Genomic DNA, 57,671 nt, shown 5'->3' with positions numbered 1-57,671 from the left:
TTCAGCAGTATAATGCCCAGCAAGCAGTTCATCAAACGAATCCGCTAATTTAAAATCCGTCTCATCTTCTAGATCAAAGTAGTGAATCGGTGGATCTTCCTTCGTTTCTCTATAATCCAATGCAATCCACGTATGACCATCACCACAAATGAGCACAAGGCCCTCAGGCAATTCCCATTCTTCTATTAAATAATCACTATCCATAATGCCTTCATTTTTGGCAATTCCTCTTAAATGATCAAATAACACATGATCCTCTGCCCATCCATTCGGCTGATCCGTTGGAAAAGCGTTATGCAGGGTATAACCGCCATTTTGTTCGAGAATCAGTTGCTTATATGTATCCGGCAGGATGACGCCTAGCTTCTTTTCCGCTTTTGCAATGCCTTTCTCATTGATTTTCTTAAATGTTTCTTCGCTTTCTCTATCCCAAAATGGTTTCAAATAAAATACCTCCAATTGTTATTTCTATCTCATTTTACCATTTATAATAACTAGTTTAATAGTCCTATTTATAAAAAAAGAGAAGGGTTCCCCCTCCTCTTGTTGGTCATGATTGTTCTAGATTTCTCGCTTCAAATTCATCCAGCATTGCACGCACTTCATCTGTTGATGATGTGTTCATTAATTGATTTCTTAAGAAACTCGCTCCTCTGAACCCTTTTACATAAATCTTAAAGAAACGGTGCAGTGCCTTGAATGGACGCAGACCTAGTGATGAGTATTGATCATGGAGATCAAGATGTAATCTTAAAAGACCGAGCAGTTCATCACTTGTATGCTCCTTCGGCTCTTTTTCAAAAGCAAATGGGTTATGGAAAATCCCGCGCCCAATCATCACACCGTCCACTCCATACTGCTCAGCGAGCTTTAAGCCTGTTTGACGATCAGGAATATCACCATTGATTGTCAAAAGAGTATCAGGTGCTACTTCATCACGAAGTTTTTTGATTTCAGGAATGAGCTCCCAATGCGCATCCACCTGGCTCATTTCCTTTCTTGTGCGAAGGTGGATCGATAAATTCACAATGTCTTGCTCCAAAATGTGTCTAAGCCACCCGCGCCATTCATCGACTTCAGTAAAACCAAGTCTTGTTTTGACGCTGACAGGTAATCCCCCTGCTTTTGCCGCTTGAATCAGCTCTGCCGCAACGTCTGGACGAAGAATCAATCCGCTGCCCTTTCCGTTTTGCGTGACATTTGGGACAGGACAGCCCATATTAATATCAAGCCCCTGAAATCCTAACTCCGCCATTCCAATGCTCATCTGTCTAAAGTTCTCAGGCTTGTCTCCCCAAATATGAGCAACAATCGGCTGCTCATCCTCTGTAAACGTTAAACGCCCCTTCACACTTTGAATACCATCAGGGTGGCAATAGCTCTCACTGTTCGTAAACTCTGTAAAAAACACATCCGGTCTCGCCGCCTCACTCACAACATGACGAAACACAACATCTGTCACTTCTTCCATTGGTGCTAATATAAAAAATGGCCGCGGTAAATCACGCCAGAAATTTTTACTCATCTTTCATCCAATTCCTCTCATGACATAGCGCCTTATAGGGCATGTCCTTCTATAAAATATCATTATATACATTAATAATCATTCAACGCAAAAAGAGCATAAAATGATCATTCACAAAATGCTATCACACTTTATAAAATATCAAAAATTTGAGGAGACGTAAACGCCGTTCCTACTAAGAAATGTGTTCACGCGATGGGCAGTAAGTAAAGCATCCAGCAAACTAATGAAAAAGATATTCAAATAAAAAAAGCCCTATGGAGGGCTTTTTAAATTGTAATTGCCTTTTCTGTTACATGATAAGTGTTAGAAGTAATAATTTTATCAAGTGACCAACCGGCAGCGAATAACACAGAAAAAATTGTTAAACTGATAAATAACTTTTTCATCATAACGCCTCCGCCATTTTTAGTATTTGTTGTTGAGCTTTAATGGTCTTTTTTAGATATTCTCTATTCATTTCAAAATTCCCTTTTTGATAATGATAATCTGCAAGTTTTTCTGATAACTCTGCAACATCTTGCCATAGATGTTTACTTTCTAAATAATCGAGGCTTTCTTTTACCTCCAATTGATTATATTCTTCAAAAAGTGCATAAATGATTTTTAATTTAGCTATATATTCTTGATCGTCTGCGAGGCTGGCTCTATTTATGCCACAAATAAAATATTGATTTCCTTTATCTTTTTTACCTTGATCGTAGAATACCCATAACAACATATAAAGAGTTCTAATTCCCGAAACCGTTTCGGCGTGTTCTTTAATTTGAATTGAATTTTGAAATTCATTTTCTGCGGTTTCAATTTTCCCCGCCCTCTTTTTGACTAACCCTATATTATGATGTATTACACCAATGATTCTTCGTGCTGTATCCTCTTTAAGCTCTTGAGCCAAACTCAAGGCTTCCCGATAATAAGATTCTGCCTCATCTAAACGGTATAAGTCATACATATTCGCTCCAAATTTGATATTACAACCGACTACTTTCGCTTTGTAAAACTCGCTAGTTGAATACATTTCTTTTGCTTTTTCCAAATGATTTAATGATACGAAATGTTGATCAATACGATAATAAGCATCGGCCAGTTTATAATGAAATTCCGCTCTCTCTATATCATCAGGTACATTCTTTAAATGTTCTTCAGCAATCTTATAAAAATTTATAGCAGTAACATAATTTTTGTGATGGAATTCGTGCATACCTCTAAAGAAGTTTGAATAGTAGTCAAGCGTTCCTTTGACATGAGGTTGTTTGTTCTCTATTTCTTTGAGTAAGTTGGGTAAAGTGGGGCGTTGTTGATTCATTTCAATAGGCTCAAGACTCTCAAGCATGAGTCGATGCCTAAACTCCATTAATTGATAATAAAGTAGTAAATCTTGATCCTCTTCCATGTTCTCTATTTCTCTTTCAACCTGTTCTTTTAAAATCTCTGCATCCGGCACGCTGAATGTTCTTATAAATCTATACCAATCATTTATCAAGATACCAACTTGAGAAGAAAGAATTTTCTCCACTCCTACCATACCCTTTTCTTGCCATCCCTTATAATTACATATATTATCATTTAAGGAATATTTCCACACCGAAAAGAAACCGCAATTTTTCCATAAAAACAAAATACAATGATATAGATGCACAAATATATAGCATTCCAAAAAATACAGTATAAAAATACCATTTACCCTTAATTTGGTTGTTGTTACAATTTTTATTAAATGCGTAGAAAGGAGTGATTATCTTATATAAAAGACCTATAAGGATTTAAGACATATTCCACTGGTTTTTCTCAAAATGTATTTTATAATTGAGGCTTGGACAACAAGACTTTCTAACATAATAAACAGTCTCTTTATTAATTTTTTTGGAGGCGAAGAACATGACTTTTAGAAAAAAACTTGTTCCTGTACTACTAAGCTCAACTCTATTAATTTCTGGTCTGGGTGCGACTACTACGTTTGCAGCGGAGCCAGCTAAATCAACAACATCAGTACATACGAAGGTGTATAAAACTTCTTTACAACAAGCCGCAACAAATAATAGCACTAGCCCTATTCAGTCAAATGCTTTAGCAACTCAAACAGCCGCAAATGGGGAAGTTTCTACTCAAGGGGCTGTTTCGTGGACATATAAAGCATTCCGAGGTGCTTTACGTTCTGGTGGGTGGTTACTATCAAAAGCATTGAAACCCTTTAATCCAAAGGCTGCTGCTTGGATCAGAAAGAATTCTGCTAAAATCGCAAATGTAATGGATAAGGGCGAAAAGTGGACTGAAAAACAATTCATAAAAGCTTTTACTAAAATGGGTGCACCTAAAGATGTTGCTAAAACTTTGGCAAAATTCATCATTACTCTTATTTAAATAAACAATAAGTGCTATTAGTTTTCTAATAGCGCTTTTTTATGGAGGGGATATATTGTCTTTTTCTTATGTGATTTCATTGACTTTTTTAATACTCCTTTTAGTTTCTATCATATTTTATACTTTTTTAAGGAAAAAAAATGTTGTAGATGAACCCCCAGGTGCTATTGTTGCCGTTCTTCTTATTTTACTAATATGTTTTTCCCTTGGTTTTGTTATTGCTATTCCAACTTTCATGCTTTACCTAGTATCATTGGGAGTGAATTTTCTTTTCGGCGAATACATAACTTATGATTCATTTTTCTCTTTAGTGACCTTTTCTTTGTTAGTTAGCATCATCGTAATTTTTTGGTCATTTATAGTTTTATTTATAGGGAAAGGAATCATTTTTTTGTTGAAGGTTCCAAAATGGATAACTTATATTTTAGAATTTTTTGCTTCGTGGGCTCTTATTTACTTCACGATTAAATATGTACTAAATTTAAAGATAATTGAAGTTTCTATATGGGGGAATGGTGTATTAATTTTATCTTTCTTTGTTAGCTTTTTATACATTGGTCTTGATATCATATCCACTGCGTTGGATCAAAAAAATCAACATATAGAAGAATAACCCCCTATCTAGACAAGGGGGTTATTTATATATAGAATTTTAAATTTATCCAGTTAACATAAAGGTGCGAATATAGATTACACAAGATATCTGATAGTTACTTAAAAGGTCTAAAGGTGTAAAAATGATGTACATAATGGTTATGCAACAACGTCTTACCTTTCCATTAGTTTTTGGCTCAAGGACCTAATTTGACCAAATTGCATTTCGAACATCAAATCCCATATATCAAGACATTCATTTGCGATAACTTTTCTCGTAGGTATAGTTGAGTTAGAGGTTTCGTCATATAATCCAATGATTAATTTAGAAATTTCATCTTCTATTCCCCAAATCCCTTTAAACTTATCAACTTCATTTCCAAGTAAGTGGTAACTCATTGAAAATATAATATCTTTGTAATCAACTATTGATTTTGATTTTTCTTCAAGATAACGAACAAATGCATGTACTATTCTACGGTTTAAACCAGAATTCATTATTTCAATCATAAAATCCTTATCTCTCTTTAAATCAATAAGATCATCATAAAATAATCTTGAAATCGGAATCTCCAAATCTAATTTACTTGCCTTAAATTTAAGCATTATATTTTTTGCGGATGAATTAAATTCATCTTTATTGAAATAATTAGTTGTCATATGGAGAATTGCTTTTGCTTGTACTTCACTCATTTTATCCACATTATTCATTACTTGTGTAAATTCTTTTTTTAGAATAAACATCTCTGAAAGACAATGTCCACCCATTTCAACTAATTTTTCATCTTCAGATTTGTAGCATTTTTTAATAACTTCTAATACTCGTTCGCGATACTTCGGATATAGTAAAAAGAGCATTTTTTTCGTACCAAAGAAGCCCGCTAGCCTATAATCTTGTTCATATTGAAGTAAAATTAATTCTGATGCCCAATCCCTTTCAATGTTATATGAAGGCCATAATGCGAGTAAACTAGCAAATTTAACTGCCGGATTTTCATCCAATGCCAGCTTTTCAATTGTATCTTTAAACTGTTTAAACAAAGTTCTTTCATTCCATAATAACTCAGCTATAGCTTGAGCTGAGTTACCTCTTACACAGTTTAATGCATTACTTTGTAGCATACTAAAGCTACGCATTTCTTTATCCTCATTATTAGTTATATTCGATTCTCCTAATTCTGGATTTTTGTGGTTGATCGCAATATCCTTTAGAATGTCTAAAATCCCTTGAGACCATTTTACTTTTTTTCTGTCTCTAATGATTGAGCAAATGTCATTCGCCCGATATGAGGTATAATCATATGGATAGGTCAAAATCATTTTTTCCAATAACTCTACCGGCACATTACTCAATGCCTTACTAGATGCAACGCCACTAAATAAGGAATCTACGTATGATTCCAGAACTTTCTCTTTATTTAAAAGAACTAGATTTATCATTCTTTCAGGTTCCTCGGAAACAGCTTTACTAAAACTACTTGCAAATTCTTCAATAGAAGAACTAATAAAACCTTCTGGAACCTCTATCCATCTGGAAGAATCTTTTTGAATAAGTTTTTTATTAGTTAAAATCTCTATCCACTTTTTGTTATTTAATTTTTTCCCCGCCACGGGTGAGCTTATCCATCCGCTGTGCCCATCCGAATATTTATATAAAGTTGACCCTTTAGGGAATTTACGTCTTAAAATACGTAGCAAATCCTTTGCTTGAATACTTAAACGATTATAGGGAAGAATTTCTAGAATTTCTTTTTGGAAATCACCCCAAAAACTCCAATAAACTGTATAACCATTTTTTTCTTTATTATAATCAATTCTTCTTCGATATACATCTTTAGCTTGTGGAGATAGATAACTTAGAATTCGGTTTTCCAATACACTAAAAATAGCTTCACTGCAGTATCTCGCATGCTTTTTTAATATTTGTTTGGCAAAAAATAATTTATCACCATTGCCACTTGTATTATCGAAGATGTTACTGTTGAAATCACTGCATAAATAATTAATTACAACATCGCTATAACTTTCTGACACTCTGAATAATCCATCCAATATAATTTCATTAAATAAATCATTACCTTTTCCCATGAATTCTTTATAGCGATCAAAGAATTTTTTTGGTTGTTGAGAAATTATTGCTGCATTCGCTTTTTTTATAATTTGGATAGCAGCCCTTTCTAGCCCTCTTTTATGAATATAATATCCAGACCACTCACTATAAATAAAGCTTGTGTCTTCTTCTATTGGAACGAATGGTAATAATAAATTAAGAACTTCTTCTCCATTATTTTTTAAAATTTTAGAGTCATCATACAGTATTTCATCTTCGTAAGTATAAATTTGTTCCCCCTTGCTTTTAATTTTATTTTCCAACAAAAAAGAAACTAGCCGTATTGTTCTTATTTCATCATTTTTGAGCATCGCCTTAAAATCGAGATAGTCATCAGCCATTGACGGATAACGTTTATAAAATTTCAGTCTTAATTCAAATAACTCATCCGTATCATCATTTATATCGTGAAAAAAACATTTAGAAAATTTATTATCGTCTTCCTGAGAATTAAATGCATATTTTTCAATGAACATAATATCATCAGCCTCAAAATTCGGACTTATACTTACGAACAAATTGATAACCATATCTTTCTTAGATGGGGTGTTAAACCATTTCTCTAAAATACCATTTTGCCTAAGCAACTTAATATAATTGGTCTTAGAAAATATAACGTTATTAATAATATGATTACTGTATATTTCATTTTCGCAGTTATTCACAATAAAATTTTGTATATTTTCATCTATATTATCTATCTGGTTTAACACCTCGAAGAAAACAAATTTGACAAAATACCTGATTTGTTTTGCTTCAAACATTTTTTGTCCAACAGTAATAAAATCATGGCTATCAATTTCATATAAATTTTGCATAAACATTTGCACTTGATATCTTTTACCAGGTGTTTGTTTATCTTTAGCCCCAATAATATCTACAATATCTTCACCATCATAATATCTATGAAGCATCTTATCTGCTAAAAAACAGTCTAATATAGACTGATGAGCGAATGAAACTTTTCTATCCTGAATTATTAAGAAAGCATTTGAAGATAAGAATTCTAAGGTTGATTTATTTTCGTTTAATATACTTAAAGGAATAAATATTCTACTAGACTTTTCTAAAAAAGTTACCATCTTATCTTTAATCTGAGTTAGATTGTCTTCTCTCAATCCAAACTCAAAACATTTTTCGGACAGCTGTCCCCACCATTCTGAGATCAAATGGCTTGCGGTAGAACATTCTGCATATACTTTGCCAGAGTCTAGCTGTTTCCAAATATATAAATTGCTTGGAATTCTTAGTATCTCTTTCAGTTTACTTGTTAGTTGCTCATAACGCTTTCCAACAATACCCTCAACTAATTCCTCGTCCAACTCATTAACCTGAACCCTATCCCATTGAATAACGTCCTCTTTTGAATCATCTTTTTTAAATAATGCTCTAATATTATTATCGTTTTCCAAATCATGAGTTCGACACACAAAAACAACAGATATCTTGTTTTTTCTATCATTATTCAATGTCTCTACTTGATTAATAATCTGAGAGCATACTAATAAAGCATCTCTAGAATGAGCAAGAGTCCAGCGTAGGGCATCCAACTGATCCAAAATAATTACTGCCTTTTCATTTTTAGAAACACTGTGAATACAATGAGTGATTGATGCAGGTAATCCTAAATCTTCTCCCCACTTCTCGGCAGTCATACTGGGAACTCGTTTATCTAATTTAATTGCCAAATATGGTATCTCATTTTCTTCACAATAATTGATAACATCTTCTGTACATCCACTTTTCCCTCTTCCAGCCTTTCCATGTATTATTAAAGATTTCTCTGAATCTAATGCTTCTCTACATAAAGAAAATTCTTTTCTCTTTATAAGACTATTGTCCAACGGAATAAAAGTTGATTTATATTCGCAATTCAACTCCTCTAGCCTAGGCTTGATTTGTTCATTAGACGAAAGGTGTTTATTCCCTCCTAACAAATAATCGGCCCTTAGCTCCTCAATTGTTCTTATAATTTCCCCTTCTGATTTACCAATTGACTCATCAACCATTGATACAATTGCCTTGTCTTTAATATCTAATAACGACTCTCGAAAATTTACTAGTAATTCAAATAACTCAGAGAAGTACTCTTCAAAATCACTCGGTTTCTTAATAGGTGTATGCTTAAATTCATCTTTTTTAATATTGACAAATTCGACCGCTTCTTGTGCTAGTTTCTTACATATATCTTGGTAATCTTCCTTTGTAGTGTTATATGCATAAAATACTCTTTGTATTATTGTCTCAACAGTCTTGCTCTGTTGAAGAAACTCTATAAAATAGTTACTATCAACCTCAGTATTATCAAACTTACGATTAAATTCATTAACTGTATCTTCTATGTCTTTAATTAATCTCTTTTCACCTCGATTTGTTAAACCTTTTGACAAAAGATAACCCGCAAAATTTGGGGCTATCAAAGTTCCTGCTATATATGCTAAAATGCTCACTATTATTCCCCCCTAATCGACGACCATGATTTTTCTTATATTCCAATAACAAACCTTCTCATCATCCTTTTAATTACCAATTTTACATTTTATTCATATTTCTATTATATCAAAAAGTTAAAATAAATTTTCTGTGAATTGCCTGATTAAGTACAGCAGTTACGGACAAAGAGTTTAAGGAAACTTCAACTAAAACTTTGTTAATCCCCCTACTATAAAAAAAGAAGGCAACACCCATACGGGTTAGTTGCCTTCTTTTAAAATAAGTTGCGCTACACATTCTACATGGTTGGTATGCGGAAACATATCCACAGGCTGCACTTCCTCTGTCACATACCCGCCATCTTCAAGAATACGCAAATCACGGGCAAGCGTCCCTGGGTTACAGGAAACATAAACAACACGGTTTGGTTTCATCTTTAAAATGGTGTCAAGCAGTGCTTCGTCACAGCCTTTTCTAGGCGGATCGACAACTAGTGTGTCTGCTTTGATACCTTCTTTGTACCAGTTTGGGATGACCGTTTCTGCTTCGCCGACTGCAAATTCGACGTTGTTGATTCCGTTTAAGGCAGCGTTGCGTTTTGCATCTTCAATCGCTTCTGGGACAATTTCAACCCCATATACTCTGCCTGCCTTTTTTGCGAGAAATAAAGAGATCGTCCCGATTCCGCAGTATGCATCAATCACGGTTTCTTCGCCTTGCAGCTCTGCATATTCAAGCGCTTTGTCGTAAAGCACCTTTGTTTGAGCTGGGTTCACTTGATAAAATGAGCGGGCTGAAATGGCAAATTTGATGTCGCCAATCGTGTCATAAATGTATTCTTCCCCCCATAAAACGGTTGTTTCGTCTCCGAAAATGACATTTGTTTTCTTTGAATTCACGTTTTGTACAATTGACCGAACATGTGGGAAGCGTGCTATAATCTGCTCAATCACCTGCTGCTTTTGCGGAAAATCAGCCGTTCTAGTCACAAACACAACCATCATTTCACCTGTTGCAATACCGTAGCGAACCATCACATGACGCAGCCAGCCTTTGTGCCGCTCTTCGTTATATGCTTTGATGCCAAACGCATTGCATATATCTTTTACTGCCTGTACCACTTCGTCGTTTTCTGACTGCTGAATCAAACATTTTTCCATATCAATGATTTCATGGGTGCGCTGCTGATAAAATCCTGCAACAAGTCCGCCTTCGCGTTCACCAATTGGAACTTGTGCTTTGTTTCTGTAATTCCAAGGATCTTCCATGCCGAGTACAGGATGAACTTTTACACGGCTCATATCAAGCTTGCCGATCCGCTCTAAAACGTCCTTTACTTGTTTCTGTTTAAATAGCAGCTGGCCTTCATAACTCATATGCTGAATTTGACAGCCGCCGCACTGCTTGTAAATGGGACATGGCGCATCTTGCCTGTGCTGACTTTCCTTTGTCAGCTCCATGAGTCGTCCAAAAGCAAATCCTTTTTTGACTCGTGTAACTTTGATTTTCCCTTGTTCGTCAGGAAGGGCATTCGGTACAAAGACAGGGAATCCTTCAATTTTCGCTACACCTGCACCTTCATGCGTTAAGTCTTCGAAGGTTACATTGTAGTATTCATTCTTTTCAACAGGCGGTTTCATTTTCACCAATTTTATCACCTCATTTGCAAAGAAAAACTTGGCCGCCATAAGGAACCAAGTTCAGTCTTCACCCTATTTTTTCAGCTGTTGCTTTTGGCACAATAAATTCAATATGGCGATACAGGTTTTCAAATTCACCTGGCAGCATGCCGCCGTATTCACCATCTAAATTCAATTGCATTTTATCTTTTACATCTACCTTCACGCGATTCGCTTTTGCGTAGATGACATTGTTATCATGAATATGCTCGCCTCTGAGTGCAAGGCTGACCACTCGAATGGCTTCTGCTAGATTGACCTTCTTTAGAATGATCAGGTCAAACATCCCATCATCTAAAATGGAATCTGGCGCTAGTTTTTCAAAGCCGCCTACTGAGTTTGTGAGTGAAACAAGAAACAGCATGATTTCTCCATGAAACAATTTGCCGTCATATTCAATTTCGACTTCTGTCGGGCGGATAGAAGGAAGCATCTCCATGCCTTTTAAATAATAAGCAAGCTGTCCAAGCATGGTCTTCAGTTTACTAGGCACCTCATAGGTGAGCTCTGTTAACCGGCCGCCGCCAGCAATATTAATAAAATAATGGCCATTGACTTTACCGATATCAAGCGGCTTCGCTACACCCTCAATAATGGCATCTGTCGCTTTCAAAACACCTTCTCGTGGAATTCCAAGTGCTCTTGCGAAGTCATTTGTTGTTCCAACTGGAATAATTCCTAGTTTTGGTCTTTTTTCAAGCGGTGCTAGTCCGTTGACGACTTCATTGATCGTGCCGTCTCCACCTGCTGCTACAATTAAATCAAAATCTCTCTGTGCGGCTTTTTCTGCTGCTTGCGTGGCATCTCCTGCACATGTCGTCGCATGACAAGAAGTTTCATAGCCAGCTTGTTCAAATTTTTGCAAAACCTGCGGTAAATTCTTCTTGAAGAGTTCACGCCCAGATGTCGGATTGTATATAATTCGAGCACGTTTCATTCATCATCATCCTATATTCATTATGCAATCTATTTTCACCACTAACAACCTTTAATTATACTATGAGATTTGAAAATGGCAACAAAACAACCACCTAATATGTGAAATCTCCTACCACATTTCCCGCAGCAAGAAAGCATTCTGATAAGATAAAAGAAAACGCTGTAAAGGATGATATGCGATGAAAAAGCCTGTCTATTTTAATCATGACGGCGGTGTTGATGACCTCGTCTCTTTATTTCTTCTCCTTCAAATGGAACATCTGAAAGTCATCGGAATGTCTGTGATTCCTGCTGATTGTTATTTAGAGCCTGCTCTCAGTGCATCTCAAAAAATCATTGATCGATTCAGCCCTTATGAAATTGAAGTCGCTGCTTCAACTTCTAGAGGCGTCAATCCATTTCCGAAGGAGTGGCGCATGCATGCTTTTTATGTAGATGCTCTGCCAATTTTAAACGAAAAAGGCACTGTTGATACAAAGGTGTCCAAGCTGCCAGCACACCTTCATCTGATTGAAACGGTTAAGAAGGCAAAAGAACCTGTCACCCTGCTCTTTACTGGTCCGCTCACAGATCTTGCACGCGCTTTAGAAGAAGATCCTTCGATCTCTAATAAAATTGAGAAATTAGTGTGGATGGGCGGCACGTTCCTTGAAAAAGGCAATGTTGAAGAACCCGAGCATGACGGGACAGCAGAATGGAATGCCTTTTGGGACCCTTATGCTGTGAGCACTGTCTTTCAGGAACCTTTCCCTATTGAAATGGTCGCACTTGAAAGTACAAATCAAGTCCCGCTTACACTTGATGTACGTCAGCGCTGGGCTTCTCTTCGTTCTCATATTGGAATAGATTTTATCGGACAGTGCTACGCCTTTTGTCCGCCGCTCATTCATCATGAAACGAACTCGACGTATTACTTATGGGATGTGCTGACAACGATTACTCTTGCATCTACATCATTTACCCGTTCGAAAGAAGTTAATGCGATCGTTTATACCGAGACGCCAAAGCAAGGACGCACCGAAGAGCATCCAGATGGAAAATCAATTCAAGTGATTGACCATGTCGATCGTGATGCCTTTTTCCACGCATTTGAAGAGCTTATGAGAAAAGCTGTTTGTCAGATTTCAAAATAAAAAAAGCCCCGCCAATGAGCGGGGCTTCCTCTTATTCTTCTTCTGCGTACTTTTTCTTACGTCTAAACTTGCTTAACATTTCATACACGATTGGGACGATGACCAATGTGAGAAGTGTAGAACTTGTTAAACCGCCAATTACGGTTACGCCAAGTCCTTTTGATACGATCTGGCTTCCGCCTTCAAATCCTAATGCGAGTGGCAGCAGTGCACCAATCGTTGCAAGTGCCGTCATTAAGATTGGTCGTAATCTTGTTGTACCTGCTTCCAGTAATGCTTCTCTTGTTGAAAGACCTTCGTTTTCTTTATGAATGACGCGGTCAATGAAGACAATGGCATTGGTCACAACGATCCCGATCAGCATAAGTAATCCAATCATGGCATTTAAGCTGATGGTTTCTTTTGCTATAAACAGTCCGACGAGTGCACCAATTACCGTAAATGGTAGTGAGAAGAGAATCGCAAATGGTGCAAGACCTCCGCCAAATGTGATGACGAGAACGAGGTACACAATGGCAATTGCTGCAAGCATTGCGAGACCAAGCTGTGTAAAGGATTCCTCAATATCCGCACTTACGCCGCCTGTGTCAATCGTTACGCCAGATTTCAGATCAAGCTTGTCGACTTTCTTCTGAACATCTTGTGTCACACTTGAGACGTCGTCTGTTGTCATGTCACCAGACACTTCTGCGTAGATTTTCCCATCACGTTTTGTCACCGTATTTGCTGTCGTACCATCTTTTACTTTTACGACATCACCAATTCGGACTTCTTGCCCTGTTGGTGTGGTGATCTTTTTATTTTCTAAATCTTTTTTGCTCTTATATTCATCTTTTTCCGTTTGAAGCTTCACATCAAGTTCTTTGCCGTCCTCTGTGACTTTCGTCAGTGTTGTTTCACTATTTTGAGGTGCAATCGCTTGAGCGATTTGTGAAGCAGTTAGACCTAGTTTCGCTAGTTTTTCTTGATCTGCATTAAACGTATATTCGTCGTATTTCTCAGATAAGCTTGTGCTGACATTTTTCAGGTTATTCTCATCTTTTAAGATGTTCTCAACATCTTTTACTGTGCCTTCAATATCACTTGCTTTATCCCCGTACACATAGTACGTCACCGTATTGCTTGCACCAGCAGATGAGAAGTCTTGTGATTTCCATTCCCCTTTAGATGCTTTATCTTGCAGAGCTTTGACCACGCGATCTTTTTCTTTATCAAAGTTTGGCGTGTCATCATCATATTGTACGAAGAATAATGCACCGTTAGAGTTACCGCCAACACTTGCTGTCATGGCATTTGAAGAGCCTAGTGAATACTGAACTGTATTGACATGATCACGTTTCATCAAATAATCTTCAGCTTTTTTCGTTTCATCAATTGCTTGCTCTCTCGTTTGTCCAGGCTCTGGCGTGTATGTCACCATGGCCGTTTTCTCTGCTTCCTGTGGTAAGAAGCTGACACCGACAAGTGGTGCTAAGAATAAGCTTCCGACAAGCATAAGAATGGCAATTCCTGATGTGATCCATTTATGGTTGAGTGTCCAATTAAGTACACGTCTATAACCGCCAGCAAGCTTGCTTGGTTTATGTTCTTTTACTTTTTTCGCTGTGCCGTAGAGATTCTTTTTAAATAGACTGTGTGCCATCATTGGAACAATTGTAATGGCGACAAGCAGTGAAGCAAGTAACGCAAACACAATCGTTAGGGCAAATGGGATGAATAGTTCACCAATCATTCCACCTACTAATGCTAACGGTAAGAATACTGCAATTGTCACAATGGTCGAAGACATAATCGGGATAAACATTTCTTTTGTGGCTTCTCTGACGAGTGCCTTGCCTTTTAATGGTTCATCCTTTAATGCCATTCGTCGATAGATGTTTTCTATGACCACTATCGAGTCATCGACAACACGCCCAATGGCGACGGTCATGGCACCAAGTGTCATGATATTTAATGTAATATCCAGCTGATTTAATAATAAAACAGCAATCAACAGAGATAACGGAATGGAAATGACCGAAATTAATGTTGATTTGATATCTCGAAGGAACAACATAATGATAATGATCGCAAAGATTGCTCCGATGATCGCCTTGTTCAGCATTGTGCTGACAGACTCTTTAATCGGTCCTGCTTGATCATATGTGGTACTTACTTTGATGCCTTTGTTGTCTTTTTTAAATTTCTCAAGCTCTTTTGTCACTTCTTCTGCTACACTCACTGTGTTGGCATCAGAACCTTTAACAATTTGCAGACCGATACTGTCTTTTCCGTTCGTTCTAGAGATCGATTCTGCATCTTTTACGACTTTAATATCTGCTATCTCAGATAGCTTGATCGTCGGCAGCTCTACAGATTGACTGCTTGCTGCACCTGCTTGCTGCTGAGCTGCTGCTTGCTGCTGACTTGCACTTCCAGCCTGCTGCTCCGCACCTTGCGCACCTGGGTTTTCTGAGCCGTTAGAAGGTGCTCCAGCTCCAGCGCTTCCCGCACCGCCGCCTGCACTTGGTGTGACTGGAATACGCATGTTTTTCAAATCTTTGACGCTTAAAATATTGCCGTCCACGACAACTGATTTTTGTTTGTTGCCAAATGTGTATAGACCTAATGGTACATTCACATCAGAGCCTTTGATCATGTTTTGGACGGTTTCTTCATCTAGACCGTATTCTTTCAATTTCTTTTGTTTAAATGAAAATTCTACTTCTTTGATTTGCTGTCCTGAAGTTTCGACAGAAGAGACACCGTCTAATCCTTGAAGTGAAGGAACGAGATCATTTTCTACTTTTTGTGTAAGGTCCTGTAATGATTCTTTATCACCAGAGACACTAAGAGCTAGGATTGGAATCGCATTAATACTAAAGCGTGCGATTTTAGGTTTTTCTGCATTTTCAGGGAAATCGATATTGCTAATCGCATCTTCAATTTCCTTTTTTGCTTCATCCATGTCTTTGTTGTAATCGTACTCGATTTGAATGGATGATGCATTTTCAAATGAATTAGAAGTGACCACGCTGACCCCATTGAGGTTCTGAATCGATTTTTCAATTGGATCTGTCACCTTATCTGATACTTCGTCCGGCGTTGCGCCAGGGTACGTTGTAGAAACCGTAATGACTGGCGTGTTGATATTCGGGATTGATTCTTGTTTCATATTCAATCCGGCATATAGACCAGCAACTGTTACGATAATCGTCATGAGCCATACAGCGAACTTATTCTTTAATACAAAATTGATGATCGAATTCATTATATCCTCCATTTTCCTTTATGTATTGACTGACTGGTCATTCTATATCATAATAAACGGTGATATACAATGCCGTCAACCATTTCACTTGCGTTTGACGTAACATTCTAAAGCTGAAGGGGCCTTATTTCATGAACGAAAAAAAAGAAAAAATCATTAAAGCAAGCATCCAATTGTTTGCGAAAAAGGGTTTTTCTTCTACGACCATTCAGGAAATTGCAGATGAATGCGGAATATCAAAAGGCGCATTTTATTTACATTTCAAATCAAAAGAACAGCTTTTCAACCGAGCGTTTGAATATTATATCGACACTTCGATGCAAACTATCGAAATGATTCGAAAAGAGAATCAGCATCTCGCGCCGAGAGAGATCTTTCAGAAACAAATCGCTGAACAGTTTCAGCATTTTGCTGAGAACAAGGATTTTATCATTCTGATCCTCAGCGAGAACATTATTCCGGAAAACCAGCAGATTAAAAAGTATTCAAAAACTGTGAAAAAGCAAATGAACGATGAAATTCAAATTTCCATCTTGACCACTTATGGACAGGAAATCGAACCATATATAACTGACCTGTCAGTCATGATTCAAGGAATTATCCAATCATATGTGCAGGTTCTGCTTTTACAGGATCAAATGAAATTATCATTTGATGAGCTCTCATCCTTTATACTCGAACGGTTTGATGATCTTGTTCACGGCTTGCTTCGTTCTCAGACGAAGCCGATTTTGAAGCAAAGCATTTGGGATGATGAAGCGCCGAGTGCTGCTTCCCTTCAAGAGGAGCTTCGCTTGTTAAAGCTTGAGCATCTGCTTTCAGATGATACCGTTGTATCCATTGAAGTGATTGAAGAAGAGCTGGCAAAAGCTGAACCTCGAAAGCCAGTCATCCAAGGAATGCTGACGAATTTAGAAAAGTGTGAGGAGCCTGCTGTTCTAAGAGCAGTGGAGCAATTGAAGCTGTTTCTTCAGTAACATGTCGTGCTGTTTTTCGATTTAGCTCACCTTTCCCCCTTCGAATGTGCACTTTCGCTTATGCTTCATTATAAGAAAAGATTCTCTAAATTGATATACGGCGGTGGTCTGAATCTATGTTAAGACCCTGTCATTTCAAGCAAAAAAACCGCCTATTTCATCAGGCGGTTTTTTTGCGATTTAGCGTTTTTTGATTTCTTCAAGGAGAATCTTGTTCACCATCGGCGGGTTAGCTTGGCCCTTCGATGCTTTCATGATTTGTCCGACTAAGAAACCAATCGCGCGGTCTTTACCATTTTTAAAGTCTTCAATGGATTGCGGGTTGTTATCAAGTGCTTCTGTGACAAGTTTGAGCAGTGCACCTTCGTCAGAAATTTGGACAAGTCCTTTTTCTTTGACGATTGTTTCTGCATCTCCTCCATTTTCAATGAGCTCTTTGAATACCTTTTTCGCAATCTTAGAGGAAATTGTTCCTTTTTCAATAAGCTTGATCATGCCAGCAAGTCCTTGCGGCGTTAGCTTTGTATCGTCCAGCTCTTTTTGAGCAGAGTTTAAGTAAGCAGATACTTCACCCATGAGCCAGTTCGATGCTTGCTTCGCTTCTGCACCTTCTGAAATGGTCGCTTCAAAGAAATCAGACATTTCTTTCGTCAGCGTGAGTACCATCGCATCGTATGCAGGAAGTCCAAGCTCGTCGATGTAGCGTTTGCGGCGCTCGTCTGGAAGCTCTGGGATAGATGCTCTTACGCGTTCTTTCCACTCGTCATCAATGTAAAGCTCCACCAAATCCGGTTCTGGGAAGTAGCGGTAATCATCAGAGCCCTCTTTGACACGCATTAGAATCGTCTTTTTAGACGCTTCGTCATAACGGCGGGTTTCCTGTTCAATCAAGCCGCCAGAAAGCAATACTTGCTCTTGACGCTTTTCTTCGAATTCAAGGCCTTTTTGTACGAAAGCGAATGAGTTCAAGTTTTTGAGCTCTGTTTTCGTTCCAAATTCTTCACGGCCGATTGGGCGAAGAGAAATATTGGCATCACAGCGAAGTGAACCTTCTTCCATCTTACAGTCAGAAACGCCTGTATATTGAATAATGGATTTTAATTTTTCTAAGTAAGCATACGCTTCTTCTGGTGTGCAAATGTCTGGCTCAGATACGATTTCAACAAGCGGTGTGCCTTGACGGTTGAAATCGACGAGTGAGTAGCCGTCGCCTGTGTGCGTCAGTTTCCCTGCATCCTCTTCCAAATGGAGACGCGTAATACCGATTCGTTTTGTTTTGCCTTCTACTTCAATTTCAATCCAGCCGTTTTCACCGATCGGTTTATCAAATTGAGAAATTTGATACGCCTTTGGGTTATCAGGATAGAAGTAGTTTTTACGGTCAAATTTTGTATCTGTTGCGATTTCACAGTTCAGCGCCATGGCCGCTTTCATCGCAAAGTTCACCGCTTCTTTGTTCAGTACAGGCAGTACGCCAGGATACCCAAGGTCGATGACACTTGTTTGCGTGTTGGCAGCTGCACCAAAAGGTGTCGGTGAGCTTGAGAAAATTTTCGATTGTGTTTTTAGCTCTACGTGGACTTCAAGTCCAATTACCGTTTCAAAGTTCATTCTAATTCACCCCTTACAGTTCAGGTTTTGCTTTATGATGATCTGTTGCTTGCTCGAAAGCGTGAGCCACGCGGTACACTGTTCCTTCGTCAAAGTGCTTGCCGATGATTTGCAGTCCTAACGGAAGGCCATTTGCAAATCCACAAGGCACACTGATTCCTGGAACGCCTGCAAGGTTAACAGGGATCGTTAAAATATCGTTTGCATACATGGTTAGCGGATCGCTTGTCTTCTCACCAATCTTAAATGCAGGAGTTGGTGTTGTTGGTCCTACAATGACATCATACTTTTCGAAAACATCTTCAAAGTCTTTTTTGATCAATGTACGGACTTTTTGCGCTTTTTTATAGTACGCATCGTAATATCCTGAGCTTAGCGCGAATGTACCAAGCATGATGCGGCGCTTCACTTCGTCTCCGAAACCTTCAGAACGAGTATTTTTGTATAAATCAATGAGATTGTCTGCATTATCTGTACGGTAGCCATAGCGGATGCCGTCAAAACGTGCAAGGTTTGCAGATGCTTCTGAAGAAGACAGTAAGTAGTAAGTCGCAAGCGCATATTTAGAATGCGGAAGAGACACTTCTTCCCACGAAGCACCAAGTCCTTCTAATACTTTTAACGCTTGAAGAACAGACTCTTTTGCTTCCTCGCCAACGCCTTCGCCTAGATATTCTTTCGGCACAGCGATTTTCAGACCTTTGATGTCGCCAGTTAATGAAGAAAGAAAATCTGGGACATCGACATTTGCGCTTGTTGCGTCCATTTGATCGACACCAGCAATCGCTTGAAGAACATAGGCGTTGTCCTCTACATTACGTGTAATCGGACCAATTTGATCTAATGATGAAGCAAATGCAATTAATCCGTATCTGGATACACGGCCATATGTCGGCTTAAGACCGACAACCCCGCAGAAAGATGCCGGCTGACGAATAGAACCGCCTGTATCTGAACCAAGTGAGAACGGTACTTCACCTGCTGCAACAGAAGCTGCTGATCCACCGCTTGATCCGCCTGGAACGGTGTTTAAATTCCATGGGTTTTTCGTCGTTTTGTAGCCTGAGTTCTCCGTAGAAGATCCCATTGCGAATTCGTCCATGTTTAATTTACCGATTGTGACTGCTTCAGCCTCTCTTAGACGGTTCACAACGGTTGCATCATAAATCGGATCAAAGTTTTGCAGGATTTTACTTGAAGCTGTTGTACGCAAATCCTTTGTAACAATGTTATCTTTCACGCCGATCGGCATACCAAACAATAGGCCAAGCTCGTCCTTTTCACCAACTGCCTCGTCCAGTTCCTTTGCATACGCACGTGCTTTTTCTTCGTCCAGTGCAAGGAATGCTTGTACTTTCCCGTCTACTTCATTGATTCGTTTATAAGACTCGTCCACTAAATCAGAAACAGACAGTTCCTTTTTATGTAAAAGCTCTTTTAATTCAGATATTTTGTGATCAAACAGTGACATGTCTCGGGCCTCCTTTAGTCCAAAATTGATGGCACACGAATATAGCCGTCTTTATGATCAGGCGCGTTTTTGACGACTGCCTCAATGGAAAGACCTTTATTCGGAACATCTTCTCTCATGACGTTTTTCATTTTTAATACGTGTGTAGTAGGTTCAACGTTTTCCGTATCTACCTCGTTTAACTGCTCTGCAAATGAAATGATGCTATCAAGCTGTTCTGTAAACATCTCAGCTTCTTCTTCTGTAATCGCAAGCCTTGCTAAATGCGCAACGTGCTTGACTTCTTCTATTGAAATTCTTGACATGCAGGTTCACCTCCAAAAATGATGCGTGCTCGTGGTCATGATCATAAGTCATATACACTTTATCATATCAAATTTTACTGTTCTAAAGCAACTTTACACAGGCGCGGTGAAAGGCCTTTTCTCTTGAAACGTCTTTGTCATCAAACGGGCGACTTTTATTTTTCAGAAAATTTTTACTTTTGTTTATTTATGTAAACGCTTACACATTGATTCTTATCACCGGTCTGTACATTTTTTCTTCAAAATGAAGAGGTTTAGGCAGGTTGATCACTTGGGAATACTCTGTTAGGTTAAGTAACCATAGCAGTGAGCGGGACAGTCAAGCAAAAAAGCTGCCATCGCACTTCTGTATATTTTGATTGAGGTGATGTCAAATTAATACGAAAAAGGTGAGAACACAAAATGAGTATTGAAGTTACAATTTCCTTATCTATTTATTTTATCGGGATGCTTGCCATTGGTTGGTATGCATTCAGGAAAACACATGATTTAAATGATTATATGCTTGGTGGACGCGGGCTTGGCCCATTCGTTACAGCCCTTTCAGCAGGTGCTGCGGACATGAGCGGCTGGATGCTGATGGGTGTGCCAGGTGAAATGTATAAAACAGGTTTATCGACAGCCTGGCTTGCGATTGGTTTAATCGTTGGTGCTTACTTGAACTACCTCATTCTTGCACCTCGTTTACGTTCTTATACAGAAATTGCTGATGATGCGATTACGATTCCTGATTTCTTTGATAAACGATTCAAAGGATCATCTGCTTTATTAAAAGCTGTTTCAGCCGTCATCATTTTAATTTTCTTTACGCTGTATACATCGTCTGGGATGGTATCAGGCGGACGTTTATTTGAGTCAGCATTCGGTGCTCACTACATGTTTGGACTGATTTTGACGTCAAGTATTGTCATTTTGTATACATTGTTCGGCGGATTTTTGGCAGTGAGCTTAACGGACTTTGTCCAAGGAGCTATCATGTTTTTAGCATTAGTGCTCGTGCCGATCGTTGCCTTTACACAATTAGGCGGACCTGTTGCTACATTCCAAGATATTCAACAGATTGACCCTAAATTGCTTGATATTTTTAGAGGAACGAGCGTCATTGGCATTATTTCCTTCCTTGCCTGGGGACTAGGTTACTTTGGACAGCCGCATATTATCGTGCGCTTTATGGCCATTACGTCTGTTAAAGATTTAAAACCAGCACGCCGAATTGGAATGAGCTGGATGATTATTTCAGTGATTGGATCACTGTCTGTCGGTTTAGTGGGTGTTGCCTATGTTCATGAAACGGGTATGAATCTTGCTGATCCTGAAACCATCTTTATCGTTTTTTCTAAAGTATTGTTCCATCCATATATCACTGGATTTTTACTTTCTGCCATTTTAGCTGCGATTATGAGTTCAATTTCGTCTCAGCTGCTTGTCACAGCAAGTGCCATGACAGAAGATCTATACAGAACGTTCTTTAGAAAAACAGCATCAGACAAAGAGCTCGTCATGATTGGCCGGATGTCTGTACTCGTTGTCGCTGTGATTGCTCTCTGCCTTTCACTTAACCCAAGTGACACCATTCTTGACCTTGTCGGTTATGCGTGGGCAGGATTTGGTTCTTCATTCGGTCCAGTCATCTTACTTTGCCTATACTGGAAGCGAATGAATCATCATGGTGCCCTAGTTGGGATGATCGTTGGTGCGGTTGTAGTTCTCACATGGATTATGACAGGCCTCAACCATACAACAGGTATTTATGAAATGATTCCAGGCTTTACGTTAAGTGGATTAACTGCGATTATTGTGAGCTTATTGACAAGTAAGCCGTCAAAAGCATCAAAACAGCTATTTCACAAAATGGAAGATCATCTTGAAGAAGAAACAAAATAAAGAATTGAAGAGTCATCTGCCCTATGCGGATGACTCTCTTTTTAAATAAAATAAAAAGCTTTTCTTTCTTCAGAAACTGAATAAAATAAGAGTTGTGCAGCTATATGGGCTGTGAGAAGATCATATACATGTTGTGAAACGTACATGAAGTGAAAGGAGCGATACGCATGTTTTGGACAATTGAATGGGATACAATCTTAAAATTAGCCGTGGCCACTCTAATCGGTCTGATTATCGGGCTTGAACGAGAGCTGAAGAAAAAGCCCCTCGGCTTAAAAACGTGTATTGTCATTGCTGTCAGCTCCTGCGTCTTAACCATCATCAGCATTGATGCAGCCTACAATTTCCCTCGAGTCTCTAAGCTTCAAATGGACCCACTCAGGTTACCGGCGCAAATTATATCTGGTGTTGGTTTTATTGGAGCAGGTGTGATTCTTCGAAAAAGCAATGATGTCATCTCAGGACTCACGACTTCTGCGATGATCTGGGGAGCAGCAGGACTTGGGGTTGCAACAGGTGCAGGATTTTATAAAGAGGCCTTCCTCAGTCTTTTCTTTATTCTGATTAGTGTCGAATTTCTACCATGGCTCTTCCAGCGGATCGGACCGATTCGCCTGCAGGAAAAAGAAATCCGCATCAGAATGTCTCTTTCTGACCGAAACCGCATGACCGATATTTTAAAAGAAATGAAAGCCCTCAATATCCGCATTCATTCTGTACGAATTGATGATTTAAAAGAAAAGGACTATCCGATCATGGAAGTACGCGTACGTGTGCATAAAGACCGCTATACAACCGATGTGTACTTTGATATTAAAGATCTAGAAGGCGTCGTTGGCGTGAAGTGTGATACGGTATAGTAAAAAACCCCTTGCTGTTTGACACAGCAAGGGTTTTCTTTTATCGGGCCAGCTGTTGAAAGTCAAAAGGAGTAATTGGTGTTTTTTGCTCAATTTCCTTTCGAAAACATGACAGCATGGCTTTTTCGTCAGAAGTCAATGTTTGGAGATCAAATGCTTGATGTAAAAGCCCATAAATAAGCATATGACGCAGCATGAGAAAATCAGGGATTGTTGCCAGCCACGCGTCATCAAGCTCATTCTCCTGTCGATAGCCTTTTAGAAAATGACTCATAAATTCTGCCGTAAATTCAGCTTTATCATCATATGGAATCACTGGATACCAAAGAACATTGTATAGCAAAATACTAATATCATTGATAAACCAGTGATATCCAATATCATCAAAATCAAATGCGATAATCTCTCCTTGATGATAATGAAAGTTCCCGTGATGCAAATCGGCATGCACCAGCCCATACACATCCTTCGAAATTCGGAGCTGGTGAAGCTTTTGCATCAGTTCATCTTTTCTTCGCAAAACAACCGTTTGATCAGACGGAATATATTGATCAAGCTTTAATTGCTCCTCTTCATACCACTCTTGACGCTTATAAAGAGGGTCTTTTACTTGATATCGTTTTGTTATTTGATGCATTCGTCCTGTATAGGACCCTAACGCTTCAAACAGCTCCCCATTCCAATCTCCTTCATTCACTTTTCTCCCCGGTGCTTTTTCATACACACGGAGTAAAAATGCGCCTCCGGCTTGATCAGGAATGGTTTCAACGTCTTTTCCTCTTGCTGATGAAATCGGCTTTGCTACGGAAATACCATGATGAGACAGGAATCGAATCCAGTCCATTTCTCCTAAAATATATGTGGGTGAACGACGAATGGTATGGGTGATTTTTAATATATAATTCTCCCCATTCATTGCCTTATATTCATACACATAATTTTCTGCATCGGCTAGAAATGTGACTTGGTCAAGCTGAAATTTATACAAGTGAGCCGCTTTCTTTAAGACTTTCTGTTCATCGTATCGTGCTTTTACTTCTTTATGCATGCTGATTCTCCTTTATCGTCTTTTTAAATGTTCTTGACGGTAATCAGCATTATACGAGCATCAACATACCTGCCTTTCTTCTTGGTTTCTACTAATATTTTGACAAGAGTTTGGAAATCCCTCTTATTTAGTCATATATATGAACAGTCGGTTCTTTGTCTTCAGCATTTTTCGTGATCAGGGCTTCTTGTTGATCAGAAGATGTGATGTTGATTTCAATATTGGTACTCTTGTAATAATCCATGACTTCACCGGTTAAATATTGTGTGAAGGCTACAACTTCTGTTTTTCCATAGAACTGCATTGGAATTTCGATTTTCATTTTTTGCAGGTTGCCGTTTTTGTAAAAGCCTTTTCCTACAACACCAGTGTAATTCGGGAAGTAGTCTTCGACCTTTGTCTTGAAGCGGTCAAATCGCTCTGAATCATCTTTGTAGCTGCTTTTCGCATTATCTGAAGGGAAGAATACATTCTCCTCATTGAGCGTATCCCAATTTCCGATATCAGCAGAGCCTGCCTTCACATCCGTTTTGGCGATAAAGTTGCCTGGAACGATAGATGATTTTGGTGCTTGCTTATAAAGGGCAATCATGACAGGCACTTTTTGCAGTCCGTCCATTTGACGAATGCGCTTGACCACTTGTTCAGCGATTTTTTCACCCTCTGCCAAAAGTTTCTTTGAATTTTTCGATGAATCGATGGTCACCTCTTGCTGCGGGTCACCGATCTTTTCACGGTAATAATAAACAGAGTTCAGTGCAAGACCAATGACAACTCCGCCAAGCTGTAAGCTGTTTTTGTCTTTTCGAATTAAGTAATTATGCTCTAGCATCGAAGCTAAGTAGATAGGACTATTTTCATTTTTAGACTTTGTTGAACCTGAGTTTGGAAGAGCAGGATTTAAGCCTAGATTCTTAAAGTCTTTATCTTCTTTTTCTGCCTTTTTCAGATCACTGCCTGTTTTTTTGCGTGCCAGCCAGCTGAGAACGGTGTCCTCATCTAAATGCTGTCCTTCTTGGAAAAGATAGTCGTTTGTATTAAATGACTCTGTTGCGAGGCGCATGAGTCCTGTTTCAAATTCATCAATGTCCAAGCGTGTGTTGAGACGCTCCGCTGTTAAACCTCTCGCAGCTCCTTGTTTAAACGGCAGCACCATTTTGTAATAGGAGTCTGAGATATTGTACATCGGGATGATGGCTGTTTCCTTTGTTTCCTTCGTTTCATCCGTTTTTTGTGTGACCTCTTCCTCTTCCTTTCCCCCAAAAGGTGCACACGCTGACAATACCAGTGTGAGTATTGTCAGCAGCAATAACAACTTTTTCAATAGAAAACACTCCTCTTATTTCTTTAGCTCCTCGAGCATTTTAGCTTCGTCCCAAATTTCAATATTGAGTTCTTCTGCCTTTGTCAGCTTACTCCCCGCTGCTTCTCCGGCAATGACTAGATCTGTTTTTTTACTCACACTGCCTGCCAGCTTGCCGCCTAATGCTTCGATCGCTGCTTTTGCATCGTTTCGAGCCATTTCTTCTAACTTTCCTGTCAGCACAATGGTTTTTCCTGCAAAATAGGAATCACTTTCTTCTGCTTTTACCGGCTTTGGCCCTGTATAGGTCATATTGACTCCAAGCTCTTTTAGTTCGTTCAGCAGATCTAGTATTTCTTCTTTCTCAAAGTACGTGACGACGGCATCAGCCATTTTTTCACCAATTTCGTCGACTTCAAGTAATTGTTCTTTCGTTGCTTGCTTTAATTGATCGATGTTTTCGAAATGCATCGCCAAGGTCTTAGCCGCCTTTGATCCAATAAATCGAATTCCGAGTCCAAATAGTAAACGCTCAAGAGAGTTTTCTTTCGACTGCTCAATCGAACGCAGTAAATTGTCGACAGATTTTTCGCCCATTCGTTCAAGCTGAATCAGCTCTTCTTTCGTTAATCGGTAAAGGTCTGACACACGAGAAACGAGCTGTTCCTTGAAGAGCTGTGTAATGACCCGCTCGCCAAGCCCATCAATATTCATTGCATTACGGGAAACGAAGTGAATGAGACCCTCACGTATTTGGGCAGGACATTCTGGATTGATGCATCGCAAGGCCACTTCTCCTTCGATTCGCACCAGCTCACTATGACACTCTGGACATTCAGTTGGCATGTGAAACGGCTTTTCTTCGCCTGTACGCTGATCGACAAGGACACCTGCGACTTCAGGAATAATATCGCCGGCTTTTTTCACAATCACCTGATCAAAATAGCGAATATCCTTTTCTTTGATCAAATCTTCATTATGAAGAGATGCACGCTGCACTGTCGTCCCTGCTACTTTGACAGGCTCAAGAATCGCTGTTGGTGTAATCACGCCTGTACGCCCGACGCTTAGTTCAATATCAAGCAGCTTCGTTACGACCTCTTCAGCCGGAAACTTGTACGCAATCGCCCAGCGCGGGCTTTTTGCTGTAAAGCCGAGTTCTTCCTGCTGAGCCAGTGAATCGACTTTAATGACAATTCCATCGATTTCATATGAAAAATCGGCACGCTTTACTTTTAATGTTTCAATGAGCTCGATGACTTCTTCGATCGTTTGGCACATCCGTCTTTCTTTGTTTGTTTTAAAGCCAAGTTCGTCGAGAAGATCAAGTCCTGCGCTTTGCGTTTCAACACCAATTTCATCAAGCTCCGCTATACTGTAGACGAATATATCAAGGTTTCGTTTCGCTGCAATTTTCGTATCTAGCTGACGAAGTGAACCTGCAGCCGCATTACGCGGGTTTGCAAACGGCTCTTCTTCGTTTTGTATTCTTTTTTCATTTAATGCTTCAAAAGAAGGTTTTGGCATAAATGCCTCGCCTCTCACTTCAATCGACAGAGGGCGTTTGATTTTAAGCGGGATGGAACGAATCGTTTTGAGGTTTTCAGTAATATCCTCCCCCGTTGTTCCATCTCCGCGTGTCGCTCCTCGGACAAACACGCCATTTTCATAACGGAGAGAAACAGCGAGTCCATCAATTTTCAGCTCGACATTGTATGCGATATCGTCACCGACTGCTTGACGAACCCGGCGGTCAAAATCAAGAAGGTCCTGTTCATTAAACGCATTCCCAAGGCTGAGCATTGGTGTGCCGTGACGTACTTTTTGGAAGGCGTCTAAAACAGCGCCGCCTACTCTTTGTGAAGGAGAATCCGCTGCTTTTAAATCAGGGTGCTCTTCCTCCAGAGAAATCAGCTCACGCATCCGCGCATCATATTCAGCGTCAGGAACACTTGGACGATCAAGTGTATGATATTCGTAGTTGTATTGATTCAAAATCTGGTGCAGTTCCTCGATCCGGCGTTTCGCTGCTTCTTTATCCATCTGCTTCTTCCTTTCAATTCATCCGTTTTGTCCTATCAGTTTATTGCTTCTCGATTGGTGCAAATGCTGCGAGAAGACGCTTAATGCCTGTCGGGCTTGGGAACGCAATATCAAGCTCTGTGCTGTCTCCGCTGCCTTTCACACTCACAACCGTACCAACGCCCCATTTTTTATGGGCCGCTTTATCGCCCACAGCCCAGCCAATACTGCCGCCGCCTGTGTTTTGAATCGTTTGAGTTTGCGGACGCGAGACAGGTCCCCGTCTCTGCGGTCTTTCTCTTGTTTGGCCAAACGGTGTTTTTGTTTCTTTTTTCTCATTTAGGTTGTCCAATAAATCGGCTGGTATTTCTCGAATGAATTTTGATTCAAGGTTCATGTTTGTCCGGCCGAAAAGTGTTCTCATTTTTGCACTTGATAAATAAAGCTCTTCTTCAGCCCGTGTGATGCCTACATAAGCGAGGCGGCGCTCTTCTTCCATCTCTGCATCTTCCATTAATGAACGGCTGTGCGGGAAGACACCTTCCTCCATTCCCATTAAGAAAACAACAGGGAATTCTAGACCTTTTGCAGCGTGAAGTGTCATTAAGATGACGGCATCCTGATCTTCTTCTTCATTCTCATCCAGCTTATCAATGTCTGCGACGAGGGCGAGATCTGTCAGGAAGGTCACAAGTGACTTGTCCTCATTTTGTTCTTCAAAATTCTTAGTGACGGATAAAAACTCGTCAATATTTTCTAAGCGGCTTTGTGCTTCAATGGTTTTTTCGAGCTTCAGCGCTTCACGATAGCCTGTTTTCTCTAGAATTTCTTCTGTTAATTCAGTGACAGATAAATAGTCCTGCATGTTCGTCATTTGATCAATGAGCTGTTTGAACTCATCAAGCGCATTGGCTGCCCGTGCACTCAGTCCAATGAAATCCACCTGACCAAGTGCTTCAAACATAGACAGGTCATTCATCTCAGCATATGCTGCAATTTTATCAACAGATGTCGCCCCGATTCCGCGCTTTGGTACGTTGACAATTCGCGCAAAACTAATATCGTCATCTGGGTTTGCCACTAGGCGTAAGTATGCCAAAATGTCTTTGATCTCTTTTCTGTCATAGAACTTCGTGCCGCCGACAATATTGTACTGAATGTTGGCTTTCATTAACGTTTCCTCTATGACACGAGACTGAGCATTTGTCCGGTAAAGGATCGCAAAATCGGATAATTTGCGCTTTCCGCTCTGATGAAGCTGACGAATCTTTCCTGCGACAAATTGTCCTTCACCAAATTCATTATCTGCACGATAATAGGCAATCTTCGCTCCTTCATCATTTTCTGTCCAAAGATTTTTCGGCTTCCGGTTTGCATTGTTTTGAATGACCGTATTTGCGGCTTGCAAAATGCGTTTCGTCGATCTGTAATTTTGCTCAAGCAGAATCACTTCACTGGATGGATAATCTTTTTCAAAGGAGAGAATGTTTGTAATATCCGCTCCGCGCCAGCGATAAATAGACTGATCCGAGTCACCGACAACACATATATTTTGAAAGCGCTGCGCGAGCAGTTTCACAAGCATGTACTGTGCTCTGTTCGTATCCTGATACTCATCCACATGAATGTATTGGAATTTCCGCTGATAGTGCTCTAATACTTCAGGAATGCGCTCAAACAGACGAATTGTCATCATAATTAAATCATCAAAGTCGAGAGATTGGTTTTTGAGTAAACGCTTTTGATAATCTGTATAGACATCGCTGACCACTTGATCATAGAAATCACCCGCTGTTTTGGCGTATTCCTCTGCGTCAATGAGTTCGTTTTTTGCACTGCTGATGGAACCTAAAATGCTGCGCGGGTCAAACTTTTTAGGATCGATATTCCGTTCTTTTAAAATGTTTTTAATAACTGAAAGCTGATCAGATGTGTCTAAAATAGAGAAGTTGCGATTCACACCAATACGGTCAATATCGCGTCTTAAAATACGGACACACATGCTGTGAAACGTAGAGATCCAGATGTCATCTGCGCCAGGCCCTAAAATTGCCTGGACTCGTTCACGCATTTCACGTGCTGCTTTATTTGTAAATGTAATCGCTAAAATGTTCCACGGCGCCACATGCTTTTCTGCCATTAAGTAGGCAATTCGATGTGTGAGCACCCGTGTCTTCCCGCTTCCTGCTCCTGCCATCAACAATAGAGGACCGTCTGTTGCTTTGACTGCTTCTTTCTGCGCGTCATTCAGCCCTTCTAATAGATGATTCGATATTTCATTCATTCCATTCACCGCCAATTCGAACTTATGTTCTATTTTAACCCGTTTCGTCTTATTTGACTATGATGACTTTTTGACTGCTTCGACTGTCTTTAGAGCTTCTTTGAAATTGTCATAAATGACGTTTCCTACAACCACAACGTCTGCATGCTGCGAGAAGTCTTTTGCCTGCTTAGCGTTCTGGATGCCGCCGCCATAAAAAAGAACTGTTTCATCAAGCACTGCTTTTGTTTCTTTGACAAGCTCTATGTCTCCAAGCGTTCCGCTGTATTCCAGATAAAAAATGGGCAGCTTCATCAAATGCTCTGCCACTCTTGCATATGCCCTGACGTCATCAATATCCAGCGCTGTATTTGCCTCTGTAAGCTTGGCCGCTTTACAATCTTCATTTAAGATCACATAGCCTTCAGGCACAATCTCTTCCATTGACATCAAATCACCGAATTCCTTCATTGCGTCCTTATGCAGCCCAACAATCCAGTCAGGGTGAGAGCTGTTTAAAACGGTCGGGATGAAATACAGATCAAAGCCAGGCACAATCATCTCATGTGTGGAGATTTCGAGCACACATGGCACTAGAAACCGGCGGACCTTTGACATCAATTGAAGCACGTTGTCCTCTGTCACATGATCACTTCCGCCAATCAATATGGCATCCGTCCCAGATTCGCAAATCGCTTCTAGCTGTTCATCGGAAATTTCTTTATTTGGATCGAGTTTAAAGACATGCTTCCACTCGGTAACATCATACATGAAAAACGTTCCTCCATTCGTTTCATTCCATTTAAATATTATAACAAAATCAAAGGCCGCAAAAAATGGGTAACCTCCTTTAGCTAAAAGTTTCATTCTTTTGAAAATGGGTGATCGTGACTTTACATAAAATTGCTGGAGAATAGATAAAAAATCCACTAGAAGAGGAGCTGAAAGAGGTTGTTATTTTGGCACTTTGTCACATGCTATTATACAATAAAGGAATATTTTACTATAGATTTAAAAACCATCTATTAAGCAGAGGTGACTCAGTTGAAAAGAACGATTACATATGAACAAAATATAGACATCGGATACATCTATATCACCCCGCAAGCGAAGCATATGAAAATCAAAAAAACCATTGAATTAGATGTCAATGAATGTGTCAATGTAGATATCGACCAAGAGGGCCGAGTGGCTGGCTTGGAGTTATTTTCAGAAGAATCCAAAGTGCTGCGGAACGTACCGGTTTATGAGGATGAGCTTTCTTTACGTTTGACGGATCAGGAAATTCTCTCAACCTATCAACTGTCAGGCGTTGAATTCCAATTCTCAACACCTGATCACAATGAGCTGATCGGTTTTACTATTTTCGATCCTCTTCGCTATAACATCACAAGAAAAAAACCGTTTTGATCTTTCAAAACGGTTTTTTCAAATTATTGTCTCGCTTCATTAAAGTAATGGACGGATGTCATGGCCCCTTCGTCGACCATCTTGTTGTCTTGGATATCTAATGGATCTGGGTGGCCGGCTTTTTCAGGAACCTTTTCATCTGACCGGAACATGCTTGCCCATTTTTTCAGATGCTGTTTATTTTTTACCGCTAATAACACAGCTCCTCCAACCCCTAATCCTGCAAGTACATACGCATTTGGACGCTTATTCATGTATGTTCCCTCCCCTTATGATCTTATTTGTAAGTTACCCCGCCTTTTCATTTCTAAACGTCACAATATGCTGATGTGGTTTCTCTTTCATTAAAAAGTGGAATAACAACAGCAATGAAAGAGAAAAGAGGGGATCTTCGTGACAACAACTTTAATTGTCATCAGCGCATTGCTAGTCATTTGTTTGATCATCCCAATCATTCTATTGATCTGGATTTGGATGAGGGATGAAAAACAAGAAGAACATTCAGTTCTGCGAAATTATCCGGTCATTGGAAAGCTGCGGTTTATCTTTGAAAAAATAGGACCTGAGCTTCGCCAATATCTGTTTCTGAATGACCGAGAGGAACTGCCCTTCTCAAGAAGAGAATACGAGCAGGCGGTCATGTCAGGGAAGTACAAAAGCCGGACGATGGGCTTTGGATCAAAACGTGATTTTGACAAGCCAGGCTATTACATTCGAAACGTCCTGTTTCCAAAGCAGCGAAATGAACTTCGCATCGATCAATCTGAAAAAATCAAAACGAAAGTGTATCAGATTGATCAAGACAATTTACTGAGAAGAAGTGAACATGTCAAAGAAGTCGAAGCAAATCCTTACTTTCTTCATCAAGAGGATGTACAAGTCATTGGCGAACATACATGTCAAAAGCCTTTCCATGTGAAAGGACTGATCGGTCAATCTGCCATGAGCTACGGCTCCTTAGGCGACAGGGCGATTACAGCTCTATCTTCAGGATTAAAAATGGCCGGCGGGACGTGGATGAACACAGGTGAAGGCGGGCTTTCTCCTTATCACCTCAAAGGCGGCGCAGATATCATTTGCCAGATTGGGCCTGGTTTATTTGGCGTTAGAACAGAGGATGGCGCATTTTCCTTTGAAGAATTCAAGAAAAAAAGCGAACACGAGGAAGTCAAAGCCTTTGAACTCAAGCTGGCACAAGGAGCAAAAACACGCGGCGGTCATATTGACGGCGAAAAGGTGACGGAAGAAATAGCGAATATCCGTAAATTACCGCCTCACCAATCCATTGACAGCCCAAACCGCTTTGAGATGTTCCACTCCATTCCTGACATGTTTGATTTCATTGAACAGCTGCGGAGCATAGGCGGAAAGCCAGTTGGAATCAAACTTGTTGTCGGACATAAAGAAAATATTGAAGAGCTCGCCAGCTATATGAAAAAAAGCGGGAAACACCCTGATTTCATTACAGTGGATGGCGGAGAAGGCGGTACAGGGGCGTCCTTTCATGAATTGGCGGATTCCGCAGGGCTGCCGATTTTCACGGCGCTCCCAATGGTTCATCAAATATTGAAAGAATACGGTGTCAGACATCAGGTGAAGCTCTTTGCTTCTGGCAAGCTTCTCTCGCCTGATAAAATTGCGATTGCCCTTTCAATGGGAGCTGACTTTGTGAATATTGCCAGAGGTCTCATGTTTTCAGTCGGATGCATTCGCGCCCAAGTCTGCCACACGAATAAATGCCCAGTCGGGGTCGCCACGACTGATCCAAAGCTGCAAAAGGGTTTATCGATTGAAGAAAAAAAATACCGAGTGTGCAATTATATCCTGTCTCTTAGAGAAGGTTTGTTTAATTTATCCGCAGCTGCGGGTATAGAATCGCCTATTCATTTTAATGAAAAACATATTATTTTTAGACAAGAGAATGGCGAGACAAGCGAAGTGCCGATGTTCTCAAGCACACAGCCATCTGTCTAGCTCGAAAAGGTGCGGAAACGCGCCTTTTTTGTTAATATTTTTGATCAATCGCGTACTAAGTTTGCAAACAGTAGAGTTTAAGGAAATCATCTCAAGCGAAGACGGCATCTCCTATGAAGGAGAAAGATGGTTGATGGGCGAGCTAAAGTAAAAAAACAGGGACACTTTATCAGCCCCTGCCCGCCTTTTCATAAAAAAACTGCAAACAAGTCCATTTTTCGTGAAAAGGATTGTTTACAGTGAAAGCTGCTTTATTTTGTTTCGTTATTTTCCTGCTGTTCTGCTACGCGGTCAAGTGCCATCGTATAGGCATCGTTGCCATAGTTCAAGCAGCGTTTGACACGTGAGATGGTTGCAGTGCTTGCACCTGTTTCCGTCTCAATTTTATGATACGTGTTTCCCTCACGAAGCATACGCGCTACTTCAAGACGCTGTGATAAAGATTGGATTTCATTGATGGTACATAAATCATCAAAGAATCGATAACATTCTTCCAGGTCTTTAAGGGATAAGATGGAGTTGAATAACTGATCTAAGCTTTTGCCCCTTAATTTATCAATTTGCATCTTAATACATCTTCTCCTTTACTATTGCCACACCGCTTCGCACGATCTTCTTCTAAGAAAGCGGTATCTTTCCTGACTAATTTTTTTAAAACCTCAGCAATGAGCTTTGAACAGATCATGACAGGTTTGGTTCTACGCTGAAAATGCCGTCAGGTTCTTTCGTAAGCCGAAGCTTCTTTATCGTAAACAAATTCGACAAGTTCTGTCATTTTCCTTGTATGACAATCTGACAAACTTGTTTGCTTCCGTTATAAAGATGACTTCTGCTTGGTTAGGTCTTCTGCCCTCATATACAGGCTTTACGGAAAGCTCGGCGAGACCACAAATATGCGCCCCGCCTTGCTCGGGTTATTCAAAATATGTTGGCCGGTCAGCGTAACCGGCAAATTCATTTTACAATTAGAGTACTTCATTCGTCATGTCAAAGCCCTCTGCTTTGTCAACAGCTCCACATAAGATCATGATCACTTACATGGCAGTGAAGAGAACCATGGCTCACTTCTGCCCTATAACAGCAGTCAGAAATGCGGCAAAGATGATACAGCTCCACTCTGTTATATTTTAACGCATTATAGACGGAAAGAGTACAGTTTTTTTCATGACATCAAATATTCCTCTTGGTGTCACTCGAATATACGGCAAATGTGTACTTTGGAAAAAGACAAGTGTATCAATTGGGCAGTCAAATGGATAGCCACGCTCAATGAGCAGCTCGCGTAATGTTTGTTCCTGCTGAAGAACAGTCTCAAACGGTTCAGCCGATGCACAGCCTGATAATTGCAGCGGGATTTCGTGCAAAATTTTCCCGTTCTCTGTGAGTACGATTCCCCCGCCAATTTCTTTCATCCGCTTATGTGCCAGCATCATATCTTCTTTATTTTTCCCGATCACTAAAATATCACCCGTGAGCGAAAATGAGCTGACAAAGCCTTGCACTTTATTTGCGAACCCTTTTAGCATCGTATTCACACGCCACTCACCTTTTCGGTCAATCAGGCTAAAGAAGCTTTGATCATGGTCACATGACAGCTGGTTGATTGAGTTATCAATTTCCACTGTATAAGGCTCCATGATGACAGCATTTCTCATCTTGACACCTAGCGGCATAGAGAATTGCAAATCACTCATCGTGAGGTCGTAGCTTAAATCTAATGGAGCAAGCCCGCCATTTTCCCATTTTGTTTCTTGGAATTGATGCTGGTTCTCGCCATCTAATTTGAGAATAACCCCTTTAGATATGACCGTTTCAGGATTTGTGTTCATTGGATCATCTAAAATATTCAAAGAAGCCAGCCGGCCTGGGCCAACAACGCCTAATAAATCATCAATTTGATAGTATTTTGCAATGTTAAATGTCGCCATATTATACGCATCAATGATCGGCACGCCTTCTTCAAGGGCAATCGAAATCAAACGGTTAATCATGCCTTCCTCATAAAAGTGAGGGGCAGCACCATCTGTTGTATAGAAAAAATGGTCATAGTGTCTAAAGTCACGCTCATGCAGTTCTCTTAAAATGTTCACTAAATCTGGGCGGATGGAAGAATGCCGCAATGAAACATGATAGCCAAGGGACAAGCGTTTTAACACATCGTCGGCATTCATCGCTTCATGATCACTGTCCGCGCCAAACAGCTTCATTTTTGTTAGCGTTTTCTCAGAAGCTCCAGGGAAATGCCCTTCAATTCGTTTTCTCTGCTTCTTTGTTTCTTGCATGCAATATAAAATGAGATCGTCACCGTCCATCAATCTTGGCCAGCTTGTTAATTCGCCGCCTTGGAGGACGTCAGGATGATCAATCCATTCCTTCCGGTAGTTAACTGGCAGCATCTCATCTTCATATCTGACTTCCGTTTGAAGATCGTATCTGGACCACCAGAAATACTGAAATGGCTGCTTTTTTAATTCACATAGGGTGGAAAGCGCTTTCTTTTCATTGCTTTGCAAAAGAAGAAATAAGTTATCGCTGACCATCGTTGTTGTGCCAAATTGAGACACATATTCTGCAAGTGATTGGGGATTATAAATATGGAACGGATGCGCGTGAGGCTCTATATACCCAGGCACAATGTATTTCCCTTCACAATCAATCACACGTTTAGCTGATTTATTTTGAGGAAGCTCTGCTCCGACATAAACAATTCGATCATCATGTATCCAAATATTTGCCTTCACCCATTGCTTCAAAAACGGGTTAAGCACGAGTCCATTCGTTAAAAGGAGTGTTGGAACTATTTTTGAGTCGACTACATCGATTTGTGTGCGGATGTCATTGTTTCTCCAATTAAAAGTACGTTCGGACATTCACATACTCTCCTTCATTTGTATTAGCCCTATCGTAACATAACGAACTACGTTACGCATTAATGAAACGTTACAATTTCTTGAAATCACACTTAAAATAATTTAAAAAAGGAGATTCACCTTCAATGAAACCTAATCTCGGCTTAATGGAAGCGCTCATTAGAATTGCCTGCGGAATGACAATATGTACTGTGGCTGGATCCTTATATGCTAGAAAACCATGGAGTAAAATGCTGCTTTTGGGCATCATGTTTGGCGGTATGAAACTGGGATCTGGCATTCTTCGTTTTTGTCCAGTGACATATATGTGTGAGCAGCAGGACACACATAAAGAGAAGGCTGAGTAAGGCAGCCTTCTTTTTTTGTGATCATTTTCATCTCATTCCGCTGCTTCACACCATTCGACCATTGTCCCTGCAATAATTTCAGCTGCTTCAATCACATGCTCAATGTCAATAGATTCATTCGGAAAATGGGCAAGCTCCGTTGTTCCCGGTCCAAACACGATGATCGGAATACCTGCTGCCTGTGACAGTAATCCGCCGTCCGTTCCCCAAGGGGCGGCTTCGATTTTCGGCGGCTGCTTCATGACCGCTTCATATTGTTCCTTCAATAAACCTAAAAGCGGATGATCTGTATCGATTGAACCCGGAAGCCATCTTGCACCAAACCATTCGACCTCAACAGGATGCTCTTGGAACCATTCATCTTTTTCTCCGAGTCCTGCCATCCAATTTTCTAATTCCTTCTCTGCCTGTTCTACCGTTTCACCGGGCATCACCCCGAGCCTGCCTTCCATTGTGACAAGGTCTGCTACAGAGGATGGCCAATCACCGCCTTGAATTTTCCCGATATTGATTGGGATCGGGATTGGGATATGCTGAAACAGCGGCTCGGTGATTCGCTGATTTCTTTCTTCTTCAAGTGCCGCTATATGTGAAAGGACAATCGTGCTCTTTTCAATAGCAGAAACGCCGTGATATCTTGTTCCGCCATGAGCAGCCCTTCCTTTAATATGCAGTCTGAACCATTTAGATCCCTGCTGAATCGGAAAGATTTTCATATGACTTGGCTCTGGAATGATGGCTGCATCTGCGGTATATCCTCTTAGTATGGCTGCAAGGGTGCCTGCACCGCCGCTCTCTTCTTCGACAACACTATGAAAGACAACATCTCCCTTCAGCGGAATCTGAAGTGCATGCAGTGCTTCAAGTGCAAAGAGTAAAGAAACGTTTCCACCTTTCATATCTGTTGCCCCGCGTCCATAAAGTCTCCCGTTTATGATATGCCCGCTGTAGGGCGGATATGTCCATTGTTTGTGATCACCTGCCGGGACAACATCCACATGCCCATTTAATAAAATAGATTTGCCGCCTCCTTTACCTTTCAATCGTCCGGCGACATTGGGACTTCCTTTAAAGGAACGCCTCGGGGAATAAAAATACGGATGGTTCAGCAAGTCATCCCCGCCAATGTCCCACATGTCAACATCAAAGCCAATGGCAGAAAGTTTATTTGCTACGATTTGCTGTACTTCTTGCTCATTTCCTTGTGTGCTGTCACATTGCACCATTTGCTGAAGAAGCGTGACGGCTTCTTCCTTATGCTCTTTCATCCAGCTTCTGATACGTGTAATTGGCTGCAAGTCGGTCATCCTTTCTACACAACAGATTTGACATCAGGCGCTAAAATGAGCGGCGCCTCTGTCGCCCTCATGACATCTTCCGGCTGAAACGGCGGCATGACTTCACGCAAAATGAGCAGCTGTGACTTGACCTCAATGACTGCCATATCCGTAATAATCAGGTCCACACAAGACTTAGCAGTTAAGGGCAGCGTGCAGGCTGCTTTTATCTTAGATTGTCCGTGTTTATCAAGGTGGCTCATCACGACCACCACCTTTTTCGCTTTTTGCGCAAGTTCAATCGCTCCACCCATACCCGGCACTCGTTTCCCTGGCACAATCCAATTGGCAAGATCCCCATGACTGCTGACTTCAAGTGCACCTAAAATGGTCATATCCAGCATCCCTTTGCGAATGATGCCAAAAGCGGTTGTGCTGTCCATATATGAGCCGCCTTTTGTTAACGTAATGGGAAAACCGCCGGCATTGCACAAATTCGGATCTTCTTCCCCTTGTACTGGTGAACCGCCTGCTCCCATAATGCCGTTTTCTGCATGCAGCCACACCTCGTAATGTGCTGGGATGTACTCAGCTGCAAGGGTCGGGATGCCGATCCCAAGATTCACAATCATGCCATCTTCAATTTCCTGTGCCGCGCGTTTGGCTATGCGGTGTCTTAAATCGATGTCTCCCATGCCCATGTCCAGTTCACTCCTTTTGATTGCACGATCTGGTTCACAAATACGCCTGGTGTGACGATTTCCTCTGGATGAAGCCCGCCCACAGGCACAATCTCTTCTACCTCCGCAATGGTCCAGTCTCCTGCCATCGCCACAATCGGGTTTGTATTCCGTGCACTTTTATCAAAAATCAGGTTGCCTGCTTCATCTGCTTTGAGGGCATTCACAATCGCGATATCCGCAGTCAGTGCAGGCTCAAGAATATACTTCTTTCCATCCAGCTGAACCAATTGTTTCTCATCAAGATTGAGACTATCCATGCCGACATCTGTCACAATGCCCGCTAAACCCATCCCGCCTGCCCTGATCTTTTCTGCTAGGATGCCCTGCGGGTAAAAAAGAACGTCTAGTGTACCTGCCTGCATTTTCTGCCCGGCAATTGGATTTGAGCCAATATGAGAGGCAATGATTTTCTTCACTCTTCCTTCTGTGATCAGCCTGCCAACACCGATTTGCGGGAAGCCTGCATCGTTTCCGATCAATGTCAGGTCTTTAATATTGGCTTCTAGAATGGCATCGATCAATGATGGCGGGGACCCCACACCGCCAAACCCGCCAAACATAATGGTCATTCCGTCTCTAAAATGCGTGATGACTTGATCTAAGTTCGCTGTTTTGTTCATCATCTTTCCTCCCTACATGGCAGATGGGAAAAACCCTCGATTGATGACTTCTTGCTCGACCTGCGTCATTGTCTGCCCGAATAAATGAATCAGTTCATCCATCTCCTGCTGCGTAATAGAAAGCGGCGGTGCGATCATGACCGCTGCACCCCCTACGCCATCCTCTCCAGCGCTTGCTGGGTAAACAAGCAAACCATTTTGTTTGGCCGTCTCCACAACTAAATGTGTCATTTGAGCATGGGCAGGAAATGGTGTTTTCGATAATCGGTCTGCGACAAACTCAATGCCAATGAGCAGTCCCTTTCCTCTCACATCCCCTATGATGGAATGTTTTGTTTGCAAATCCTTTAAAGCATTCATTAAATATCGGCCAGACAGATCAGCCCGTTCTGAAAGCTGGTGTTTTTTCATGTATCGAATGACAGCAAGTGAGACGGCTGCTGAAAGCGGATTGCCGCTATAAGTGTGGCCTGCCATCACAGAGCCCGAACCGCTGAGAATCGGTGCAATCACATGATCCGCTGAGACAGCTGCCGCAATTGGTGAATAGCCGGCGCTCATGCCTTTTCCGAGTACCATAATATCTGGTACGACGCCCCAATGTTCCATGGCAAACATTTTCCCAGTTCGTCCAAAGCCTGTCATGACTTCATCTGCAATCATTAAAATATCGTTTTCCTCACAAACTCGCTTCATCGCCGCAAAATATCCATCTGGCGGAACAAGCGCCGCGCCCGCTGCCCCAACAATCGGCTCTGCAATAAAAGCCGCAATCCTCTCTTTTCCTATACGCTGGATGACAGTTTTAAATTCCTGTACATACCATTCGACCTGCTTGCTTTCTTCCTTTGGCAGCCACGAACGATAGCTGTATGGCGGAGACAGCACCGGGTGTTTTTCGAGCAGTGGTTCAAAGCGCTCTCTCCTTGCAATATGCCCTGACATCGACAGCGCACCGAGTGTGATGCCATGATAACTCATCCATCTTGAAATGATGTGATTCTTCTCAGCCTTCCCCTGCTCCTGCCAATGCTGAATGGCAATTTTCATGGCGGTCTCTGTTGCCTCTGATCCGCTTCCGACAAAAAAAGACCAGTTCAGGTTCCCTGGGCAGAGCGTACTCAATTCATAGGCAAGTTCTTCTGCTGGTTCATTTGTGAATTGTGACCTGTACGTAAAGCTCACCTTTTCCGCTTGCTCTGTCATGGCATCAATGATGTCTCGTATGCCATGTCCAATACTCGCCGTGACAGCACCCGATGAGCCGTCTAAATATTTTTTCCCGTCCCGATCATATAAATAAATCCCCTCTCCTTTCACAGCCACAGGATAATGCTGATTCAACATCGGTTTGATTAAGTAATCCCGGGTCTCCACTTTGTCATTCCTCCCTCTCTCGTCAGCAGCTGCATCTTTCTTTTTTCATGAATCGCAAGAAAATTTTGTATACTTGTTATAAGATTAGCTTAATCAAGAGGGCAGTCATCCTCCATTCGCCACATGCCCGAATTTCACACGCATTTTTTATACATCGTGTATAAGAGTGTTCAAAAGGAGGTCATGAGTCTATGGCGATTCTCGTCAAAGATGCACTCTCGCTCGATATCATGAAGGAAACAAAGCTGCTTGCTGGGGAAAATGGACTGGACCGTCTCATTCAGTGGGTGACCATCGTGGAAATTATCGAAGATACTTCAAGGCTTTCAGAAGGGGAACTGCTCGTCACAACCGGCTTTGGGCTTGCAGACAATCAGGAAAGGCGCACCCGGCTTGAGGAGCTGATTCAATCTCAACGTCTATCAGCCATTGCGATTTATAAAGGCGTATACTTAACGGAAATTCCTGCATCACTGATCGAAGCTGCCAAAAACAGCGGCATTCCACTCATCGAGATTCCTTCACATGTCAACTTCTCAGACATTACAAAAGCCGTCCTAGAGCAAATCGTCAGCAGCCAGCTCCATCAGCTTAAATATTCTTCAGCCATTCACCAAAGACTGACTCATTTAAATGTAAGCAATAAAAATGTCACGCAAATTACAGATGAGCTGGCACATCTCACTTCGGCAAACATCGTCGTGCTTGATGTTTTTTTACATCAAACAGCAGCTCATCTCATAAAAGATGAAGTGACGTACGCTCCTGCTTTTGGCTTTCTGACGGATCGTGAACCAATCGAAACAACGCCTCTTCTCAAGCAGGCTGAGGAGAAAGGACGGCTCGTTTATGACACATGCGGTGCGTTTGTCCTCGCTGCATGTCCGGTGATTGCGATGGGCGATATTTTTGGGTTTATTGTATCTTTAAAGAAAAAAGATGCGTGGCATCATCTCGACGCAATTGCCATCGAGCATGCCGGGGCGGTGTATGCGATTGAATGGCTGAAGCAAAAAGCCATTCAAGATACAGAAAACCAAATGCAAGGTCATTTGTTAGATGATATTTTGCAGCAGCAATACACAGAAGAAAGCTATGTGGTCGAACAGGCAACAAAGCTGCAATACGATATGAGCGATGAGCAGGTGGTCATCTACTTTCAATTTCAGCATCAGCACACACAGCTCGATCACCAAATGATGCAGCGCCTGTCTCAATTGCTCACGTCGATATTTGAACGCAGACATATTCCTTTTTTACTTAAAACAAGGCTCGATTCCATTTTTGTTCTTACGCCAGCAGGAAAAAAAGCATTTCAAGAAGCGGAGTGGTATCGCGCAGCAGAGGAGTGCCGGAGCACTTGGTCTTATTTTTTTCCCGTCCATCCGATTGTGATTGGCATCGGGAGAGCCTATGACCAGATCGGTCTCTTTGCAAAAAGCGCGAAGGAAGCACAGTATGCAGCAAGGCTTCTTCCACTTTTAAAGACAGACGAATGCATCATTCATTATCAGAAGCTCGGCTTATACGGGATGCTGCTTGAAATGAATGAAGCGGGTATGAATTTGCATGACTTTTACGTGGAGCTGTTAAGTCCCTTGCTTTATACGAAAAAACAGGGGGCTGACCTGATCCATACACTCGAAGTGTATTTGGCACACAATGAAAATATTCAAAAATCTGCGGGGGAATTGTTTATTCACAGGCATACATTAAGCTATCGCTTAAAACAAATTGAAACGAGAACAGGCTGCAGCCTCAAATCCACGGATGACCGGATGAAGCTGCAGCTCAGTATCATGGCGTACCGCCTATCTGGTCTGCTTGATCAGATGAGAACCATTTCATGATTCATTCGGCGTTTTCACCCATAGATTCATATCTTCAATTTTGTCAAAAATATAGCAGTTGTTTTGGAAACGCCCGGTATACGTATAGCCGAGCTGATAAAACACTTGGTTCATTCCATAGGACAGTGCACGTGCGAGAGAATAAAAAACATAGATGTGCATGGATTGAAGTTCTTTTTCGAGTGCTAGAATCAAATGATGCATGAATCCTAGTTTTCTGTATGATGGAAGGGTCGCACAATCTGTTAATTCCGCATGACCATACGGTGCATTGATTTCAGCGGATGCTGCACTCACAATGTGACCGTCATGTTCAACGGCATAAAAGACGGTCCCTTCCTCCATCACCTTTTGGATGTAATCTGGCTCATTCATTGGCGTAGGATACGTTTCAAAAACGGTATCATAGAGCTTTGCCAGCTTGTGAATATCCTGCGTATCCGCTTTCCTCATCACATACTCATCCTGCCAAGTGCCTTGGTCTTTTTTGAGAGGCTTTTTCTGAATAGACGCAACAATTTCATCTTCCTTCAGCCAATACGGGCTGTTCATCCGATCCTCCGTCAGAAAGAGCGACATGCCGTACGCATCACTTCCAAGGAAATAATGAGAAAACACGCCTTCAAGCCGAAAGCCGTTTTCTAAAAAAAGAGGCATATGCTCACGCCTGACTTTCACAATGACCTTAGAAGCCTTGCAGTCTGCCGCTTCCTGAAGAACCGACTGAATCACATCCCTCACCCTGCCGCTGTAGTCATCCAAACGGATGCGCTCATTAAATAAATCAATACAGATCGAGGCAGAAAAACGCTCGTTTGCAAGTTCCTTCAATTGCACCATATACTCATCCTCTCTTATAAATCAGCTAATAAAAAAAATCCAAATGGAAAATGAAACAATGACGATACCAGAAAAAATCGACATGATCATATACCTAATGGCTGAGCCTTTTTTGGCTTTGTTTTGCTTTCTCGCTTCATACATGATGAGATTGGAGAACAGTATAAATAAAATAAGTAACACAATTGCAAATAGAATGATTCCTTGAATGACCATGCTGCCTCCTCATAAACTCGTCATCCCATACTACTTCTTCATATTCAATCATCATCCCTTCTCATGAACAAAAAACACCTTTCCATCTCGTCAGATAGAAAGGTGTTTTGATTAAACGTTTTTCCCTGCAGCCTTCAGCGCACGGGCACCGATGTCACGGCGATAAAATAGACCTGGCTGTATGATTTCTTCAACCGCTTCATACACTCTTGATCTTGCCGCTTCAAATGTGTCGTCAAATGCGGTTACATTCGCTACACGGCCGCCATTTGTGACGAATTGATCGTTTTCTTTTTTTGTTCCTGCGTGAAAGGTCACGACATCAGTGACAGTCGTTTGCAAGGCACCGATCGGCGTCCCTTTTGCATAGTCTTCTGGGTATCCTTCTGATGCAAGAACCACACTAACAGCCGCAGTGTCTTTCCACTGTAAGTCCACATCTTTTCCATCAAGAATATCGAGGAATACTTGGACTAGATCTGATTCAAGACGAGGGAGAACCACCTGCGTTTCAGGGTCGCCAAAGCGTGCATTGAATTCAATCACCTTTGAGCCTTCTGGTGTCAGCATTAAGCCCGCATATAAAATGCCTGTAAATGGACGCTCTTCCTGCACCATCGCGCGAGCTGCCGGTTTGACGACATCTTCCACCGCTTTTTGGACGACTTCATCTGAAATTTGCGGAACTGGTGAATAAGCGCCCATCCCGCCGGTATTCGGCCCTTTGTCATCTTCAAAGGCCCGTTTGTGATCCTGCGCAATCACCATCGGGTACACCTTTTCTCCGTTGACAAAGGCCATGAGTGAAAATTCTTCACCTGTTAAAAATTCTTCGATGACGACAGATGCACTTGCATCGCCAAACTTTTCATCCTCTAAGAAATCATGCAGACAATCGACCGCCTCTTCCAGCGTCATGGCCACTGTGACGCCTTTTCCTGCGGCAAGCCCGTCTGCTTTAATAACAATCGGCGCACCCTTTTCTTCCACATATGCTTTTGCTTCTTCAAACGATGTAAAGGCAGCGTAAGCAGCCGTCGGGATATCGTAATTCTTCATTAAATCTTTTGCAAATTCCTTTGAGCCTTCAATGACCGCAGCTTTTGCATTCGGTCCAAATACTTTTAGACCTGCTTCTTCAAATGCATCAACGACACCTGCGATTAAAGGAACCTCTGGACCGACAATGGTTAAGCCGATTTCGTTTTCTTTTGCAAAACGAATTAATGACTCATGATCGCCTTCGTCGATTGGTACAAGCTTCGCAGCATCTGTCATTCCATCATTTCCGGGTGCGACAAATACTTGGCTGACAAGTTCACTTTGCTTCACTTTCCATGCGATGGTATGCTCTCTTCCGCCTCTGCCGATAATTAGTACGTTCACACTGTCATCCCCTTAATGTTTGAAATGTCTAACGCCAGTGAAGACCATGGCGATGCCGTATTCATCTGCCTTTTGAATCGATTCTTCATCACGAATAGATCCGCCTGGCTGAATGATCGCTGTGACGCCTGCCTTTGCAGCAGCTTCCACTGTATCGCCCATTGGGAAGAATGCATCAGAGCCTAGTGCGCTTCCTTTTGCCTTTTCACCTGCTTGCTCAATGGCAATGTTAGCTGAGCCCACACGGTTCATTTGACCAGCACCGATCCCTGCTGTCATTTGATCTTTCGCAAGGACAATCGCATTTGATTTCACATGCTTGACGACTTTCCAAGCTAGCTTTAAGTCTTTCCATTCGTCTTCTGTTGGTTCTCTTTTCGTTGGAATAGAGATGGTTGCTTCTTCTAATCCGTACGTGTCAATATCCTGAACAAGCAGTCCGCCATGGACACTTGTCAGCTGCTTTTCTTTTTTCCCGAGATCCGCTTCTACATCTAATGTTAATAGACGAAGGTTCTTTTTCGCCGTTAACACGTCAAGGGCTTCTTGGCTGAACGATGGGGCGATGACAATTTCTAAGAAAATCGTATGCAGCACGTCAGCTGTTTGTTTGTCTACTTCACGGTTAAGTGCCACAATGCCGCCAAAAATAGAAGTTTCATCTGCCTTGAATGCTCGGTCAAATGCTTCTGCAATCGTTTCTCCTGTGCCAACGCCGCACGGGTTCATATGCTTCACAGCGACAGCTGCCGGCTCTGTGAATTCACGTACAATTTGGAGAGCGGCATCTGCATCTTTGATATTGTTGTAGGAAAGTTCTTTTCCATGTAATTGCTTTGCAGTAGCCAAAGAACCTTTGGCTGGAAGAGCATTTTCATAGAAAGTCGCCGCTTGGTGCGGGTTTTCTCCATAACGAAGGGATTGTTTTTTCTCAAACGTGACAGTGAACTGTTCTGGCTCTGTTTCGCCCACAAAGTTTGTTAAGTAATCCGCAATCAGAGCATCGTATGCAGCCGTATGACGGAATACCTTGGCAGCGAGCTCACGTTTTTTCTCGAGTGACACGCCGCCTTCTTTGATTTGCTGGATGACTGTATCATAGTCACGAGGATCGACAATCACTGTGACGTCTTGGTGGTTTTTTGATGCCGCACGAAGCATTCCCGGTCCGCCAATATCAATGTTTTCAATTGCTTCTTCATATGTCACATCGTCTTTTGAAATCGTCTCTTTGAATGGATAAAGATTCACGACAACAAGATCAATCGGCTGAATGCCATGCTTCTCAATCTGTGCCATATGCTCATCGTTTTCTCTCACTGCTAAAAGCCCGCCATGAATGTTCGGGTGAAGTGTTTTGAGTCGTCCGTCCATGATTTCAGGGAATCCAGTGACTTCTGAAATTCCAATGACATCAATGCCGTTCTCTTGAAGAAGCTTATGTGTACCTCCAGTTGAAATCACTTCAACGCCAAGTTCTGTTAATTCTTTCACAAAAGGTACAAGATTCGTTTTATCGGAAACACTGATTAATGCGCGTTTGATCGTCATGCCTTCGTCACCTCATTAAGATAATTCTAAAAGTGATTTGATCACTTTTGGATATAGTGTGTGTTCTAGTTCATGCATTCTTTTTTCAATCGATTCAAGCTCTTCCCCTTGTTCGATATAAATCGCGGCTTGGTCAATAATCGGGCCGGTATCCATACCTTCGTCGACAAAATGGACAGTGATTCCTGCCACTTTGACGCCTGCTTGATAGGCTTGTCCAATGGCATCCAGCCCTGGGAAGGCTGGCAGCAAGGACGGGTGGATATTGACAATTTTCCCTCTGAATGCTTCAAGTAATGTCGGACCAATCAGTCTCATATACCCAGCAAGGAAAATCCATTCCACTTCATGCAGCCTAAGCTGTTCAATGATCGTTTGTTCAAAAGCGGCTTTATTCGGAAAAGCCTTCGGGGTAAAGGCAAAGGAAGGAATGCCCTCTTTCTCAGCACGCTCCAGCACCTTTGCACCCGGTTTATCACAAATCACAATGGCGGCCTCTGCCTGCCACTGTTCTTTTTTTAATGAATCCATAATGGCTTGAAAATTCGTCCCGCTTCCAGAGGCGAAGATCGCAAACTTCTTCATGAGAGGCTTCCACCGCCGAATGTGACACCTTCTCCTTTTTGAACACGGCCGATGAGAAATGCTTTCTCTCCGTCTTCTTCAAGTCCTCTGATCACTTCGACAAGGTCATCTTCTTTTACCGCTAAGACAAAACCAATGCCCATATTAAACACGTTGAACATTTCTTCTGCCTTTAACTGTCCTTTTTCTTGAATAAAGGAGAAAATTGGCGGTACTGGCCATGAGCCGTTATCAATCTCAACGCCAAGTCCTTCAGGCAGCATACGCGGTAAATTTTCAATAAAGCCGCCGCCTGTCACATGTGCCATGCCGTCAATCTTGCCGGCTTTCACTTGTTTGAGAACAGGCTTCACATAAATTTTGGTCGGTTCAAGCAGCTCTTCTCCAAGCGGTCTTGTAAAGGGTTCATACGTTTGATGCAGATCCAGACCAGCGTCTTCCAGCAATACTTTACGAACGAGGGAGTACCCATTGCTATGAATTCCGCTTGAGCTGAGTCCAATAAGCAAGTGCCCCTCTTTAATGCTCTCTCCTGTCACGATTTCATCCTTTTCAACGACGCCTACTGAAAAACCAGCAATATCATATTCATCTTCTGTGTAAAGACCCGGCATTTCTGCTGTTTCTCCGCCGACAAGCGCTGAACCAGACTGCTCACAGCCGTCAGCCACACCTTTGACGATTGATTCAATTTTTATCGGATCTGCTTTACCAACTGCTAAGTAATCTAAGAAAAAGAGCGGCTCTGCCCCTTGTGCCAGCACATCGTTCACACACATTGCCACGGCATCAACACCGATCGTATCGTGTTGATCCATTAAAAAGGCAAGCTTTAATTTTGTTCCGACACCATCTGTTCCTGAGACAAGAACGGGCTTTTTGTATGGCAGCTCAGATAAATCAAACATACCGCCAAATCCGCCTAGAGTACCCATGACGCCTGCTCTTTTTGTACGTTCTACGTGTGTTTTCATTCGTTTGACGGCTTCGTATCCTGCTTCGATGTCGACACCGGCGTTTTTATATGCTTCTGACATCCCATTCACTCCTTTTAGCTGCTTCTCTTCCATTTATTTTCAGCAGAATGAAAGAGCAGCATATCAAATCATCTTGACTGCTGCTCCTTTATTCGATTATTTCGTCAGTGCTGTTTCCTTCACATGCGGAAGAACAGTATCTTCATAAATTTCAGTCGGGTATTTCCCAGTAAAGCATGCTAAACATTGACCGCGCTGCGGATCATCATACTTCCTGCCAATCCCGTCCATTAAACCGTCTACAGATAAAAATGCAATGGAGTCTGCACCGATTTCCTGTCTAATTTCTTCCACTGAATGAGAAGAAGCAATCAGCTCTTCATGCGTGGACGTATCAATTCCATAAAAACATGGATGTGCGATTGGCGGAGAACTAATGCGCACATGGACTTCCGTCGCACCCGCTTCTCTTAGCATCGTCACAATGCGGCGGCTCGTTGTTCCGCGTACGATGGAATCATCCACCATCACGACACGTTTTCCTTCGACGACCCCGCGCACAGCTGACAGCTTCATGCGCACGCCCTGCTCACGCAATGCTTGAGACGGCTGGATAAAGGTCCGTCCGACATAACGGTTTTTAATTAAACCGAGCTCATATGGAATACCTGTTGCTTCGGCATATCCAATTGCTGCAGAAATACTCGAATCTGGTACACCTGTCACGACATCTGCTTCGACATGCGCTTCCTCGGCAAGCTTTTTGCCAAGGTTCTTTCTGGCACTATGCACGTTGATGCCGTTGATATTGCTGTCAGGTCTTGAGAAATAAATGTATTCCATGCTGCACATGCTGCGGTTAATGTTCATGGAGAAGCGTTCAGATTTCAGGCCTTCATCATTAATGATCAGCATTTCGCCAGGCTCCACATCTCGTAAATACGTGGCACCGACAACATCAAATGCACATGTTTCAGAAGCAACAACATACGCGTCCCCAAGCATACCAAGTGAAAGCGGACGTAAGCCGTTCGGATCAAGTGCCACAATCATTTCTGTTTCCGTCATAATTAAGAAAGCATATGCGCCTTTAAGCATGGACAAGGCATTTTTGATCTGCTCTTTCAATTCAACATAGCCGCTGCGCTTAATTAAATGAGCGAGCACTTCAGTGTCAGAAGATGTTTGGAATATACTCCCCTGGTTCTCTAACTGCTGCTTTAATTGCGTTGCATTCACTAAGTTCCCATTATGAGCAAGGGCAAGACTGCCGTTGTTTTGCGAGCGGAAGAAGAGGGGCTGCACATTTTCAAAGCCGCCTCCGCCTGCTGTCGCATACCGAACGTGTCCGATCGCTCCTTTGCCTTTCAGATCCTTTAGCTCACCGTTTTGAAAGACTTCCGTAATCAGTCCAAGGCCTTTATGTGCCGTCAGGTTTTCACCATCTGTTGCAATGATTCCCGCACCCTCTTGTCCGCGGTGCTGAAGGCTATGCAATCCGTAATATGTGATTTGCGGGGCTTCTTCGTGTCCCCAAACCCCAAAGACGCCACACTCTTCGTTTAAGCCTCTGATTTCAGCAAGCATGGGATCGCTCCTTTCCATGCGCGTTCAAGCTCGTTGACCGCTGCATGAATCCATTGTTGTCCTTCTTGATTTTTGACAGTGAATACACCATCATTTGTGACCGTTCCAACTTCTTTCGCATCTTTGACAGCCGCAACAAACGCTTCGCGGTGCTCTGGTTTCACTGTGACGACAAAACGTGACTGTGTTTCACTGAATAATGAAGCTTCGCTGTTTAAATCAATTTGGATATGAGCGCCAAGACCATCTGTTCCAAATGTACTTTCAGCAAGTGCGACACCAAGACCGCCTTCAGACACATCGTGTGCTGATTGAACAAGTCCGTTTTGAATCGCAGCAAGAAGGGCTTCCTGACGAGTGAGCTCGACATCCAAATCAATTTCCGGTGCTTTTCCGTAAATACGGCCTTCTGTCATCTTTTGAAGCTCACTGCCTGCAAATTCTTCCTTCGTCTCACCTATGATGAAAATCACATCGCCAGCCTGCTGGAACGACTGCGTCGTAATATGAGCTGTGTCTTCAACCAAACCAACCATTCCAATGACTGGTGTTGGGTAAATCGCTGTTCCATTTGATTCGTTATATAAAGAGACGTTACCACCGATAACTGGTGTGCTTAGCTTGCGGCACGCTTCGCTAATACCGTCAGCAGATTTTTCAATTTGCCAGAAAATTTCTGGTTTTTCTGGATTACCGAAGTTCAGGTTATCTGTTACTGCAAGCGGACGAGCGCCTGAGCACACAATGTTGCGTGCTGCTTCTGCGACTGCGATTTTCCCGCCGACTTCTGGATCAAGGTAAAGATAACGTGCGTTACAATCGGTTGTCATCGCAAGGGCTTTTTTCGTTCCGCGAATTCTTAAAACGCCCGCATCGGAGCCTGGTGCAACGACTGTATTTGTCCGAACCATGTAGTCATATTGATCATAAACCCATTCTTTACTTGCAATTGTTGGCTGCTGGAGGAGCCGCTTTAACGTGTCAGCTGCATCTCCGATAGCAGGTGCTTCAACTTTTGTTTCTAAAAACTCACGATAGTATGCAGGCTCACTTGACGGCTTGTGATAAACCGGCGCTTCTTCTGCAAGTGCATCAACAGGAAGCTCACATACCACTTCACCTTGATGAAGTAAACGAAGCATTTTATCGTCTGTCACATGACCGACTGATACCGCTTCAAGATCGTATTTTTCAAAAATATCAATGATTTCTTGTTCACGGCCTTTTTCAATGACCAAAAGCATTCTTTCTTGAGATTCAGACAGCATCATTTCGTATGCGGACATGCCTGTTTCACGCTGCGGTATGAGATCTAGATTCATCTCGATACCAGAACCTGCTTTACTCGCCATTTCAGCACTTGAGCTTGTTAAGCCAGCCGCTCCCATATCCTGAATTCCAACGAGTGCATCGTTTTTGATGACTTCAAGGCACGCTTCAAGCAGCAGTTTTTCCATGAACGGATCACCGACTTGAACAGCTGAGCGTTTTTCTTCTGATTCATCAGAAAATTCCTCAGACGCAAATGTTGCACCGTGAATTCCGTCACGTCCCGTTTTGGCACCAACGTACATGACCGTGTTGCCGACACCTTTTGCCTGCCCTTTTTTGATGTCCTCATGGTTGATTAATCCAACACACATCGCATTTACGAGCGGGTTGCCTTCATAGCTTTGATCGAAATGAACCTCTCCGCCGACTGTTGGAATTCCGATACAGTTTCCATAGCCTGCGATCCCTGCCACTACTTCTTCAAACAAGTACTTCACGCGCGGTGAAGTCAGTTCACCAAAACGAAGAGAGTTTAATACAGCAATTGGACGCGCACCCATGGAGAATACATCACGGATAATTCCGCCGACACCTGTCGCCGCTCCTTGATACGGTTCAATCGCAGATGGATGGTTATGTGATTCGATTTTAAATACAACCGCTTGGTTGTCTCCAATATCAACGATTCCAGCGCCTTCCCCAGGACCTTGAAGGACGTGCTCTCCTTTTGTCGGGAATTTGCTTAAAACAGGCTTTGAGTTTTTATAACTGCAATGCTCTGACCACATGACAGAAAAAATGCCCGTTTCTGTGTAGTTTGGCAGCCTGCCAATAATGGATTCGATTAAAGCGAATTCTTCATCACTCAATCCCATTTGCTGATACAATTTCTCTTCTTTAATTTGCTTGTGACTTGGTTCAAGCAGTAGTGACATGAGTGTCCCTCCAATTTTTCACGATAGATTGAAACAATTTAAGTCCGTCTGCGCTGCCTAGTAATGAATCAACCGCGCGCTCAGGGTGCGGCATCATGCCGAGTACATTGCCCTCTTCATTCGTTACACCTGCAATACGATTCACACTGCCGTTAATATCGTCTCCATAAGTGAAAGCGATTTGGCCGCGTTCAATGAGCTTCGCTAGAGTGTCTTCGTCACAGTAGAAGTTGCCTTCACCGTGCGCTACAGGAATCGTAATGGATTCGCCTTTTTGATAACCGCTTGTAAATGGCGTTTCGTTGTTTTCTACAATGAGTTCAACTGGACGACAGATAAATTTCAAGTCTTTATTTCGTCTCATCGCACCCGGAAGAATGCCAAGCTCCTGAAGAATTTGGAATCCGTTACAAACACCAAGAACAGGTTTCCCTTCCTCAGCTGCTTTTTTCACCGCCGGCATGATGTTTGAGAAGCGGGCGATCGCACCACATCTTAAGTAATCCCCATAAGAGAAACCGCCTGGTACGAGTACACCGTCAAATCCGTCAAGACTCGTTTCGTCGTGCCATACATATTCAACTTGTTCACCTAGCTCATCTTGAATCGCATGGTACATATCGATATCACAGTTAGAGCCAGGCAAGACGATCACTGCAAACTTCACTGTGCGACAACCTCCTCCACCTCATAGCGGTAATCTTCAATCACCGTGTTGGCAAGTAATTTTTCGCACATTTCTTTGACGACTGTGTCTAAATCACGATCTGATTTTTCAATGACAAGCTCCATGTATTTCCCGATACGGACATCCTTTACTTCCTGATAAGACATGCTGTGCAAAGCGTGCTGCACGGCACTTCCTTGTGGATCAAGAACGCTCTCTTTTAAGCTGACAAAAATTTTCACTTTATACATGTTTATGGCCTCCAAGTCTTTTGAAAATTTCTTCGTATGCATTCGTTAAGCCGCCCAGGTTTCGTCTGAACACGTCTTTATCAAGCTTTTCGTTTGTATCTTTGTCCCAAAGCCTGCACGTATCAGGTGAAATCTCATCAGCTAGCAAAATACGATTCTCGTGATCTATTCCGAATTCAAGCTTGAAATCAATTAAATTCACATGGCAGTCTGAGAAGATTTGCTTTAACTCTTCATTCACTTGTCTTGTGATTGTTTTCATTTCCTCGACCTGCTCTGGTGTCGCTGCATCTAAAATGCGAATATGATCTTCTGTAATGAGCGGATCGCCGAGTGCATCATCTTTGTAGTAGAACTCAATCAAAGGTGTGTCCAGTTTTGTTCCCTCTGGAATGCCGAGGCGTTTTGACATACTGCCTGCCACTACATTACGTACAACCACTTCAAGCGGAACAATCTGCACCTTTTGAATGAGCTGCTCTGTTTCAGAAAGACGTTTCACAAAGTGATTGTTGATCCCTTTCTCATGAAGCATTTGAAAGATTAAGCTCGAAATTTCGTTGTTCAGTCTGCCTTTGCCTTCGATTTCGGCTTTCTTTTCGCCGTTAAATGCTGTAGCTGAGTCTTTATATTCGACATATAAAATATGCTCGTCATCGGTCTGATAGATTTTTTTCGCTTTGCCTTCGTAGAGAAGTTCTTGTTTCACAGTCATTCAGGTTGGCCTCCTAATTTGAATGTTGGCAATTTTCAGGATTGGGCGCCTGGCAAGCAGGCGGCCCATTTCTTACGCAAGACCTAGACGTTCGAAAATCATATCGACATTTTTCAAATGATAGTTGTAATCGAAGCAGTCAGCGATTTGTTCAGGTGTTAAGCGTGACGTGATTTTTTCTTCTGCTTCTACTAATGAACGGAACGGCACTTGTTTCTCCCACGCTTCCATTGCCTTTGGCTGAACCGTGTCATATGCCTCTTCACGTGCCATGCCTGTATCGATTAGTGCAAGAAGAACACGCTGTGAGTAAATTAAGCCGAGTGTGCGGTCCATGTTGCGCTTCATGTTTTCAGGGAAAACCGTTAAGTTTTTCACGATGTTTGAGAAACGGTTGAGCATGTAGTTCAGTGCAATCGTTGCATCTGGTAAAATGATGCGCTCAGCAGATGAATGAGAAATATCACGCTCATGCCAAAGCGGTACATTTTCATAAGCTGTCAGCATATATCCACGGATCACGCGGGCAATTCCCGTCATATTCTCAGAACCGATTGGGTTACGCTTATGCGGCATCGCTGATGATCCTTTTTGTCCTTTTGCAAAGAACTCTTCTACTTCACGTGTTTCACTCTTTTGAAGACCACGAATTTCAACAGCAAATTTCTCAATGCTCGTTGCGACTAAAGCTAGAGTAGCCATGTAATCTGCATGGCGGTCACGCTGCAAGGTTTGGGTTGAAATTGGTGCAGCTTTGATGCCAAGTTTCTCACATACATATTGCTCAACAAACGGGTCGATGTTCGCATATGTGCCAACAGCTCCAGAGATTTTGCCGTATTCAATACCTGCTTTTGCTTGTTTAAAACGTTCTAGGTTACGCTTCATTTCCTCGTACCAAAGAGCAAGCTTCAGGCCAAATGTTGTCGGTTCAGCGTGTACACCGTGTGTACGGCCCATCATGACAGTATATTTGTGCTCTTTTGCTTTTTCTTTTAGTATGTCAACAAATCTCTCAATGTCCTTGAGCAGGATATCGTTCGCCTGTTTTAATAGATATGAAAGCGCCGTATCCACTACGTCTGTCGATGTTAACCCGTAATGAACCCACTTTCTTTCTTCTCCTAGAGATTCAGATACAGCACGCGTAAAGGCAACCACGTCGTGGCGCGTGTCCTGTTCAATCTCTAAAATACGTCCAATATCAAAGCTTGCATTCTTGCGCATGGTCACAACGTCTTCTTTCGGAATGACGCCAAGCTCTGCCCAAGCTTCACAAGCGAGAATTTCTACTTCAAGCCATGCATTAAATTTGTTTTCCTCTGTCCAGATTGCTGACATTTCTGGTCGTGCGTAACGTTCGATCATTTCCCGTTTCCTCCATCTCTTTCAGTCCATATCTTTGTGATGTTTGTCATCCACTCATCATCGAGCTGTTTCATAAACGTCATATGCCCCATCTTGCGGCCGGCTTTTACTTCATGCTTTCCATATAGATAAAGCTTCGCTTCTTTGAGAAGCTCAGGATGCTCTTTTGGAATGTCCACTTCATCGCCTAATAAATTCACCATCATTCCCTCTGACAAAAGGGCTGTACCGCCAAGCGGCAAACCACATATAGCGCGGACATGCTGTTCAAACTGACTTGTCTCACATAAATCAAGCGTATAATGACCAGAATTATGCGGGCGCGGTGCCAGTTCATTGACGAGCAGCTTTCCGTCATTTGTCAGGAACAGTTCTACAGCAAGAGTACCAACCAGCCCCAGCTTTTCAGCCAGTGTTGTTGCCAGTTCTTTCGCCTTCTCCTGAATGCGGTTCTCTACCCTTGCAGGCACAATGCTTTGGAATAAAATATTATGCTTATGAATGTTCTCAGCGACTGGGAATACTGCAATCTCTCCATGAACAGAACGAGTAACGATCACTGATAGCTCCATTTGGAATGGAACCCAGCTTTCTAAAATACAAGTTCCATGTGTAAGCAGTGCAGCTGCTTCCTGAAGCTGTCCTTTTTCTTTCATGACGTACTGTCCTTTTCCGTCGTAGCCGCCTCTGCATGTTTTCAGCACGGCTGGCAAACCGAGCACGTCCACTGCATCTTCCAGCTCTTTTTCATCATGAATGATGCGGTAAGGCGCTACTTCACAGCCTGCGTCTACAATTCCTTCTTTCTCGGTCTCACGATTTTGAGTTAGAAGAAGAAGGTCGCTTCCTTGTGGTAAATAGGCTTCTTCCTTCAGCTGATTGAGTGCATCATAATCAATATTTTCAAACTCATAAGTCACCACATCGCTGATTTCTGCCAGCTTTCGAATCGCTTCAAGATCACTATATGCGGCTGTGATTTCTTTATCGGCAACCTGTCCGCAAGGAGATTGTGCGACTGGATCTAGAACTGCTGCCCGGAACCCCATTTGCTTTGCGCTGACAGCCATGTATCTGCCAAGCTGTCCGCCGCCAATGATCCCGATGGTTGCGTTTGGAAAAATGGTCTGCTTAGCCAAGCTGATCACTGCTTTCTAGTACAGTCTGTTTTGTCTGCTCTCTTCTTTCTTCAAGGCGAGCTGCAATTGTTTCATCAAATGCTGAAATCATTTGTGCGGCAAGAAGGCCTGCATTTGTTGCACCGGCTTTGCCAATTGCTACTGTAGCAACTGGTACACCGCCTGGCATTTGAACGATGGATAATAAGGAATCCAGCCCGTTTAATGCTTTTGATTGTACAGGCACACCAATGACCGGCAGTGTCGTTTTTGCTGCGACCATCCCCGGTAAATGTGCTGCGCCTCCAGCACCGGCAATGATGACCTTTAGTCCTTTACCTCTTGCTTCAGTCGCATATTCAAACATCAAGTCAGGTGTCCGGTGTGCGGATACCACCTGTTTTTCATACGGAATGTTTAATTCCTCTAAGATGTCGCACGCATTTTTCATTGTTTCCCAATCAGATGTACTTCCCATGATGACACCTACAAGCGGCTTCATTTTGTCCCCACCTTTAAGCTGTTATTCGATTTTGTATCGTTTGACACGCTTCCCAAACCTAAGCAGCTTGTCAAACGCCGAACAAAAAGACCCGGTCTGTATTGCAATGTTAGGAAGCAACACAAACCGGGCCATGGTAAGCGCTGTTCGCTTTTGAAACGCCATGTCAGTTTTGTTCACTATCCTGCATAGTCCAGTCATTTACGGTAACTGGGTAGAAACTTATGGGCCATATTCCCAAGATTATATGAGGCTCGTGTTTTGATTTCATGTTTATCTTAACAACGGATGTTCATGATGTCAACGGATTTATCGAACAATCTATGAAGTCGTCGTTTTAATGTTCGGATTTAGACTATTTTTCCTTCAAATACGATTTTTTTCCCAATCGGAATGATCTGAATCGACCCATTTTCCTTCTTTTCTTGAAAAATCGGTTCCTCCATTCGACGGACAGGCGAGTAGCCTTCCGCTGCCATCTGGGACAACACTTGATCAATCGTCATGTTGTCTTCCACATAGAATTTTTTCTTCTTTGGTTTTGCGGTCATTCTTTAATTCTCCTTTTCTTCACAGCCTTCACCCAGAAGCCGCCGTGAATCGATTTGGGCTCATATGAAATGATAAACGCCTTTGAATCCAGCGTCTTAATCGTTTCATATAATTGCAGTTCATATTTCCTCGGTGTTAAAATTTGCAATGCTGTCCGGTCTCCTTCAAGACCGCCTGCTACCCAGCTGGTGACACCATATCCTTTTTCTCTCAATTGTCTTGGGAGATCGACATCCAATTCTTTTGTGATCACGTTAACAGTTGTGTAGCCAAGTGCCAGCTTCTCTTCAATTTTCATCCCGACAATGATCCCCATTCCATAACCTAGGGCATACGCAATGACATTTTGTATTTGATCTAAGTTATCTAGAACGATACTTAATCCAATGACATAAATGAGCATTTCGATCGTACCCGCAAAAGCAGCTGCGTACCGTCTGCCTTTCATTGTTAAAATTAAACGCATGGTGGAAAAAGAAACATAAACAATATTAATCACTAAAATGATTAAAACCATGGTGAACGCATTGGATAAAAGTTGTTGAAGCACGATTCGAACCCCCTGCACTAAAAAATCAAATAAAGCACCCCATATTCTACTAGAGAACATACCTTGATACAATCAAATTTACGCGATCAAAACACATATATCTTTCGACAACAAGGATGGTGTTTGTTACCAAGAGTTTACCCGTTTTTTTCTCTTCTCAACATGAAAACCCCCTTTTTCAAAAAAGGAGGTTTTCAGTGTGTTTTATCCAAATCGAACAGGAACAAGTGATGGAATCAAATACTCCCCGACTATGCCCCAGAGCAGCGCAATAATGACAAGCTCAACCAATAAAAAGACCCAGCCCGCATACATCAAATCTCCTCGTTCGGCATCACGCTCCGACTGAATCGAGCGAAAGAG

48 protein-coding genes, 1 pseudogene and 1 riboswitch (1 of these 50 only partly in view) are annotated in these 57,671 nt (G+C 41.9%); of the genes and pseudogenes, 10 read left to right on the top strand and 39 right to left on the bottom strand.

Annotated elements, in window-relative coordinates; genetic code table 11:
• The 3 genes and pseudogenes from NSQ25_RS03385 to NSQ25_RS03375 form a co-directional block, all read right to left on the bottom strand.
• Positions 1-444, bottom strand: a pseudogene (locus NSQ25_RS03385) (SMI1/KNR4 family protein); the annotation flags it as partial.
• A 106-nt stretch (positions 445-550) separates the two neighbouring features.
• A complete protein-coding gene (locus NSQ25_RS03380) occupies positions 551-1,525 on the bottom strand; it encodes a tRNA-dihydrouridine synthase (protein ID WP_326136730.1) in 975 nt (324 codons plus the stop codon).
• 388 nt (positions 1,526-1,913) lie between these two features.
• Positions 1,914-3,050, bottom strand: a complete 1,137-nt coding sequence (locus NSQ25_RS03375) for a Rap family tetratricopeptide repeat protein (RefSeq protein ID WP_326136731.1) — start codon at positions 3,048-3,050, stop codon at positions 1,914-1,916.
• 353 nt (positions 3,051-3,403) lie between these two features.
• Between NSQ25_RS03375 and NSQ25_RS03370 the strand changes: the two genes are divergently transcribed.
• A complete protein-coding gene (locus NSQ25_RS03370; protein ID WP_326136732.1) occupies positions 3,404-3,886 on the top strand; it encodes a hypothetical protein in 483 nt (160 codons plus the stop codon).
• A gap of 55 nt (positions 3,887-3,941) precedes the next feature.
• Positions 3,942-4,499, top strand: a complete 558-nt coding sequence (locus tag NSQ25_RS03365; RefSeq protein WP_326136733.1) for a hypothetical protein — start codon at positions 3,942-3,944, stop codon at positions 4,497-4,499.
• A 155-nt stretch (positions 4,500-4,654) separates the two neighbouring features.
• On the opposite strand, the gene NSQ25_RS03360 is transcribed toward NSQ25_RS03365, so the two are convergent.
• The 3 genes from NSQ25_RS03360 to NSQ25_RS03350 form a co-directional block, all read right to left on the bottom strand.
• Positions 4,655-9,040, bottom strand: a complete 4,386-nt coding sequence (locus NSQ25_RS03360; RefSeq protein WP_326136734.1) for a hypothetical protein — start codon at positions 9,038-9,040, stop codon at positions 4,655-4,657.
• Positions 9,041-9,283: 243 nt separating this feature from the next.
• Positions 9,284-10,669, bottom strand: a complete 1,386-nt coding sequence (rlmD, locus tag NSQ25_RS03355; protein ID WP_326136735.1) for a 23S rRNA (uracil(1939)-C(5))-methyltransferase RlmD — start codon at positions 10,667-10,669, stop codon at positions 9,284-9,286.
• Positions 10,670-10,730: 61 nt separating this feature from the next.
• Positions 10,731-11,639, bottom strand: coding sequence for a diacylglycerol kinase (locus NSQ25_RS03350; RefSeq protein WP_024424554.1), 909 nt, complete (start codon positions 11,637-11,639; stop codon positions 10,731-10,733).
• 181 nt (positions 11,640-11,820) lie between these two features.
• On the opposite strand from NSQ25_RS03350, the gene NSQ25_RS03345 reads away from it, so the two are divergent.
• Positions 11,821-12,774 carry a nucleoside hydrolase gene (locus NSQ25_RS03345; RefSeq protein WP_061110519.1) on the top strand — a complete coding sequence of 318 codons (954 nt, stop codon included), beginning with the start codon at positions 11,821-11,823 and terminating at the stop codon, positions 12,772-12,774.
• 31 nt (positions 12,775-12,805) lie between these two features.
• On the opposite strand, the gene NSQ25_RS03340 is transcribed toward NSQ25_RS03345, so the two are convergent.
• On the bottom strand, positions 12,806-16,024 hold the full coding sequence (locus NSQ25_RS03340; protein WP_326136736.1) for an efflux RND transporter permease subunit: 3,219 nt from the start codon (positions 16,022-16,024) through the stop codon (positions 12,806-12,808).
• 131 nt (positions 16,025-16,155) lie between these two features.
• Here NSQ25_RS03340 and NSQ25_RS03335 point away from each other — a divergent pair, with 131 nt between their 5' ends.
• Entirely contained in the window at positions 16,156-17,001 is an 846-nt protein-coding gene (locus tag NSQ25_RS03335) for a TetR/AcrR family transcriptional regulator (protein ID WP_034282806.1), read from the top strand.
• Positions 17,002-17,181: 180 nt separating this feature from the next.
• Here NSQ25_RS03335 and gatB read toward each other — a convergent pair whose 3' ends face one another.
• From gatB to gatC, 3 genes are read right to left on the bottom strand one after another with little or no spacing between them, the layout of a single operon-like run.
• Positions 17,182-18,612: an Asp-tRNA(Asn)/Glu-tRNA(Gln) amidotransferase subunit GatB gene (gene gatB, locus NSQ25_RS03330; protein ID WP_326136737.1), complete on the bottom strand. Its 1,431-nt coding sequence runs from the start codon at positions 18,610-18,612 to the stop codon at positions 17,182-17,184.
• A gap of 13 nt (positions 18,613-18,625) precedes the next feature.
• Positions 18,626-20,083 carry an Asp-tRNA(Asn)/Glu-tRNA(Gln) amidotransferase subunit GatA gene (gatA, locus tag NSQ25_RS03325; protein WP_326136738.1) on the bottom strand — a complete coding sequence of 486 codons (1,458 nt, stop codon included), beginning with the start codon at positions 20,081-20,083 and terminating at the stop codon, positions 18,626-18,628.
• 14 nt (positions 20,084-20,097) lie between these two features.
• The gene (gatC, locus tag NSQ25_RS03320) at positions 20,098-20,388 is read right to left on the bottom strand and encodes an Asp-tRNA(Asn)/Glu-tRNA(Gln) amidotransferase subunit GatC (protein ID WP_024424549.1); all 291 of its coding nucleotides are present in this window, start codon (positions 20,386-20,388) and stop codon (positions 20,098-20,100) included.
• A 402-nt stretch (positions 20,389-20,790) separates the two neighbouring features.
• Between gatC and putP the strand changes: the two genes are divergently transcribed.
• Together putP and NSQ25_RS03310 are read left to right on the top strand one after the other, a co-directional pair.
• The gene (gene putP, locus NSQ25_RS03315) at positions 20,791-22,272 is read left to right on the top strand and encodes a sodium/proline symporter PutP (RefSeq protein ID WP_326136739.1); all 1,482 of its coding nucleotides are present in this window, start codon (positions 20,791-20,793) and stop codon (positions 22,270-22,272) included.
• A gap of 161 nt (positions 22,273-22,433) precedes the next feature.
• Positions 22,434-23,132 carry an MgtC/SapB family protein gene (locus NSQ25_RS03310; RefSeq protein ID WP_326136776.1) on the top strand — a complete coding sequence of 233 codons (699 nt, stop codon included), beginning with the start codon at positions 22,434-22,436 and terminating at the stop codon, positions 23,130-23,132.
• A gap of 40 nt (positions 23,133-23,172) precedes the next feature.
• On the opposite strand, the gene NSQ25_RS03305 is transcribed toward NSQ25_RS03310, so the two are convergent.
• The 5 genes from NSQ25_RS03305 to NSQ25_RS03285 form a co-directional block, all read right to left on the bottom strand.
• The gene (locus NSQ25_RS03305) at positions 23,173-24,180 is read right to left on the bottom strand and encodes a phosphotransferase (protein ID WP_326136740.1); all 1,008 of its coding nucleotides are present in this window, start codon (positions 24,178-24,180) and stop codon (positions 23,173-23,175) included.
• 127 nt (positions 24,181-24,307) lie between these two features.
• Positions 24,308-25,504 carry a CamS family sex pheromone protein gene (locus NSQ25_RS03300; protein ID WP_326136741.1) on the bottom strand — a complete coding sequence of 399 codons (1,197 nt, stop codon included), beginning with the start codon at positions 25,502-25,504 and terminating at the stop codon, positions 24,308-24,310.
• Positions 25,505-25,519: 15 nt separating this feature from the next.
• Positions 25,520-27,526 carry an NAD-dependent DNA ligase LigA gene (gene ligA, locus NSQ25_RS03295; protein ID WP_326136742.1) on the bottom strand — a complete coding sequence of 669 codons (2,007 nt, stop codon included), beginning with the start codon at positions 27,524-27,526 and terminating at the stop codon, positions 25,520-25,522.
• Between the two features lie 40 nt (positions 27,527-27,566).
• The gene (gene pcrA / locus NSQ25_RS03290; RefSeq protein WP_326136744.1) at positions 27,567-29,789 is read right to left on the bottom strand and encodes a DNA helicase PcrA; all 2,223 of its coding nucleotides are present in this window, start codon (positions 29,787-29,789) and stop codon (positions 27,567-27,569) included.
• A 57-nt stretch (positions 29,790-29,846) separates the two neighbouring features.
• Entirely contained in the window at positions 29,847-30,539 is a 693-nt protein-coding gene (locus NSQ25_RS03285; protein WP_041108669.1) for a heptaprenylglyceryl phosphate synthase, read from the bottom strand.
• Positions 30,540-30,812: 273 nt separating this feature from the next.
• Here NSQ25_RS03285 and NSQ25_RS03280 point away from each other — a divergent pair, with 273 nt between their 5' ends.
• Positions 30,813-31,178, top strand: a complete 366-nt coding sequence (locus NSQ25_RS03280) for a DUF2283 domain-containing protein (RefSeq protein ID WP_326136745.1) — start codon at positions 30,813-30,815, stop codon at positions 31,176-31,178.
• 23 nt (positions 31,179-31,201) lie between these two features.
• Here the strand turns inward: NSQ25_RS03280 and NSQ25_RS03275 are convergent, their stop codons facing one another.
• The gene (locus NSQ25_RS03275) at positions 31,202-31,432 is read right to left on the bottom strand and encodes a hypothetical protein (RefSeq protein WP_039176971.1); all 231 of its coding nucleotides are present in this window, start codon (positions 31,430-31,432) and stop codon (positions 31,202-31,204) included.
• Positions 31,433-31,571: 139 nt separating this feature from the next.
• Between NSQ25_RS03275 and NSQ25_RS03270 the strand changes: the two genes are divergently transcribed.
• Positions 31,572-33,152 (top strand): FMN-binding glutamate synthase family protein, encoded by a 1,581-nt coding sequence (locus tag NSQ25_RS03270; RefSeq protein ID WP_326136746.1) that lies wholly within the window; start codon positions 31,572-31,574, stop codon positions 33,150-33,152.
• 251 nt (positions 33,153-33,403) lie between these two features.
• Here NSQ25_RS03270 and NSQ25_RS03265 read toward each other — a convergent pair whose 3' ends face one another.
• Both NSQ25_RS03265 and NSQ25_RS03260 read right to left on the bottom strand, forming a co-directional pair.
• The gene (locus tag NSQ25_RS03265; RefSeq protein ID WP_024424524.1) at positions 33,404-33,718 is read right to left on the bottom strand and encodes a YerC/YecD family TrpR-related protein; all 315 of its coding nucleotides are present in this window, start codon (positions 33,716-33,718) and stop codon (positions 33,404-33,406) included.
• A gap of 561 nt (positions 33,719-34,279) precedes the next feature.
• A complete protein-coding gene (locus NSQ25_RS03260) occupies positions 34,280-36,022 on the bottom strand; it encodes an adenine deaminase C-terminal domain-containing protein (protein ID WP_326136748.1) in 1,743 nt (580 codons plus the stop codon).
• A gap of 125 nt (positions 36,023-36,147) precedes the next feature.
• Here NSQ25_RS03260 and NSQ25_RS03255 point away from each other — a divergent pair, with 125 nt between their 5' ends.
• On the top strand, positions 36,148-36,369 hold the full coding sequence (locus NSQ25_RS03255; RefSeq protein WP_024424522.1) for a DUF2892 domain-containing protein: 222 nt from the start codon (positions 36,148-36,150) through the stop codon (positions 36,367-36,369).
• 32 nt (positions 36,370-36,401) lie between these two features.
• Here the strand turns inward: NSQ25_RS03255 and NSQ25_RS03250 are convergent, their stop codons facing one another.
• From NSQ25_RS03250 to NSQ25_RS03235, 4 genes are read right to left on the bottom strand one after another with little or no spacing between them, the layout of a single operon-like run.
• Positions 36,402-37,667, bottom strand: coding sequence for a peptidase (locus NSQ25_RS03250; protein WP_326136750.1), 1,266 nt, complete (start codon positions 37,665-37,667; stop codon positions 36,402-36,404).
• Between the two features lie 14 nt (positions 37,668-37,681).
• Positions 37,682-38,347: a 3-oxoacid CoA-transferase subunit B gene (locus NSQ25_RS03245; protein ID WP_034282827.1), complete on the bottom strand. Its 666-nt coding sequence runs from the start codon at positions 38,345-38,347 to the stop codon at positions 37,682-37,684.
• Complete coding sequence (locus tag NSQ25_RS03240) at positions 38,323-39,009, bottom strand: CoA transferase subunit A (protein ID WP_080708064.1); 687 nt, start codon at positions 39,007-39,009, stop codon at positions 38,323-38,325. Before NSQ25_RS03240 ends, NSQ25_RS03245 begins: the two co-directional genes overlap by 25 nt.
• Before the next feature lie 12 nt (positions 39,010-39,021).
• Complete coding sequence (locus NSQ25_RS03235; RefSeq protein WP_024426693.1) at positions 39,022-40,386, bottom strand: aspartate aminotransferase family protein; 1,365 nt, start codon at positions 40,384-40,386, stop codon at positions 39,022-39,024.
• Between the two features lie 191 nt (positions 40,387-40,577).
• On the opposite strand from NSQ25_RS03235, the gene NSQ25_RS03230 reads away from it, so the two are divergent.
• The gene (locus NSQ25_RS03230; RefSeq protein ID WP_326136751.1) at positions 40,578-42,236 is read left to right on the top strand and encodes a PucR family transcriptional regulator ligand-binding domain-containing protein; all 1,659 of its coding nucleotides are present in this window, start codon (positions 40,578-40,580) and stop codon (positions 42,234-42,236) included.
• Here NSQ25_RS03230 and ablB read toward each other — a convergent pair.
• From ablB to NSQ25_RS03145, 17 genes are all read right to left on the bottom strand, one after another.
• On the bottom strand, positions 42,231-43,076 hold the full coding sequence (gene ablB, locus NSQ25_RS03225) for a putative beta-lysine N-acetyltransferase (protein ID WP_326136752.1): 846 nt from the start codon (positions 43,074-43,076) through the stop codon (positions 42,231-42,233). The genes NSQ25_RS03230 and ablB overlap by 6 nt on opposite strands.
• A 21-nt stretch (positions 43,077-43,097) precedes the next feature.
• Positions 43,098-43,292, bottom strand: coding sequence for a hypothetical protein (locus NSQ25_RS03220; protein ID WP_024424515.1), 195 nt, complete (start codon positions 43,290-43,292; stop codon positions 43,098-43,100).
• A 111-nt stretch (positions 43,293-43,403) separates the two neighbouring features.
• Positions 43,404-44,678, bottom strand: a complete 1,275-nt coding sequence (gene purD / locus NSQ25_RS03215; protein WP_326136754.1) for a phosphoribosylamine--glycine ligase — start codon at positions 44,676-44,678, stop codon at positions 43,404-43,406.
• 12 nt (positions 44,679-44,690) lie between these two features.
• Entirely contained in the window at positions 44,691-46,229 is a 1,539-nt protein-coding gene (gene purH, locus NSQ25_RS03210; RefSeq protein ID WP_024426697.1) for a bifunctional phosphoribosylaminoimidazolecarboxamide formyltransferase/IMP cyclohydrolase, read from the bottom strand.
• A gap of 15 nt (positions 46,230-46,244) precedes the next feature.
• Positions 46,245-46,814: a phosphoribosylglycinamide formyltransferase gene (gene purN / locus NSQ25_RS03205; RefSeq protein ID WP_046314139.1), complete on the bottom strand. Its 570-nt coding sequence runs from the start codon at positions 46,812-46,814 to the stop codon at positions 46,245-46,247.
• Positions 46,811-47,851: a phosphoribosylformylglycinamidine cyclo-ligase gene (gene purM, locus NSQ25_RS03200; protein ID WP_326136756.1), complete on the bottom strand. Its 1,041-nt coding sequence runs from the start codon at positions 47,849-47,851 to the stop codon at positions 46,811-46,813. Before purM ends, purN begins: the two co-directional genes overlap by 4 nt.
• Positions 47,852-47,947: 96 nt before the next feature.
• Positions 47,948-49,378 carry an amidophosphoribosyltransferase gene (gene purF, locus NSQ25_RS03195; protein ID WP_024424615.1) on the bottom strand — a complete coding sequence of 477 codons (1,431 nt, stop codon included), beginning with the start codon at positions 49,376-49,378 and terminating at the stop codon, positions 47,948-47,950.
• A complete protein-coding gene (gene purL, locus NSQ25_RS03190; protein ID WP_326136757.1) occupies positions 49,354-51,585 on the bottom strand; it encodes a phosphoribosylformylglycinamidine synthase subunit PurL in 2,232 nt (743 codons plus the stop codon). The genes purF and purL overlap by 25 nt, the downstream gene beginning before the upstream one ends.
• The gene (gene purQ / locus NSQ25_RS03185; RefSeq protein WP_024426699.1) at positions 51,569-52,252 is read right to left on the bottom strand and encodes a phosphoribosylformylglycinamidine synthase subunit PurQ; all 684 of its coding nucleotides are present in this window, start codon (positions 52,250-52,252) and stop codon (positions 51,569-51,571) included. The genes purL and purQ overlap by 17 nt, the downstream gene beginning before the upstream one ends.
• On the bottom strand, positions 52,249-52,503 hold the full coding sequence (gene purS / locus NSQ25_RS03180; RefSeq protein ID WP_003214349.1) for a phosphoribosylformylglycinamidine synthase subunit PurS: 255 nt from the start codon (positions 52,501-52,503) through the stop codon (positions 52,249-52,251). The genes purQ and purS overlap by 4 nt, the downstream gene beginning before the upstream one ends.
• The gene (gene purC, locus NSQ25_RS03175; protein WP_024426700.1) at positions 52,496-53,218 is read right to left on the bottom strand and encodes a phosphoribosylaminoimidazolesuccinocarboxamide synthase; all 723 of its coding nucleotides are present in this window, start codon (positions 53,216-53,218) and stop codon (positions 52,496-52,498) included. Before purC ends, purS begins: the two co-directional genes overlap by 8 nt.
• A 72-nt stretch (positions 53,219-53,290) precedes the next feature.
• The gene (gene purB / locus NSQ25_RS03170) at positions 53,291-54,586 is read right to left on the bottom strand and encodes an adenylosuccinate lyase (RefSeq protein WP_008355754.1); all 1,296 of its coding nucleotides are present in this window, start codon (positions 54,584-54,586) and stop codon (positions 53,291-53,293) included.
• Entirely contained in the window at positions 54,583-55,725 is a 1,143-nt protein-coding gene (gene purK / locus NSQ25_RS03165) for a 5-(carboxyamino)imidazole ribonucleotide synthase (protein ID WP_326136759.1), read from the bottom strand. The genes purB and purK overlap by 4 nt, the downstream gene beginning before the upstream one ends.
• Entirely contained in the window at positions 55,718-56,206 is a 489-nt protein-coding gene (purE, locus tag NSQ25_RS03160) for a 5-(carboxyamino)imidazole ribonucleotide mutase (RefSeq protein WP_039183007.1), read from the bottom strand. Before purE ends, purK begins: the two co-directional genes overlap by 8 nt.
• Positions 56,207-56,375: 169 nt before the next feature.
• A riboswitch (purine riboswitch) is annotated at positions 56,376-56,477 on the bottom strand.
• 79 nt (positions 56,478-56,556) lie between these two features.
• Complete coding sequence (locus NSQ25_RS03155; protein ID WP_012009137.1) at positions 56,557-56,757, bottom strand: NETI motif-containing protein; 201 nt, start codon at positions 56,755-56,757, stop codon at positions 56,557-56,559.
• Positions 56,754-57,308: a DUF2179 domain-containing protein gene (locus tag NSQ25_RS03150; RefSeq protein ID WP_024424505.1), complete on the bottom strand. Its 555-nt coding sequence runs from the start codon at positions 57,306-57,308 to the stop codon at positions 56,754-56,756. The genes NSQ25_RS03155 and NSQ25_RS03150 overlap by 4 nt, the downstream gene beginning before the upstream one ends.
• A 204-nt stretch (positions 57,309-57,512) precedes the next feature.
• Positions 57,513-57,671 carry the end of a hypothetical protein gene (locus NSQ25_RS03145; RefSeq protein WP_061110534.1) on the bottom strand. The gene runs 633 nt beyond the window's last position, so 159 of the gene's 792 nt are visible here — the last part of the coding sequence; its start codon lies off the right edge, out of view; the stop codon is at positions 57,513-57,515.

It is taken from the genome of Bacillus sp. FSL R5-0512 (assembly GCF_038593295.1).
GTDB lineage: Bacteria > Bacillota > Bacilli > Bacillales > Bacillaceae > Bacillus > Bacillus safensis.
The sequence above is the reverse complement of the archived record's forward strand: the minus strand, read 5'-3'. Positions and strand labels throughout refer to the sequence as shown.

Bases quoted from the DNA above. Each gene is read 5' to 3' on its own strand.
- NSQ25_RS03380 (WP_326136730.1), bottom strand. From the start codon at position 1,525: ATGAGTAAAAATTTCTGGCGTGATTTACCGCGGCCATTTTTTATATTA.
- NSQ25_RS03375 (WP_326136731.1), bottom strand. From the start codon at position 3,050: ATGGTAGGAGTGGAGAAAATTCTTTCTTCTCAAGTTGGTATCTTGATA.
- NSQ25_RS03370 (WP_326136732.1), top strand. From the start codon at position 3,404: ATGACTTTTAGAAAAAAACTTGTTCCTGTACTACTAAGCTCAACTCTA.
- NSQ25_RS03350 (WP_024424554.1), bottom strand. From the start codon at position 11,639: ATGAAACGTGCTCGAATTATATACAATCCGACATCTGGGCGTGAACTC.
- NSQ25_RS03345 (WP_061110519.1), top strand. From the start codon at position 11,821: ATGAAAAAGCCTGTCTATTTTAATCATGACGGCGGTGTTGATGACCTC.
- NSQ25_RS03340 (WP_326136736.1), bottom strand. From the start codon at position 16,024: ATGAATTCGATCATCAATTTTGTATTAAAGAATAAGTTCGCTGTATGG.
- NSQ25_RS03335 (WP_034282806.1), top strand. From the start codon at position 16,156: ATGAACGAAAAAAAAGAAAAAATCATTAAAGCAAGCATCCAATTGTTT.
- gatB (WP_326136737.1), bottom strand. From the start codon at position 18,612: ATGAACTTTGAAACGGTAATTGGACTTGAAGTCCACGTAGAGCTAAAA.
- gatA (WP_326136738.1), bottom strand. From the start codon at position 20,083: ATGTCACTGTTTGATCACAAAATATCTGAATTAAAAGAGCTTTTACAT.
- gatC (WP_024424549.1), bottom strand. From the start codon at position 20,388: ATGTCAAGAATTTCAATAGAAGAAGTCAAGCACGTTGCGCATTTAGCA.
- putP (WP_326136739.1), top strand. From the start codon at position 20,791: ATGAGTATTGAAGTTACAATTTCCTTATCTATTTATTTTATCGGGATG.
- NSQ25_RS03305 (WP_326136740.1), bottom strand. From the start codon at position 24,180: ATGCATAAAGAAGTAAAAGCACGATACGATGAACAGAAAGTCTTAAAG.
- ligA (WP_326136742.1), bottom strand. From the start codon at position 27,526: ATGGATAAAGAAGCAGCGAAACGCCGGATCGAGGAACTGCACCAGATT.
- pcrA (WP_326136744.1), bottom strand. From the start codon at position 29,789: ATGAATGAAATATCGAATCATCTATTAGAAGGGCTGAATGACGCGCAG.
- NSQ25_RS03285 (WP_041108669.1), bottom strand. From the start codon at position 30,539: ATGTATGATGTTACCGAGTGGAAGCATGTCTTTAAACTCGATCCAAAT.
- NSQ25_RS03275 (WP_039176971.1), bottom strand. From the start codon at position 31,432: ATGAATAAGCGTCCAAATGCGTATGTACTTGCAGGATTAGGGGTTGGA.
- NSQ25_RS03265 (WP_024424524.1), bottom strand. From the start codon at position 33,718: ATGCAAATTGATAAATTAAGGGGCAAAAGCTTAGATCAGTTATTCAAC.
- NSQ25_RS03260 (WP_326136748.1), bottom strand. From the start codon at position 36,022: ATGTCCGAACGTACTTTTAATTGGAGAAACAATGACATCCGCACACAA.
- NSQ25_RS03255 (WP_024424522.1), top strand. From the start codon at position 36,148: ATGAAACCTAATCTCGGCTTAATGGAAGCGCTCATTAGAATTGCCTGC.
- NSQ25_RS03245 (WP_034282827.1), bottom strand. From the start codon at position 38,347: ATGGGCATGGGAGACATCGATTTAAGACACCGCATAGCCAAACGCGCG.
- NSQ25_RS03240 (WP_080708064.1), bottom strand. From the start codon at position 39,009: ATGAACAAAACAGCGAACTTAGATCAAGTCATCACGCATTTTAGAGAC.
- NSQ25_RS03230 (WP_326136751.1), top strand. From the start codon at position 40,578: ATGGCGATTCTCGTCAAAGATGCACTCTCGCTCGATATCATGAAGGAA.
- ablB (WP_326136752.1), bottom strand. From the start codon at position 43,076: ATGGTGCAATTGAAGGAACTTGCAAACGAGCGTTTTTCTGCCTCGATC.
- NSQ25_RS03220 (WP_024424515.1), bottom strand. From the start codon at position 43,292: ATGGTCATTCAAGGAATCATTCTATTTGCAATTGTGTTACTTATTTTA.
- purH (WP_024426697.1), bottom strand. From the start codon at position 46,229: ATGACGATCAAACGCGCATTAATCAGTGTTTCCGATAAAACGAATCTT.
- purN (WP_046314139.1), bottom strand. From the start codon at position 46,814: ATGAAGAAGTTTGCGATCTTCGCCTCTGGAAGCGGGACGAATTTTCAA.
- purM (WP_326136756.1), bottom strand. From the start codon at position 47,851: ATGTCAGAAGCATATAAAAACGCCGGTGTCGACATCGAAGCAGGATAC.
- purF (WP_024424615.1), bottom strand. From the start codon at position 49,378: ATGCTTGCTGAAATCAGAGGCTTAAACGAAGAGTGTGGCGTCTTTGGG.
- purL (WP_326136757.1), bottom strand. From the start codon at position 51,585: ATGTCACTACTGCTTGAACCAAGTCACAAGCAAATTAAAGAAGAGAAA.
- purS (WP_003214349.1), bottom strand. From the start codon at position 52,503: ATGTATAAAGTGAAAATTTTTGTCAGCTTAAAAGAGAGCGTTCTTGAT.
- purC (WP_024426700.1), bottom strand. From the start codon at position 53,218: ATGACTGTGAAACAAGAACTTCTCTACGAAGGCAAAGCGAAAAAAATC.
- purB (WP_008355754.1), bottom strand. From the start codon at position 54,586: ATGATCGAACGTTACGCACGACCAGAAATGTCAGCAATCTGGACAGAG.
- purE (WP_039183007.1), bottom strand. From the start codon at position 56,206: ATGAAGCCGCTTGTAGGTGTCATCATGGGAAGTACATCTGATTGGGAA.
- NSQ25_RS03155 (WP_012009137.1), bottom strand. From the start codon at position 56,757: ATGACCGCAAAACCAAAGAAGAAAAAATTCTATGTGGAAGACAACATG.